Origin of the sequence: Bordetella sp. 02P26C-1 (assembly GCF_009763255.1) — a bacterium.
Classification (GTDB): domain Bacteria; phylum Pseudomonadota; class Gammaproteobacteria; order Burkholderiales; family Burkholderiaceae_B; genus Bordetella_A.
On the sequence record NZ_WSJB01000002.1, the window covers coordinates 57672 to 114308 of the forward strand.

The following is a 56637-nucleotide window of genomic DNA, read 5'->3' on the forward strand; positions in this document are numbered from 1 at the left end:
GGGCAGCAAAGAATGGTCATGCGACGATCGTCAATTCTTTGATCAAGGCTAACGTAAACCAGTATTTGGACAAAGAGCTGGGTCGATACTCGCGCGATGTGAGGAAATTCCTCAACACCGGTGAAAAAGGGGAGGGCCTGTCCAATGCGCTGCGCGAGGCGGCAGTCAGCGGCAATACGAAAATCGTCCAGAGTTTGATTCGAGTCAACGCACCGGATAAGTCGTCAGAGGCGCTGCGTGGCGCGGCTGGCCGTGGCCAAGAGGCCGTTGTCACGCCGTTGCTCGCCACAGGCATGTACGACCGCGAGGATCTCACCCGAGCGTCGTCAGAGGCGATGCGCAACGGGCATATTGAAATCGCAGTGCGTCTGTGCGCGAAGGGCGGGAATCCGTCAGAGGTGCTAGCAGACTCCCTCGGCTTCGGAGGACCGAGTGGACCGAAGCGGATCACTGCAATCAGAGGCTTGATGAATATTGGCGCGGATACCACTGCCGCAATGGTGAGCGCGGTGCGTAAGGGAACGCTGGAATCCCTACCGACGCTGTCCCTGCTCGGCGCAGACTGCACTGCGCTGGCGGCTTCTCTGGTGATCGATAAAGATATTGAGGGATTCATCAAGCTGATGAAGAGCGGGGTGTCGATAGGGGAGGTGGTGACGTTGCTTTCGGGCAGTGGACGGACGGAAGCGGCGGAATTCCTTTTACGCCAAACCGTGGGCTCCGATCCGACACTCCCCGTAGAAATCACGCGCGCAATACCGAGGCTTGCGCGTAACCCGGACCCAGCACTTCTCGAGGCAATTTTTCAACCGGGGCCACCCAGTGAGTTTCGATGCAATTGGCATCTTTTCGCGATAGACGGAAACCTGCCCGCTCTGCAAACATTAAATGACCTGGAATTGATCAATTCCGATTCGCTGGCGCTTTTGGTTCGAGGCCAGCATCTCGGCGGGGTGCAAACCGCCTTGCGGGCAGGCATCCCGGCTTCCGATACGCTCCGTACGCTTCATGACGACTATATCGCCGCTTTCGGGGAAAACTATCAGGCCGATCATGACGAAAACTGGAAGGGAATAGCATTGCTCATCCTCGCCGGCGCTGACGTATCGGAGCTGCCCGCTGGCCTGAAAGATCAAATACTTGCCACGATCAATGCTCGTCAGACCGTCGTCGCCGGTTTATCTGAGGACGAGAAAGTTCAACAACTCCAGACTGCCACGACAAGCGGATCCATGTTGGATATCGCGCTCTTGTTGGAGCAAGATGCTGACGCTTCCGCTGCTCTGAGTATGATGGCCCCAAATGATCGCAGGGGCGGCATCCAGACATTGCTGGATGCAGGCGTCGTTGCCACCGATTTGTTGATAGATTGCGTGAAAACGGGGCGCACTGAATTGGCGCAAACCGTGAATGAAGTCGTCAAACCAGAACTGCCGGGTAAAGACTCTCTGACGACGGAGGTGCTCAGAAGCCTTCTTGCCCAGAATGATTTGAGTACGGCAGGTGCTGTGCTCTCCGATGTGACGGATGGCGTAGATGCCCTTATTCAGTTCGCCAGGAAGAATGAAGAGAATTCCGCAAAGCTGTTATTTCAGCTAGGCGTTCCTGGCTCGACTGCCTTGCTGCAATCATTGCGTGCCGGCGAATATGACGTTGCCAGTAAATTGATCGCTTATGGTGCGGACGTTCAAACAGCGCTAGAGAAGGCAGCAGCAGAAAAGCCCTCAACTTGGCGGCTCGACCGTTCGACAAATGACATTCTCGACGCATTAGCTGTGGCGGGGGCTGACCTTCAGAAGGAGCTGCTACGTGCTGCTGAGCGTGGAGACACAACTGCCGCAAAGACGCTGATTCGCCATCGCTTCTGTAATAAGACTGAAGCGGTAGCGCGGGTTGTTGAAGACGACACCCTTAGCGATGCAGTCAAGACTGGAAGGCTGGAATTTTTGCGTGACGCTGGCCTGGATATGCGCTATGTCTTGGATACGCTTACCGGAGATTCAGCGGCCACACTCAGGCGGCTTTTCGGCACGCAGATAGCGAGGCACTCGTTAGCAAGTGCAGCGTTGCTAGGGCGTGGCTAGGACAACGCGGCCACTTATTGCATAAATTTCGTATCTAGATTTCCAGATTTCACCGTCGAATCCGCGTTAACCCGCTAAAATTGTTTTTTTTTGGTATTCTAGCGAGCGGAGATATGAAGATTGCGTTGGTCGGATGCGGGGAAGTCGGGGCGTGCTACGCCCAAGCGTGGATAGCCGCCGGACATGAGGTGTTCGCCGTCTGCGAACTGCGTCAAGATCCGGAGATGCAAGCGCGCGTGGGGAGTGTGGGCGCCGCGCTGCATGCTTCCCCTGGGCCTTGGCTTGCCGAGGCCGATCTGGTCGTGTCGGCGGTGTTCGGCTACGCGGCGCAAACCGTTGCCGCCGAGGCACTGCCGCATATGCGGCCCCACGCTCTCTATGCGGACTTCACGACGGCCAGCGCAGCCGATATGCGCGCGGCTGCTGCGATTGCCGCCGAACATGGTGTGCCGTTCGCCGACGTTGCCATCATGGGCGCCATCGCACTGCTTGGCGCGAAGACTCCATTGCTGATTGCGGGCACGGGCGCTGACGCGGCGGTGAACTTCGCCGTCTCTTGCGATATTCCGGCCCGCGCCATCGAGGGTCAGGCGGGCGACGCTGTGCAACTCAAGCTTTTGCGCAGCATTATGACCAAGGGCATGGAAAGCCTCGCCGTCGAATGTCTGGTGGCCGCCGAAAAACTGGGCCTGCGCTCCGCGCTGTATGAGGTCCTGGGCGATATCGACCGTACACCGCTGACTACCTTTATTGATTCCTTCGTCCGATCGCATGTTTTGCATGCGCCGCGCCGCCTTGCCGAGGTTCGCGAATCGCGCGAGCAGCTTGTCGAAGCCGGCTTGGAACCCTTGGTGCTCGATGGCGTCGAGCGTTTGTTCGCGCGCACCAGTGCCGGCATCGAGGCGGCGCGCGCCAGCCAGGGCGGTGCGCCGCTCGAACTCGTCGACACCGTGGAAGCCCGCTTGGCCTGGTTGACTCCGCTGGCCGAAAAGCACGCGTAACCTGGCGCGATTGGTGTAGCATCGGGCCCGCGCGAGCGATGTCACGCTACGATCGTTGCCCGCGTGGCTCAGAAATATAAAAGAGTGAAGTGAGATAGATAATGAAAAGCTTGAAGAAAATGGTGTTCGGCTTGGCCTTGAGCGCCTGCGCAATGACTGCCGCGGCGGTGGATATGGCGGGTGGGCCGATTACGTTCATTTCTCCCTTCCCGCCCGGCGGCGGAACGGACACGCTGACCCGTATGATGGCCACGGCAATCGGCGAGGCCCAGGGTTGGAACATCGTGGTCGAGAACAAGCCCGGGGCAGGGGGAAACCTGGCGCTGGATGCCACCGCACGCGCGCGCCCCGATGGGCACACGCTGGTCATGGCGCAGACCGACAACATCGTGCTCAACCCTTGGCTTTATAAAAAGCTGAGCTACGACACGTTCAAGGACTTCAAGCCCGTCGCGCCGGTGGCTTCCTCGCCGAGCGTTTTTGTTGTGGTGCCGGATTCTCCCTACAAAACGCTGAGCGATGTGGTGGCGGCGGCCAAGGCGAAGCCGGGCGAGGTGTCGTTGGGCATCCCAGGCATCGGTGGCAGCGGGGATTTGATCGGCTATCTCTGGCGCAATGCCGCGGATATGGAGCTCATGCACGTGCCATATCGCGGCTGGTCGCAAGCATTTCCGGATCTGATGAGTGGCCGCATCGCGCTCTACACGGGGTCGCTGGCATCCTTGTTGCCTCAGATCAGCAGCGGCAAAGTCCGCGCGCTGGCCGTGGTGGCCGACCAACGCTCGCCTGCCTTGCCTGACGTCCCGACGTTTGTGGAAAGCGGCTTTCCGACGATTAACCAGACCATCTGGTGGGGCTTGATGGCGCCTGGCCAGACGCCGGACGACGTGGTCGCCACACTCAACGATGCCGTCAACCAAGCACTAAAGAAACCCGAGATTGTCGAAAAGCTGGAAAAAGCAGGCTATAACGTCCTGCCCGGCACCCCCGAAGATCTGGCCAAGCGTCATCGCGCCGACCACGAAGCCTTCGGCAAAGTGGTGCAGCAGGTCGGCATTCCGCAACAATAACGAACCTTACTCCACGGAGCGTTTTTATGATCGGCTTTGAGATTTTCCCCCGTCAACGTGCTGTCAGCCCGGAACTCGTCGAAAAATTCCGTGCGCTGCCCGTTGCGAATATCAGCGACTGCATGTCGCGCATGGACGCCGGTGGCGCGCGCCTGCGTCCGATGCACGACGGCACGTTGTTGGCGGGCCCCGCGTTGACGGTCCGTACGCGCCCCGGTGACAACCTGATGGTGCACAAGGCGTTGGGTTTGGCCAAGCCTGGCGATGTCATCGTGGTGGATGCCGGCGGCGATCTGACCAACGCGATCATCGGGGAAATCATGACCTCGTATGCACAGACGCGTGGCATCGCGGGCATTGTGATCAACGGTGCGATTCGGGATTCCGGCGCGATTCGAAACGGTTCCTTCCCGGTCTACGCCGCCGGCGTGACGCATCGTGGTCCCTACAAAGACGGCCCGGGCGTCATCAACGGCACTATCGCGCTGGACGGCATGACGATCCAGCCCGGTGACCTGATTCTGGGTGACGAGGACGGTCTGCTGTGCGTGCCGTACGAGCAAGCCGAAGCCATCTACCGCGATGCCGCCGCCAAGCACGCGGCCGAGGAAAAAACCATGGCCGACATCGCGGCTGGCAAGCTCGATACCTCGTGGGTCGATGCGCGCCTGAGCGCCTTGGGTTGCAAGTTGCCCGAGTAATGTTTTTGCGCGCTGACGCGCCAGACGCCCCAGTGCTGCTAGTCAGCCTGGGGCGTTGTTTTACGCTGATCCAGAAACAAGCGCCGCGTCGCGGTCAAGTGCAGGCGCATTGCGGTTTCTGCGTAATCAGGGTCCTTTGCGCGGATGGCGCTGATGATTTGCCTATGCTGCTCCACGCTGCTGAGCATGTTGTCTCTGCTGTAGAAATAAAAAGAGCCGATGAGTATCGGCAGGTCCACCAGATTCTCCACCAGCGTACGCACGCGCGCGGACTGCGCGGCGCTGAGCAACGCGTGATGGAAACGGTTGTTGTAGTGCTGGATGCGCGCGGCGCAGTCCTCGTCACCCGACTGCACGGCCTCCAGCATCTGGTCATTGGCGCTTTGCAAAGCCTCGACGTGCTCGGGCTCAGCCCGTAGCGCAGCGGCTCTCGCCGCATAGGGCTCCAGCAACAAGCGCAGCTCGAACGCTTCTTCGATATCCCGATCCGACCAGCCCAGCACCACGGCGCCACGATGCGGTTCGCGCGCGACGAGGCCGTCTTCGATTAGTCTCTCGATCGCTTGCCGCACGGGGGTGCGGCTCACCGACAGTTCACTCGCGATGCGTTCCTCGCGCAGCCGTTCGCCCGGCAGAAACGCACCCGACATCAGACGTCGTCGCAGTTCTGCATAAACGAGATCGCTTGCGCTGGGCATGGAGTGAAGTCCTCTGGGATAGTGTTAAAGCACTAGTTTAGAGGACGCGCTGCACCTACCACCCGCATGCATATGCCGGCCGGCGGGGATCGGCGCCGCCCCAACGCACGCCGCTCTGGGTATCGTGCTTGACCGCACACATGGCGCCCGCGCGCCAATTGCGTCCCTGCCACCACTGCACTGCATGGCCCATCGCAGCCAGCTGCTCTCCGACCGCGCGATCCACCAGATCCTCGATCATCAAGCGGCCCGGCATCGCATTGTGTGGCTCGAACGATGAGGGAAAACTGAATGTCGCAAAACGCGGTGCCTCGATCGCCTGTTGCAGGTCCATCCCAAACAGCTCGATATTGAGAAACGTCTGCAGCATCGCCTGGCATTGCACATCACCTCCGGGTGTGCCGAAAGGCATGACATATTCGCCTGGACGGATGGCCAGCGACGGGTTCGGCGTCAATCGCGGGCGTCGGCCGGGCGCGACCCGGAACGGATGGTCTGGATCCGCCCAAGATTGGCTGCCGCGACCGGATGCGCAGATACCCGTGCCGGGGATGACCGGCGTGTTGTAGGAGCCATCGCTAGGCGTGGCGGAAAATGCATTGCCGGCTTTATCGACGACGGCCACATAGGAAGTATCCAGGCGTGGGTCGGTGCGCGCCGTGTCCGCGTCGGTCGCGGCCGTCATGCTGATGTCGCGATGACGCGGCAGAGCTCCCGCGGGCGGCATGTCCGCCCCGGCCCGGTCACGCAGAATCATGGCAAGGCGCTCGCGCGCATAGGCTTTAGACAACAGCTCGTCCTGTGGCACCGCGACATGGCGCGGGTCACCATAGTGCACCTCGCGATCCGCGAAGGCGAGCTTGATCGTCTCGGTCAGCAAATGGATGTACGCCGCGCTGTTATGGCCTCGCGCGCGCACATCCGACGATTCGAGGATGTTGAGCATCTGCAGCAACGACGGCCCCTGACACCAGAATCCGCAGCTGTGTACCCGCGTGCCGTGAAAGTCGATCGCCAGCGCGGGTTCGACTTCGACGGAAAAATCGCGCAGGTCTTGCGCCGTGACCCAGCCCCCGGCTTCCTCATGATATTTGACGATGGCCGCCGCGATATCACCCTCATAAAAGGCCCGCCGTGCCGCGGCCAACCCGGCAGCTCTGCCATTGCCCAACTGACTGCGCTCGGCGTCAGCCATGATCTGCAGGGTATTGGCCAGATCCGTCTGACGGAATATCGCCCCGGCCGGGGGCGGCTTGCCGCCTGGCAGATAAACCGCCGCACTCGAAGGCCAGCGGGCATAATTCGCGGCGTTCTCAGCCAGTACCTCGGCCATCAATGGGTACATGACGAATCCGTCACGCGCTAACTGAATCGCGCCCGCGGCCACTTGCGCAAAGCTCATGGTGCCAAAACGCTCCAGCGCCGTGATCCACGCATCGGGCGCGGCCGGGATCACCGTGCGCAGCACGCCCGCCGGAATCGTGCCGCCGTGGTCCTTCATGAACGCATCGAGGCTGGCCGCTTGCGGCCAATAGCCCACGCCCGAAATGCTCCAGACCTTCTGCGTCTGCGCCTCGTAAACCAGGATTGGCGCGACGCCGCCGAAGTTCACGATGTCGCTTTGTACCACCCCCAGCGCGATCCCTGCCGCCACCCCCGCGTCGATGGCGTTGCCACCCTGTTGCAGGATGTCGATGCCCGCTTGCGTCGCCAGATAATGGCCTGCGGACACCATGTGGTTCAAACCCGCTAACGTCGGTCGCATCGAGGATGGCGCGCTACCAGCGGTGAGATCGGGGGCGTAGGTCGATTGAGGCATGCAGGTCTCGCTTCAGTTCAAAATGGGGCAGGGGAGGACATCATTGAGGTTCAATGCCGAGCTTCTTCGTGACGGATTGCCAGCGCGCGTACTCCTTCGTCAAATACTCGCGGAACTCCTCTGGTGTGCTGCCCTCGATGATCACATCGCGGTCGGCCAGTGTGCGCTGCACGTCGGGGTCTTCCAAAGCAACCTTGGTCGCTTTGTATAGTGCGTCTACCACGGGCTTGGGTGTGCCGGTGGGAACCAGTAACCCGTACCAGGACCCGCCCACCATCTCGGGAAATCCGCTTTCCTTCGCGGTCGGGATATCGGGCGCGCGCTGCAGCCGCTCTTCGCTGAACACCGCCAACGGCTTGAGCTTGCCATTCTTGATGAGAGGCAGCGTCGTGCCCGGCGTATCCAGGGTGTATTGAACCTGGCCCGCCATCACATCGTTGAGCAATGCCGCGCTGCCTTTATAAGGAACATGCACCGTCTGAATGCCAGCGTCCATGTTCAACTGTTCGGAGAAAAAGTAATTCGCCGTCATGATGCCGGGCGATGCATAGTTCACCACGCCTGGATGCGCCTTGGCGTAGTCGACCAACTCGCGCATATCGTTCGGCGGGAACGCCGGGTTGGCCACCATGATGAACGGGCCGCCGCCGATACGGGTGACCGGAGTCAGGTCCTTCATCGGGTCGTAGGTGAGGCCTTTTACCGTCAAGGGCGCGCCAGTCAACGGCGACGCGGTGGCGAACATGACCGTATAACCATCGGGCGCGGACCGCACCACTTGTTGCGCGGCTATGGTGCCGCTGGCGCCGCCCCGGTTCTCCACCACTACGGATTGGTTCAGCACTTGGCCCATGCGCTGCGCCAGAACGCGCGCGACTGTATCGGTGCCGCCCCCGGGTGGATAACCGACGATCATCCGTATGGGCTGGCTCGGCCAGTCTTGCGCGGCCTGTAGCGCGCCATGCATGCTTAATCCCAGGACTGCGGCGACCGCGGTAAGGGTGAACGTACGTCGAGATTGAGAGCCGGTTTTCAAGAAGACTGCTGCACTGCGTGTCATAACATCTCCTGAACGCGAGCCCGAGTTGCCCGGGCGAATCGATTACTTGGTGGTCGGCAGGCGTGCTGCCTCGAGCCTACTGCTGCCGCGCGGGAGTGTGGGCTTAAGTAGGCCAATGGACGAGCGCGCTGACGACGCTTCATACGGCGAGGTGCGCCATCGCGACGCGCAACCTATCTCGCATGATCCCCGAATGTCTAAATCGGCTTTATCGATGTTCGATAACATAATCCGAAATGCAATATTGTTGGCATCTTTATACCGCGCGGGTTGTCCGCCGGCAAGGATTGGCCCGAAGAGCCCCGGCGCCGCTTACCGCCGATGTGATACGGTTGGCGTTGATCGAACATGCGCGTCAAGACCGGTATGCTTGGGTAGACCGCTCACGCGATATAGGGTCGTCGCAGGTCGAGCGCGAAGGCGATTCTTTAGCCGCTGTGATGCATGCATGCGCATCAGGCACGACGCAAGCTGTTGACGCTGGACACACGCACAGGCGACCACGCCGAACCGTTGTACGCGTCCCTCGGCTATCAGCACGCGGGCGTGATTCCACAGTACGCATTGGAGCCGCAAGGCCAGCGCTACGATTCCACAACGCTGATGTACAAGTGGTTGGAATGACGAGGCAACTTCATAGTGAATGGGCCGCTCCCCCCGACTGCCGTTTTTCCCGCGTCCGAGCGCAGTGCGCAAACCTCAGAAGTCGCCAGCCGACAGTATCTTCAACATCCGAGGCACAACCGGATTCATGTTATCGGTACGCCAAGCACATGACAGCAGCGAAATTGGTGCCTCGCACCCCTGCGGCAACAGTAGCGGCCGCTTCTGAAGCCTGCCCTTGGTCTCGCGCAAAACTGAAGTCGGAACGAGCGCAGCGCCCATGCCCGCCTCAACCAGGGCTAACAGGGTCGGTAGCAGGCTGACGTGTTGAATGTCGGGCTGCACCTTCGCTGCCGCGAGCACCGTCTCCTGCAAGTCGTAAAAGTGACGGGCGCCTTGAGGGGCATAACCGACCCAAGGAATCCCGTGCAACAGTTCAATCGGTACGCGTCGATGGACAGCGAGTGGATGATCGAGGGGCATTACCAGGACCATGGGGTCCGAAGCGATCACTTTCCAACTCAGATCCGCGGACTCCATCGACGACGACCACCTCAGGATCGCGATGTCGAGCCGCCGGCTGTTGACTTCTTCGGCCAGCAAGTCTGAAGTGAGTTGTCGCAGCTCCAGCGCGACCCGAGGACATACCTGCTTGAACCGTTGCAACACGCGTGGCAAGACATGATAGACCGTGCTGTGACTGAAGCCGAGGTTCAACAGCCCTTCGTCGCCCACGGAGCGCCGGCGAACCGCTTGCAGGGTTGCGTCCGCCTCCGCCTGTAATAGATGTGCCCGTTCCAAAAGCAAGCGCCCGGCTGGGGTCAAACGGACAGAGCGTGTCGTGCGCTCGAACAGCGCAACGCCCATCTCCTCTTCGAACTGACGGATCTGCTGGCTCAATGGGGGCTGGCTGATGTGCAGCCGTTTCGCCGCTTTGCCGAAGTGCAGTTCTTCGGCCACGGCGATAAATGCCGTCAAGTTTCGGGTCAATATCATTGAGTCGAGATCTGTCTTAATTATGTCTAATTTTATATTAGACATATAAGTGGCCGATTCGTATGCTAGCCCTCGACCCCTTCACTTCCAGTTGGCATTGTGATCATGAACACTTCTTACCGTGCGACTCGGCGCATTCTCTTGTCAACGTTGACCTTGGCCGTGGCCTCGGCCGCAACGCCTGTGTGGGCCCAAAGCCCGGACGTATCGAACTATCCATCAAAACCCATCACCTTGATCGTGCCCTTTGCCGCGGGGAGCGTGACCGACATCTTGGCGCGCATCGTGGGACAACGGCTGGGCGACTCGTTAGGGCAGTCGGTGATCGTGGAAAACAAGGCGGGCGCTGACGGGAACATCGGAGCCGGCTATGCCGCTGCGGCTGCCCCGGACGGCTACACCATCATGATGGGGCCGGCCAGCACCAATGCGATCAATCCGAGCCTGCACAAAGGGCTGAAGTTCAACGCCATGAAGGACTTCGCGCCGATCACGAATGTGGCCTCGATGCCCAATGTGCTGGTCGTGGGCCCCGAAGTGCCGGTCAAGAACGTACCGGAGTTCATCGAGGCTGCGAAAAAAGGCGACTACAGCTTTGCGTCTAGTGGCGCGGGCGGCAGCATGCACCTGTCAGGAGAACTGTTCAAGAACACGGCCAAAATTCCCGAGTTCCTGCACGTACCGTATAAAGGCGGCAGCGCCCCGGTGACCGACGTCATGGCCGGTCGGGTGACCTCGATGTTCTGCAACTTGCCTCTCTGCCTGCCGCATATCCAGGCGGGAAAACTGCGTGCGCTCGCCGTCACGTCGAGCACCCGTACGCCGCTATTGCCTGATGTCCCGACCATGGAAGAGGCCGGATTGCCAGGCTACGACGTATCCGGTTGGTTCGGCTTATTCGCGCCTACTGGCGTACCGAAGCCCATCATTCAAAAGCTCAACAAAGAGGTTGTGCAGATCCTGCAAGACCCCAAGGTCAAGCAACAACTATTGGCCCAAGGCGCCGAGCCCATTGGCGACAGTCCCGAGGATTTTGGCGCCTTCGTGCAGAAAGAGCACGCCCGTTGGGCCAAGGTCATTCAAGACGCTGGCATCACCCCTCAATAATCGCGGTAGCAACATCACAATGACAACTCCGAATCATCTATCGGTGCGGCAAGCTCTGCAGGCCATGGAAGCGGGAGAACTCACCAGCGTGGCCCTTGCCCGGGCGTGCCTGGAGCGCATCGCAGAAAGGAATGCCGAAGTTCTGGCGTTTACCGCCGTCGATCCCGCGTGGACCTTGGAGCAAGCTCGTCGCTCCGATGCCGAACCTCACGGGCCATTGCGGGGCATTCCCTTTGCCGTCAAGGACGTGATCGAGACACAGCATCTGGTTACCGCCTATGGTTCGCCGATTTACTCGGGACATCAACCGAAAACCGACGCCGCCTGCGTGGCGAGGGTTAAAGAGTTTGGCGGCCTCGTCTTGGGCAAGGTGGCCACCAGCGAGTTCGCGACCCAGACACCCAGCCAGACGCGTAATCCCCTCAACCTCGCGCACACGCCTGGAGGATCGTCCAGTGGCTCGGCCGCCGCGGTCGCGGATTTCATGGCGCCCGTCGCCTTTGGGACGCAGACCACTGCGTCAACGGTACGGCCGGCGTCGTATTGCGGGATTGTGGGCTACAAACCGACCTTTGGCTTTATCAATGTTGCCGGGCTGAAACCCTTAAGCCCCGCTCAGGACACCATCACGATCCTGACTCGCTCGGTGGCGGATGCGGCATGGTGTGGATTCGGCTTGCAGGGAGACCGGGTGAGCGCGGAGCCGGTCGCTGCCCCACGGCTGGCGGTCTGTTATTCATCGCAGTGGGATGCCGTGCGCCCCGAAATGGCGCAAGCCATCGAGGACCTTGCCGCAGCCGCGGAACGAGCCGGTGCAAAGGTGACGCGCGTTCGGCTCCCAGACGCATTGGAGTCCATCATCGACTTGCAGGGGCGGCTGTTTGCATTTGAAGCACGCCAATCCTTGGCACATGAACGGCAGCATCATGCTGATCAATTCAGCGATCGCTTGAAGGCTCGGCTGAGCGGAGGAGAGAACATCGATAGCGACGAATATCTGTCGATGCGTCAAACCGCTTTGATCGCGCGGCAAAACATGGGCGCGCTTTTCGACGGCATCGATGCGTTGCTCTATCCGCCAGCCCAGGGCGAGGCCGATGAAGGGATCGCCGACTCGGGTTCCGCTCAGTTTGGTGCACTATGGAGTCTGATGCATGTGCCTTGCGTGTCAGTGCCGATGACCAAGGGTCCGAAAGGGTTGCCGATGGGTGTGCAGGTGATAGGTCCTTACGGTAACGATTTGCGGACGTTACAGGTCGCCGCTTTTGTTGAAGGGCTGAGGCAGCGATAGGTATTAAGCGGTATTAAGCCGGCGCCAGTGCCGCCAGGATGGCGATGTGCCTGGGCGCCGGGGGGTGTCAGAAATTCCGTGCTTAGCTAATCGTCATCTTGAAGTTTCCGCCATCGCATCACGCCGTTCCGCGGTTTCACGGGGCCGCATCCGCATGCGTGATCCGGATCAGTTTTCAGCTTGCGGGTTCGTCTCATACCGCAGCCATCCCGCGATAACCGCGCCGCCGCCGGGCCGGTCCTTGGGGTGCACTCGGCCTTCGCTTACTGGGATTTCAGCAAAATCGAACGGGCTCATGCCCTCGATGCAGGCGACATTGACGCCGTACTGATCCGGCGAAGACCGGCGCTGATGAAAGGTGTAAATCCCGCACTTCGAGCAGAAATAGTGTTTCGCCTCGCGCGTGTTGAACTGGTAGAGCGTCAAAGCGTCCTCGCCTTGCAGGACCTTGATATCTTCCAGGTTGGCGGACACGGCCACCGCGCCGCGCATGCGACAGTAGGAGCAGTTGCAACGCTTGGCGGTACGCACGCCATCGGAGAGAGCCACGGTGAATCGAACCGTGCCGCAGTGGCACGTGGCAGAGTGAACGGTGCGGTCGGAGGAGGGCTGTGCAGTCATGAGGTGTCGTTACCAGGTCGCTTGTGTCGTTGAATAATGCAATGCCTCAGGGCTAAGCATAATTCATAGGACCTTTAAATTTCCACGCCGTACATGGGGCAGTGCGCTGGGCGCGGCGTCACCGCGGTTGTATTTATAAGGTCACGATGTTGCATGCTGCACGCTCGGACCCTCCTGAGACCTTCCATGCGTCTGATTTAAAAGGCCGCCGGAACCCCGCCCGTCACGTCGTCACTAATCGCTGTGACTGTGAATTACTTTAGTTCACATGACTCCCCGTACCCCGCTCACCACAACGTTCAATCGTGCTGAGCGCGCGTGACCATACGCGCATCTACTCGGGTGCGCCTGACTCCTTTCGCGTTATTTATTTTATTTCCACGGAATCCCTGATGTCGCCTATTGGAAGCCCCCCCTCTTCGCCTCAAGACTCGAGTCACATCCTCGACGCTGAAACCGAAGCAAAGATCCGTCAAAAGATGATAGAAGCGATGATGTCAGTGGCTATCAAATCTAACGATGTGGAATTGTTCAAGCAGCGGGTGGCCGAGAATTCAATCGACCTTGCCACCTACCGCTTCGAGGACAGGAATACCTTCCTGCATAGCGCGATAGCCTCCGGCAGCCATAGAATCGCTTTGTATCTCACCGGCTTGGACGGGGATGCCGAGCGACCGACTGACTTTGCGGTTCAACGGCTACTCTGGAGCTACGGTGAGGGCTGCAACACTCCCTTGCAGTTGGCGGTTCAGCTCCGCAAGAACCCCAATTGGGTGATGGCCTTGCTCATGGCTGGCGCCAGCGACTATAACCATTCGGCCTTGATCTGGGCCGCAGAACACGGTCACCTGGGAATTGTCCGGATGCTGATTCGGGCAAATGCACACGCCCACCTGCGGGAAAAACTGGGTCTAGTTGTGGAACGCGTGCAGGAACATGTCAACGCTGGCTCATATGGTATAGCCCTCGCCCAAGCGATGGCGAACGCCGCAGGGAGCGGGCACAAATTGATCGTGCAGGCGCTGATCAATGTGGGCGCTCGGGATGCAGACGGCGCTGCGTTGAAAAAGGCGACAAATGCAGGCCATCTGGAAATCGTCGACACGTTGGTCGACTCGCTTGCGTATGATCTAAGGCAACTCTCTTACGCCATGATGTACGCAGCGCAAGTAAGAGACAGCGTTATTGCGCAGCGTCTGTGCGCGGCGGGCGCGGACCCATCTCTGGCATTGGCATTTGGGTATGAGGGGCGCGCCCCTTTACGGTATGCAGGCAAAGTCGGCGGCGTGGGAATTCTCGAAGAGCTCGGAGCTGATGCATCCACCGCCATGCAAATTGCACTACACCATAAGCTGCGACCAATAGTGAGCAAGCTCTCCTTAATTGGCGCGAACATTGCTAAGGCGGTGGAAAATGCCGCAGTTCGTAACGATTCGTCCGGCTTGCACTGGCTGCTCGAAGAAGGCGAAACCGCAACGTGGGTTCAAGCCATGAAGGCTCTTGCGCAAAGGGGCGATCTGTCGGCGTTAGCGTTCTTGAAGAAGAAGCTCGAGCGTCGCCTGGACACTGCGCTGGCTCCGGCGCTGATGCGTCTAGCGAAGGATGGTCGAGTCGCCGCCATTCAAGCCCTGACTCGCCACGAGCCGAAAGGGCAACTGCCCTCGTTCTGGCGAGAATTGGCCGTTGATGGCGACTGGCAAGCACTGAAATTATTGAAGGACTCGAATCTTTCCAGCCCGGAAACGCTGGAGCTTCTTGTTCAAGAGCGACATCTAGCCGCGGTAAAAACCTGGGTCAGGGCGAATATAGATACGGCCACGCTGCTCCATACGCTGCACGGTCGGTACCTCGAAAAGTTGGGTCGGGAGGGGCATGAGTTCAATGACGACAGTTGGAAGGGCATGGAATTATTGATCCTTGCGGGGGCAGACGTGTCCGGGCTTTCCGCGGGTGTAAAAGATCGCATATATCAATCGATCGCCTCTCGCGAGAGTTTCTTCGCCGCCTTGTCGCCGCAAGTAAGGGATCGACATTTTTTCCGTGCGGTCCAGAACGGATCCGTGACGGATATAGCCCTGCTGTTAGCGCGCGATGCAAGCCCGATCGCCGTACTGACGATGATGGATCAATGCCAACGTAAGGACGCTATCCAACATTTGAACAAGGCAGGTATGGATGCCTCCCGAATCTTGATCGACTGTGTCCGAAACAACCGTATCGAGCTGGCCCGACACCTCATTGATGCAACGGAACCGGATCCTTCACAGGACCAAACATGGGCGTCCCGAGACGTGCTCGCGACGCAGGCCCTGATGCGCCTTCTTTCGGAGGGTGATCTGAAAACGGCAGCGGCCTTTTTGCCTGACCTGACTGATGGCGCGACGGCGCTCGCGCGCTATGCGCAAATGCATGACGATGCATCTCTGACGACGCTGGTACAGCTGGGGGCGCATGCTTCAGCGGCCTTACTAAATCTATTATTGTCTGAGGATTATGCAGCGGCCGGCAGACTGATCGCTTTAGGGGCTGATGCCGACACGACCTACATGCTGATGTACTCGGATGGGAAATATGGTGTCCCCAAATTATTAACCAAATATAAGATTCGACAGTCACTGGCTGATGTGGGAGCGGAGTTCAAGCGCGCATTGCTGCGTGCGATTGAGCTGCGCGACCTGTCGGCGGCGAGGAGATTGTTAGAGTCCGATGTTGCAGGAGCGTTCCAGTTTTATTGGGAACTCGCCAGGGACCAATCTCTCGATGAAAACCTAAGGGCCCACCATTTGCAGTTTTTGCGTGATGTCGGACTGGACCCGGACAACAAACCAAAAACCACGCCGAGCAAACCGCGGAACTCGCCCAAATCGACTTGAAGCGTCCGAACAACCGAGCGTATCTACGGCATACGCACACGCCCTCAAAACGCGACATTATCCGCCGCCGAGCAGGGCGAGAATTTCAGCCTGCACTCGCCCCGGACGCCTGCACGATCTTGCCCCAGTTTGAAATTTCGGTTTCGACAAATCGTTGGAAATCCTGAGGGCTGCCGCCAACAGAAATCAATCCCTCTCCTAACAGACGCTCCTTTATCGAGGGGTCACCCAATATCTCTGCTGTAACCTGCGAGAGTCGTTCGGTTCGCGTGGCGTTCATGCCTGCAGGCCCTAAAAGGCCATACCAGGCGCTGAAATCATAACCAGGTAGTGTGTCTGCGATAGGCGGGATAGACTCAAAGCCCACCATGCGCTGCGCACTGCTGACACCGAGTGCTTTGACGGACTTCGCAGCCAGTTGTCCCTTTGCCAAGGCAGCACCGGCAAACATCAGATTGATCTGGCCACCGAGCAAATCGTTCATGGCCGGCGCGGTACCTTTATACGGCACAGACAACATATCCACGCCCGTCTGCAGCTTAATCACTTCTGCGCAAAGATGCCCAGCCGATCCAATTCCCGGTAGCGCAATGCTGAGTTCGCCAGGTCGCGTTTTCGCCAGGGCGATCAACTCAGTCATGTCGCGGGCGGGGACCGACGGATGGGCCAACAAAAATGAAGGCGCATTCGCTACATGAGAAATGGGCGTGAAATCCTTTACTGAATCAAACGGCAATTTGGGATACAACGTCGCGTTAATGGCATGGCTCGTGTAACACATCAGCAGCGTACGACCATCGTTAGTCGATCTCGCGACCTCCTGTGCAGCGATGTTCCCGCCCGCGCCAGGACGGTTGTCCACTACAAATGTCTCGCCGAGTCTGTTTCCGATTTCGGCTGCGAGCACACGTGCCACGGTATCTGTGCCACCGCCCGGTGTCGCGCCAACGATAATGCGCGTCGTCGGCGTTTGCGCGATGCTTACACCACAGGCGGCCAACGCGCCCGCGCCCATTACGCCCATAAACGCTCTTCTTTTCATGCTGTCTCTCCATCCCGCCTGATATTAGGTCTGCCAGTAGTCTATTCACACACCGGTCTTGAAGAAAAGCGAACTTATTTGAACTTCTTCGTAAAAAAATTTGATTAACAAGGTGGCAGCGGGCACCCCTGTTTCTCCCTCTCTACAGCGCAAAAACGTCTTTGCCTTCTCCCGTGTAGTCGGCATGAAGCTCACGTGGATAAACGTTTCTGGTATTCCATAGAAGCGTGCGCCATGGCCTCGCGCACGACATTTAATGGCCGGCTGTCGCCGTCCACTTTTCGTGTCACCATGGACAGCTGCAATATGGGTGCCGCCTTGCCCAGTCGAAAGATGCGCACCGGATAGCTGTGCAGCGTGGCGGGGTCGGGACGCTGCACAACCGACAGCCCCAGTCCGGAACTGACCATCGCCACGATGGCTGAGGCATTGTCGAACTCCAAGGTACTGCGCACGTCACCGATCTGACTCGCCACGTACTGTGCAGCCATACTGCCGGTAACTGTTTTCCGGTCATATCGGATCCACTCCAATTGCCGAAATAGCGTCGGGATGGGCGTGTCGGCGGTATCTGGCGGCGTCACAATGACGAGTTCGCGTCGCAGCATAGGCGTCCAGGACAGCCGGCCTGCCTTGATCTCGGGCGGCTGCGCCACGAGCGCCGCGTCGATCTCACCCGCCTTAAGAGCGCTCAGCATCTGGCTACTGCGCCCTCGGACCGGAACCACGTCGAGCTTCGGGTGACGAGTGCGGATATAGCGCAGCATGCCAGGCAATACGGCCGGCTGCATCGACTCGATAATCCCGATCCGCACCACGCCCTCAATCGCCAGCGGCGTGCCCGATCTCAACGCTTCAAGTCCCTTCAGTGCATCACGCAGCGTGTCGGCTACCTCATGGGCGAGTTGCGTGGGGCGCACTTGCAGACCAGAACGATCGAACAGGGGTTTGCCCAAATAGACCTCCAGCTGCTTCATCTGCATGCTGACCGCACTAGGGGTGATGTTCATCAAGCGCGCCCCGCCTACAAACGTCCCGGTCTGTAACACCGCCTCCAACGTGGCGAAGGTCTCGATCTTCATCAAAAATCCTTATCAAACTGTTCAAATTACATCGCTATTCTAAATTAAGCGCCCTGTCTACACTGCCCGTTGTTAGCTAAATCACTAGAGACATCACGGAGAAATCGGATGACAGCCATCGCGCAAAATCGCCCGCAACCTTGGAAAGCGGAGCAAGTCCGTCAAGACGATTCATGGATTCTGCGACTGACGGCCGAGGAGGTCGACGGCGTGCGAGCCGCGCTGGCCCACGCCAAGCAACTGGACAAGCCGCTGCTGTCCATGGAACAGGCCGATTTCCCGCTGCCGGAGGTTTCCCGTCGCGCCTTGCAGGCCGCCATCGACATGACCCAACAACGTTGGGGACTTTGTTTGCTGAAAGGCTTTCCCGTTGACGAATGGACTGAAGAGGAAACGCGCCTGGCGTACTGGGGCATGTCGCTTTATATGGGCGTAGGCCGCACTCAGAATCGTGCCAGCCAGTTCATTAACGACGTGCGCGACGCGGGCGGTGAGTACAAAGTCAAAGGCGGACGCGGTTACAACACGAATGCGGGCCTGGATTTTCACCAAGACTCGTGCGATGTCGTGGCCCTGCTATGCCGCCGCACGGCAAAATCGGGTGGCACCAGCAAAGTCGTCAGCTCGCTCGCCCTGCGTGACGAAATCCAAAAGCGCCGTCCCGATTTGATTCCCGTGTTGCAATCCCCGTTTTTCCACAGCTATCAGGGCACGCAGGACCCCACGCAGCCTCCCTACTATCGTCTGTCGATCTTCGGCACACACCCCGAGTATTTCGCTGCACGGACGAACCGCAAGAACACGGTCGCCGCACAACGTGATTTCCCCGAGATCCCCCGCCTGACCGAAGCACAGATCGAAGCCCTGGATCTGTTGGACGAACTGATGCCCAGCGACGAGTTCTGCTATTCGATGCAACTGGAGCGCGGCGATCTGCAGTTGTTGAACAATTATGTCACCCTGCACTCGCGCACGCCGTTTGAGGACTACGAGGATCCGGATCTCAAGCGTCACCTCCTGCGCCTTTGGCTTGCCATCCCTGGTTCGCAGCCTTTGCCGGATAGCTGGGTGGAGTATTACGGCGACGTGCGTGCGGGCTCCGTACGCGGGGGTGTGCGCGGCAGCTCGATTACCGAGGAATTCCTGGCCTATGAGGAGCGTCAGGCACGGGCGATGAATATGCCCTTTGAACCCTGGAAGCCCTACATCACCAAGGATGAAATGGACGCCTATATCGCCACCACGCAATCCGGAGCCGTGCCCGCATGACTACGCCCTCACTCCGCGAACGACTCGCGAGCGGCCCTGCGGTCCTCGCCCCAGGCGTCTATGACGCGATGACGGCCCTCATTGCCGAGCAGATGGGATTCGATGCGCTTTATCTGTCAGGCGGGGCAGTCGCCTACACCCAGCTCGGCCGATCCGATGTGGGGCTAACCACGGCCACCGAGACGGCAGATGTTCTGGCTCGCATCACCGACCGGGTTTCTTTGCCGGTGATCGTCGATGGCGACACGGGTTACGGTAATGCGCTGAATACGCAGCGTACGGTTCGGGATTTCGAGCGCGCGGGCGCTGCGATGATTCAGTTGGAAGACCAGACCTTTCCTAAACGCTGCGGCCATCTGGAAAACAAGACCTTGGTGTCCACCCAGGAAATGTGCGGCAAATTGCGCGCCGCGCTCGATGCCCGTCATTCGAGCGACACTCTGATCCTGGCCCGCACCGACGCCGTCGCTGTTGAAGGACTGGATGCTGCACTGGAGCGCGCTGACGCCTATCTGGCCTGCGGCGTCGATGCCTTATTTATCGAAGCCGTCGTCTCCGCAGCCGATATGGACCGCGTCTGCGGAAAATACGCGGCCACGGTACCGTTGCTGGCCAACATGGTGGAAGGGGGCAAAACGCCGGTCGGCAGCGTCGATGAGCTGTCCGCACGAGGCTACAAAATCGTCATCTACCCGGGCGGAACCGCGCGATTTGTCTCGCGTCAATTGCAACGCTATTACAGCAGTCTCAAAACCCACGGAACCACTCAGCCGCTGTGGGGCGAGATGAATGACTTTAATGAGCTCAATCAATTGATCGGAACACCCGAGCTTCTTGAGCAAGGTCGCAAGTACTCGGCGTAATCTTCGCCATCGCGTCTGCGGTGAGGCACCGCAGACGTGTTGGGACAATCAAAACGCAGACACGGCCTGTGCAATGCATGAGGCTAAGAGCGGGTAAAGACGGTAAGGCCTTCGCGCGGCTCCAGTTCTTAAGCGTGGACAGATTGGTCTTAGCACCAAGTCACGAGATTGGACAGTGCCCCATCTGCTTGTAGAGACCTTCTCCCATCTCCAGTTTTAAATACTCATTGAGGGGGCAGGCCCGGGAAAGTGCAAGGTAAACCCTCAGGATGACTGGCACAAGGGAATTGTATAAGCGCGCCAATAGAGCCGAGACCTAAAGGTTGGCCCGAACTCATAGGCATGCCCCTGCCTGGTCTTGCGCTTCGCCGAAAACTAGATTGCGCGTTTGAAGTCTCCGTGTACGGAAACATTGATTCGAACACGATTTGAGCGCGACTAAGTGTCAGAATTTAGTGCCTCGATGCGTCGGCGGATATGTTCTCCGGCATAACGCAAGTCATGCTCGACAGCGGCCTGTGCTGCTGTGGCATCGCCTTTTCTCAGCGCTTCAAGCATCACCACATGGGGATGAATTTCTAGCGGCTGATAGCCGGGATCATACAACAGGCGTAGAGACGGGCCGCATCGCATCCACAACGAGCGAACAATTTCTTCCAGAATAGGCATGTCGGCCGCTTTGATGAATTGCGAGTGGAATTGCTCGTTTTCGTACAGTGCAGCATCGATGTTGCCGTCGGCCTTGTGCTGGGCGAGTCGCTCGTGGATGGTTGCGAGTTTGTCGACGATGGAGGGATCTGTGGCCGCCTTTTTAGCCACCTCCGCCGCGGCGTACCCTTCGAGTTGGACCCGAAGGTTGATGATTTCGGAGTAGGTCTTGGCGTCAATGACGGGGACATGCGCCACGCCTCGCTCATCAAGTGCGAGCGCACCTTCCGACACCAACCGTTGAATGGCGTCTCGCACAGGCGTGGGGCTGATGCCGAACTTCTCGGCCAATGTCCGATACACCAACCGTTCGCCGGATTGCACGCGACCTTGAACGATCGCCGAGCGGATTTCCCGGTACGCGATCTCTGACAAGCTAGGCTGACCGACGATTGGTTTGAATGCTTGTGCCATTCGTTATGAGTAAATGGGTTTGATAAAAGAAAATGGCCCGAGAAAGCCTGGCTCTCCCGGGCCGCCGTGGCTATTTTAGTTGGTCATGCGCGGCAGGTTCGCAGCTTTGATCGCGGCACCCATCGTCGTATACCCCTCTTGCAAGGCAGCCTTATATTCCTTGCCGGTGAGCCCCGCCGGGTCAATCCCGGTGTTTGCAACGCGCTTGGCCACTTCCGGGTTATTGATGGCATCCAGGCATGCCTTCTCCAGTCGTTGGACGGATTTGGGATCCGCTCCGGCACGCACGCCTAAACCCACCCAGGAATCAACCGAGACAGGGTAACCCGCATCTCGCATCGTGGGCACATCGGGCAATTCCGGCCAACGCATCGGGCTTGCAGACGCCAGCAGCCGCATTTTGCCCGCCTGCACGTGCGGGAGGATGTCGGACGGGTTCTGAACCAGCGCTTCAATATGGCCGCCCAAAAGCGCAGTCGTCACTTCGCCGCCCGATTTATAGGCGATTTGCTCGAATTTTCCGCCCGTCACGCGCCCCAATTCGAGCAGTGCGATGACGTTCGGCGTCGAGGTGCCTCCAAAGAAGATGCTCTTGCCTTTCTTGGAAGCCGCTACCAGATCGTCAAGGGTTTTGTATGGGGAATCCGCCCGCACGGCGACGCCGTAACGATAGCGTCCAAAGCCGCACACCCAATCAAAGTCATCGAGCTTGTAGGTGATGTCCTGCAGGTGAGGGGAGATCGCCTGAGTGGCGTAAGTGACCACGCCCACTTGATACGGGTTCGGTTGCTGCTTAGATAGCCAAGTGACAGCCAAGGTGCCGAGGGCGCCGGCGCGGTTATCAACAATGACCGGCTTACCCAACTCCTTTGAAAATCCATCCGCAAAAATGCGTGAAGCCACGTCGGTGTTGGACCCTGGGCCATAGTTGACCGTCAATGTGACTTCCCGCTCCGGAAAATTGGTTGGGTTGGCCAGGGCAGGTTGCGCCAGGGCCAGGGCGGAAAGGCTAAGCAGAATTTTGGTGCATTTCATGGTTGTCTCCTCCAGTTTTGGAATGGTTCGTCAATTCATATAGGCGCCGCCGTTGACGTCAACACAGCTACCAGTGATGTAGGACGCATCGGGCGAAACAAGGAATTGGACGCTTGCGGCAATCTCATCGGGACTGGCAAAGCGCCTTGCGGGAATGAGGGTCTTGGCGTGTTCCAAGAGCTCGGGACGCGTGGTGCGGCTAAGCGGCGTGTCCACTCGCCCGGGAGCCACGCAGTTCACCGTCACCCCTTGTTCGGCGTAGGTGCCAGCAAGGGCCCGTGAGAAGCCGAGCAGTCCTGCCTTGGACGAGTGGTAGTCGAAGCTCGCGGGTCCGACGTGCATCCGGGCCGAGCGCGAAGAGATGCTCACGACCCGTCCATAGCCGGCTTTGGCCATTTGCGGGATTAATTCTCGGCAAAAGACGAACGGGGCCACCAGGTTGATCCGATGACAATATTCCCAGTCCTCGACCTTAATTTCTTCGAGGGGGACCGGCCCTCCATTGCCCTTTGGAGAAATGCCGGCGCAATTGACCAAGATGGCTACGCCCCCGAGCTTTTCAATTGCATCCTTGGTGGCTGCGACGATTTCCTCTTCTTTGGATACGTCGGCCACACGAGTGAAGACCTTCCCCGCGTTTGGCGACAGATCCGCGGTGATCGCCTCGATATTGGGCGAACGGTCCAAGAGGTAAAGGTCGTGCCCAGTTTCAGCCAGGCGTTTGGCCACGGCCAGGCCGATGCCGCTTGCGGCGCCGGTAATCAGTGCAGTAGTTTGCTTCATACGTGCAGATCCAAGTCGGCGTAGTTGGAGAAGGGCGGGAAGGCGTTCTGATCGCAACGGATCTCAATGAGGGTGGTCACGTCATTGGCCTTGGCTTGCTTTAGCGCTGCTGCAATTTCCGAGGGCTGATTGACGGCAATCGCTTCACAACCGGCACCGCGCGCCACCGAGCAGTGGTCGACCGCAGAGAAATTCACAGCCGTGGAGTGCGTGCCGAAACGCACGTTATCGGCATGTTTGGAAAAGCCCAGGATGCTGTTATTGAGCACCATGAGGATGACCTTCAGGCCCATCCGACGTGCCGTCTCAAGCTCAGACCAAACGTGCCCAAAGCCGCCGTCGCCCGAGAGGCAGTAAACCGTAGCGCCAGGGGCGGCAACCTTGGCGCCCAGGGCCATCGGCAAGCCCCAGCCCAAGCCGGCCATGCCGCGCGGAGTGAGAAATCGTTGCCCAGGACGCTGAGCTTTCAGGTAATTCACCGTCCAGAAAGACGAGTAGCTGGCGTCTGAGACGACGATGTCGTCAGCCTGCAGTACGGCATTCAGTTCGGTCATCAGGCGCTCGGGGCGGATGGGTGAGGCATCCGAGTGCAGCACCGCGCGAGCTTCTTCCAAATGCTTAGCCTTGCCGTCGGCGATACGGTCTTCGACGCTCTTGCGGGCGTTGGCACGCAGCGTCAGATCCACACCTGTCATCGCGTGAGCTAATGCCTCAAGCGTTTCTTTTGCGTCACCCGGTAGTCGCAGGGCTTCGTAGTTGCGGCCGATCTCCAGGCTATCGATGTCGATATGGATGTAATCGGCGTGTTTGGGATAGAGCTGGTAGGAGTCCGTGCCGTTCTGGTTTGTGCGATTGCCAACCAAGACGACTAGGTCGGCCTCGGTGATCAATTCACGCTGATAGCGCGTCGGGCTGTTTACGCCCATCGCAGCCCCCACAACGCCAATCGTCAGGGGGTGGGTATCTGCGACGGAGCCTTTGCCCATCATCGTCGTGGCAACCGGGATATGGGCTTCTTCTTGCAGCTTCGCTAGTGCGTCATGGGCACCAGAGAGGTGAACGCCACCTCCTGCAATGATTACCGGCCGTTGGGCCGTGGCGATCTTTTGTGCTGCTGCTTGCAGCTTTGCCGCAGGCGGCACCACACGATCCAAAGGGAAGTGTCCGAGGTTGGCGCGACGGGTAGGCGCCGGACCTTCTTCGAGCAGCATGTCAGCTGGCAGCATCAAAGCAACCGGGCCCGGACGGCCGGACGCGGCGATCGTAAACGCCATGTCGATATAGTCTTCTACCCGAGAGGCGCAGTTCACCACTCGCGCCCACTTCGTGCAGCCAGCGAAAAGGCTCAGGTGATCGTATTCCTGGAAGGCGTTCTTATCGGTCAGGTTCCGATTTACGTCTTGGACGAGCGCCACCATCGGGGTTGACGCTTTCATCGCCTCGCCCATCGCCGCGACCAATAGGGTGGCGGCTGGGCCGTTCTGAGCGGCAACCACGCAGACCTTGCCAGAGATGCGGGAAAAGCCGTCGCCCATATAGCCGCCCGCGTTCTCGGTGCGGTACCCAACCTGGGTGATGCCGAGCTCCTCGCAGGTGAGCATTAAGAGGCTGGGAATGCTTTGGCCAAAAACGTGCGTGACGCCATGACGAATCAGCGCGCGCGTAATGGCATGTGCGGCAGTGTTCTTGCCGGCCAGTTTGAAGCCAGGAGATTTGAGTGGCCCTGGGCGCGTATCTACAGAGGGGCCTTGGCCATTTGCTGCGGTATCCATGGTGTTGAGAGTCTCCGTTTAATCCACCGTGGAGTCATGATATATCAAAGATCAAACACCAAACATCAAGGGTTTGTACTAATTTGGGTCAAGGGGAGCGGGCGGGGAAAGGGAAGAAGAGGAGGATTAATACATGGTCATATGAGTGGAGAAATATTTCCCCTCACATGAGAGAACGAGAATTGATCTCGGTCGAGAATGTGCCCAAACCTGTGGTCTGCGGCAAACGGCACGATGGGCAACTCTGCATGCAAGATGCTGTCTCACTAGCCGCTATGGGGTTTGTATGAATACGAAAAGTGGACTGCTACCGCAGCCCGGTTGAAACAGGATGAGTGAGACGCGCTCAACATGTGAGACGGTCCGAGGGAGACGACTTCCGAAGCCGAGCCCCGTGCTTGTCCTGCATGTTTGAAGGCGTCGGCTTTCCTGCGTACCACCGTGAAGCCAGGGCGCTCGGCTCGGACTTGGGCGTCGTCTCGCTTACCGCTCTTACCCGATTTTCTGGCGGCTATCCAACACGCTCGCGCGTATGCTCATTGGAGCGAAGCGACCGCTCGCCGGCTGTGTTCAGTTGCCAACCTTCCCACAGATCGGTTCCTCGGCCAGCGCATTGACGATCTCAACCAGTACCGGCCCATTTTCCTGGTAATCGCGCGCTTTGATCCGGTCAACCACGATATGAATCGCGTCGGTGCGATCGCTTGCTTTTTGGCAGTCATACGAAGCGCTCACGTTGCGTATCGCCATCCGCGCTTGTGGTGTAGCGGCTTCCATCGCACCGGTTTTCAGCAAGTCCGTCGCATAGGTGAGCGACTGCAAGGTCATCTCGAACATTTTGCGGCAGTCTTCGGAAGGCGAGCCGCCTTTTCCATTAGCCGAACATTCCTTCATGAAATTGGCGGTGGTGCCGAACTCGTCGGCCGGATCCTTCTCCTGGGCGCAGGGGGCACTGGCCGATGCGCAGACCAGTACGGCGGTAACGATCAGATGTTTCATGACCCCTCCCGGGTGATAAACGCGGTGAAAACATGGATTCAGCCTCAATGGCTGTGGATGGGTTGGCAGGCGTGGCGCGACAATTGCCTTCCACCTTATGAGACTACTCCCGGTAGGAACCGTGCTGGGTGTCAGTCCATGACGCGCGTTACGAGATGCTGCCTTGGACACCTCAATGGCCCCGGCCACCACGCCCCCAGGCACGCTGTCTCTGGCCTCCTATATGATTGCGGGATGACTCAATCCGCCGTCTTAAGTGTTGTGCACACGTTATCGCAGGTGGACGCCAGCGCATGGAACGCCTTGGCGGGCGCAAAGCCGTTTCTGCGTCACGAGTTCCTGTCGGCTCTACACGAGACCGGCTGCGCGACGGCTGAGACGGGGTGGACGCCTGTCTATCTGCTCTTGCATCGGGACGCTCATCTGGCGGGCGCCGTGCCGCTCTATCTGAAATCCCACTCGCGCGGCGAGTATGTCTTTGACTATGCCTGGGCAGACGCATACGAACGGCACGGTCTACGGTATTACCCGAAACTCGTCAGCGCCATCCCATTTACCCCTGTGAGCGGGGCGCGGCTGCTTGCCCACAACGACGCGGATCGCGCCCTGCTGGCTCGGGGACTGATCGCTTTGGGACGGCAGTTCGGCTTGTCCTCCGTGCACGTGCTGTTTCCGTCCGAGGGCGACCGCGGCATCCTCCGCGACGCCGGATTCATGCTGCGCGAAGGCGTGCAGTTTCATTGGGAAAACGCGGGGTATACCGACTGGGCACAGTATCTCGCATCATTCAGCCACGACAAGCGCAAGAAGCTGCGCCAGGATCGTAAAAAAGTCCAAACCGCCGGTGTCACCTTTCGATGGGTCGAGGCCATGGATATCGACCCGTCAACCTTAGCCTTTTTCTACCGGTGCTACTGTGAGACTTATTACGCTCACGGCAACGCGCCCTATCTGAACGAGGAGTTTTTCCAGCGTTTGCGGCAGGAGTTGCCCCATTGTCTGGTGATCATCCTCGCCCTGCGGGGCGATCAACCGGTAGCGGCAGCATTGAACATACGCGGTGAACAGACGCTCTATGGCCGCTACTGGGGCACGATGGAGACCATCCCCGGGCTGCATTTCGAAACCTGCTATCTGCAATCCATCGAGTACTGCATCCAACATCGCATTGCGCGATTCGAGGGCGGCGCGCAGGGCGAGCACAAGATGGCGCGGGGACTGCTGCCTACGCCCACCTGGTCCGCGCACTGGGTACGAGATGCCCAATTTTCAGAAGCGATCGGCGATTTCCTGCGGCGCGAAACCCGTGCGATGGATGACTATCTGCAAGAGCTGACGCTACGCACGCCATATCGGCGTGGCGAGCGTTGACGGCCGTCGCCACGCCTGTGTTTGCGTCGATCCAAGCCCATGTGCGGGCGCTGATGGCGAAATACGCGGTTTAACCGGGAGCGCACTTCGCACGCGGCCGCTCGCGCGGGCCATCTCAAAATCAGAATAGTCTCAAAGCCTTCACGCTCCCGAATCGATACGATCAAAGTCCTCCCGCTGTCGGGATCGCGCTCGTTGCGATCCACCTCCGACCGCGGGTGGCCGCTGATTACCGAAACGGAGCTTTCTGATGTCCCCTCGCTCATACGCACAGCACAACCACCACCAATACGCCTCGGATTGTCTGCGGCCTGTGGCTGGTTGGGACATCTACAACGCGTACGCCATCCATCAGAACTCGCCGGTCAAGCGTATTGACCAGACGCTACATACTCGCTGCGACCTCGTTACCGCCCGGCTTCATGGCGATACGGTGCTTGAGGTGATCAACCCGTGGGGATTTCAAGATTTGCTCAGGTTGACCCAGCACGTTCAAGCCCGCGAGGATAAAGTCTGGCGTCAGACCCTGATTTTGAGAGACGAGGCGCGCGTCGAGCTCACGGCGTTAATCAGCGATGCCTCGCCAGGCACGCTGCGATTCGAGCTTGAGCGCGATTGTGTATTGAAGTTGTCAAGCGACTACCTCGCCGCGAGTCTCGCGCACCCCATGCATATGAAAGTGGACAGCGCGGGGTCTGCGATGTTGATCTTCGAGACGGCCGGCATCGATCTCAACATAAAGGCTACGCCGCTCTTGCACGGCCTGTCGGGCACGGGTTGCCGCGTCACAGTGGATCCGGCGGTATCGGCCATGCTCTTCCCCTTCGTATGCGTGTTGGTTGGAAGACTCTTTATCGCTCCGCGCTGGACATTACGTCAATTTATGATTATTAATTGTCCACTTAAGTGAAACTGATGTTGAAGGGGTAAATGCCTATGCAGCCCGCTGACCTGGTGGACGCCCGAGACTGAGACCGTCTTGACTGGAATCTGCTGCGCACCTTTCTGGTCATCGTGCAGGAGCGCAGCATCAGCGGCGCGGCCGGGAAGCTGCATTTGACACAATCCGCGGTCAGTCAGGCGCTCAAGCGGCTGGAAGAGCAGCTCGACAGACGCCTGATCGAGCGACACAACAAAGTCTTTACCATCACCAAGGCGGGCGAGGAGGTTTGCCGGGCCGCGGAAGGCATCTATGGCAGCGTCGCGCAACTGCTTGCGCATGTGTCCGAGACCGAAGAGGAGGCCTCGGGGCGCATCCATCTGCTGGCCGCCAGTCGCATTAATTCGCAGGTCTATGACAATTTCTGGGCGGCGTTTCACCGCGATTACCCGCGCATTGAGGTGCAAATGGACGTGCGGCCCAGCAGCGAGATTGTCACGCTGATCCAGCAGCGCGTCGGCACGGCTGGCATCGCGTTATGCCGGCAGATGCCCAAGCGGCTGGAACACAAAGTCTTTCTCCATCAGCGCTACGCGCTTTTCTGCGGCCGTAACCACGCGCTGTTTGGGCGGAAAGACGTGCACATCGAAGACCTGATGGGCGAGAACTTTGTGTCGTTTGCCAGCGATGCGTTGGGCGACAGCCTCTCGCCGCTGACGATATTTCGCGATCAGCGCGGATTTTCAGGCAGGGTGGTGGCGACCTCCAAGCAGTATGACGAGGTCAAACGTCTGCTGATTGCGGGCTTTGGTATTGGTTGCCTGCCGGAACACAGCGTACGACGCGATTTGGCGGAGGGGCGGCTGTGGCGTCTGCCACCGGGTGAGGGGGTTTGCTCGGTGGATCTGCACCTGCTGTGGCATCGCGATGTGCAACGCACGCAGGCCGAATCCGTTTTCCTAAAATATTTTCGTGACTATATCGATGCTTTCACGATGGCACAGCGGTTGGAGCCGGCAGAGTAGGGGGGCTTTGGACGAGCACACCCGACCCTGAGCGCTCAGAAAGCGTATAGCCGCGCCGCATTACTCACCAGCACTCGCTGCCGAATCGCCTCGTCGGCGAACCAGCTATCGATTCCTTGCGCCAGCTTTTGCGTGCCGATGCGCCGATAGGCACTGACTTCGTGCGGCGACTTGCCCGGCTCTCGATTGGTATGCGGCCAGTCGCTTGCCCACAGCACGCGATCGGGATTGCTGGCGATGAACGCAGTCGCCAGCGCCGTTACCGCCTCATCGGCCGTCTGCGAAGGATCGATCCGATACGGGGCAGACAGTTTGACGTAGGCGGCCCCCGTGCTGATCAAGCGCAGTACTGTCTGCACGTTCGCATCCTCGAGCGACGTGCCTGCAAGCACCCCGGCGAAATGATCGAGCACCACCGGCACGGATAGCTCCGCCAGTACCGGCGCCGCCTGGGCGATCACGCCAAGTGACGCGTAGACCTGCAGGTGCCAGCCTAGCGGCTGAAGCCGTTGTGCCCATGCCTGCAGATCCTCGCGCATACGCGTGACGTCGAGGCTACCGGAACTCTCCAAATTCAACCTTAAACCGCGCACGCCACACGCGTCGAACGCGTGAAGAAGTGCATCGGGGGCCTCCCGGTCCAAGACCACCACGCCGCGCGCCGCGCCGTTCATCGCATGCAGTGCGTCCAACATGCAGCTGTTGTCCGTGCCATATACGCTAGGCTGGACAATGACCGCGCGGGTCAGCCCGAGCGCGTCCATATGCTGTTGGAGGTCCAACACAGACGCGACATCAGGCGTGTAATGGCGATCGTCCACCATGGGATATCGGGCACGGTCGCCGATGATATGGACGTGGCAGTCACAGGCGCCGGCGGGCAGCGTTGGCGTGTTCATGTTCAGGCTTTCCGCAGGTGGTCCACGACGGCAGCGCCCGCGGCGCGCGTGCCCAAAGTCCCGCCGACATCAGCCGTACATTGGCCAGCCGCAATGCAAGCAGCGACCGCTTGCTCGATGGCGGCACTCGCGTCCACGAACTTACGACCGCCCTTGCGTTGCCCGTACCACGACAGCAACATGGCGGCCGACAACAGCTGCGAAGCCGGGTTCGCGATGTCTTTACCCGCGATGTCCGGCGCCGAGCCGTGCGCGGCCTGACCCATGGCGTGGTCGCGCCCCGCGTTGAGCGAACCGCCCAAGCCCAGACTGCCCGACATCTCCGCCGTCAGATCCGACAAGATATCGCCGAACATATTAGTGGTCACGACCACGTCATAGCGGTCCGGGGCGCGCACCACATGCGCCATCATCGCGTCGACGATCACATCGTCCACACGCACTTCGGGGAATTCCTTTCCGACCTCATGGCACATGTCGATGAACATGCCGTCGCCAATGCGCAGCACGTTCGCCTTGTGCACGATGGTGACGTGCTTTTTACGCGTCATCGCTAACTCAAAGGCCGAACGGGCGATGCGCTCGCAGCATTGGCGGGTAATGCGTCGCAAGGACACGACGACATCAGGCGTGATCAGCATTTCGCTGCTACCCGATTCGATATTGCGGTCCGCATAAAAACCTTCTGTGTTCTCGCGCACTACGACCAGGTCGAATTCGCCGAGGCGCGCCTGCATTCCCGGATAGGTGCGTGCCGGGCGGATGTTGGCGTAAAGATCAAGGCTCTTGCGAAAGAACTTGGACGGATTGATTTCGCCTTTCGATTCATCCTTGAAGTCATACGTCGCCATGGGCCCGAGCAAGAGGCCGTCGGCGGCCTTTACCTTGTCGAGCAGTTCCGGCCGCACCGTCGTGCCGTGCAACTTCAGACTATCGTGGCCGGCGACATCGTGTTCCAACTGCAAGCCGAGATCGAAGCGTTCTGACACCACGTTCAGCGCGTCGACGGCGACCGCCACGGTTTCTGGGCCGATTCCGTCTCCGGGCAATACTACTATTTTCATGACAATCCCTTGAATGAACTAAGCTTAATTTTCCGCACGCACGCCGGTCTGTTCGACCAAGCGTTTGTATTTGTCTTGTTCGCGACCAACGAATGTCGCGAATTCTTCGGCGGTAAACGGCCGGATGACAACGCCGTCAGCCTCGAAGCGCGCGCGGATCGCCGGGTCTGCCAATGCGGCGTTAATTTCACGATTTAGGGTCGTGACGACATTGGCGGGCGTTCCCGCAGGTGCGAAGTAACCGCCCCACAAACTGAATTCGAACCCGGGCACAGTGCTTTCCGCAATGGTTGGCACATCCGGCAGTGCAGCAATACGTTCCGGCGTCGATACGGCGAGCGCGCGCAGCTTGCCAGCGGAGACATGAGGCATCGCGGCGGCCGCGCTGGAAAAGAAAAAGTCGACATGGTTGCCAAGCAGATCCGTCATCGCCTGACCCGCGCCTTTATATGGCACATGCACCATCTTCGTTTTAGTACCTAACGCCAGGGCGGCGGCAGCCAAATGTCCCGGCGTGGCGGTGCCAGACGAGGCATAGGAAACCCCTTCTGACTTGGCCTTGGCCGCTTCGATCAGCTGCGACAAGGACTGATAGGGCGAATTGGTGGGAACCACGAGCACCAATGGCGAATCGCCCACCAAGGCGACGGGCAGCAGCTCCTTCTGAGGGTCATAGCCCGCATCCCGCATCGCAAAAGGATTCACCGCGATCTCGCCGGTCTGACCTAGCAGCAGCTTATAACCGTCCGGCTTCTCGCGGGCGATCATCCGCGCGCCGATCGCGCCCGATGCGCCCGGCCGGTTTTCGACGACTACGGTTTGCTGCAGCGACTTGCCGAGCTTTTCTCCGAGCAGTCGCGCGAATACATCTCCTTGCCCGCCCGGCGCATACGGCACAATCACCGTGACCGGATGCGCGGGATACTCGGCTTGCGTCTGCGCAAAAGCGAGCGGGCTGATCGTCAGCCACGCGGCCGCCGCACCCACGCCCGCGAGTAAACGGCGCCGCGCAGGCCGCATGTGTTTCGAAAAACGCGTCATAGGGGTCTCCTAGCCGGATTACTTCAGGCGCATGTCAAATTGTTTGACTACACCGCGCCACAAAGCCAGCTCTTGCGACAGCGCCTCGGCAAACGCCTGTGGCGGGCCCGCAAACAGCGTCGCGCCTTCGTTGGTCAAACGTTGCTGCACCGCGGGCGTCGCAGCAGCTTCATTGACCGCGACGTTCAGTTTCTTCACGATTTCTTCAGGGGTACCCGCGGGCGCCAAAACGCCCCACCATGTGGAGATATCGAAATCTTCCACGCCGGCTTGCGCCATGGTGGGCGTATCGGGAAATAAGTCAGAGCGTTCATTGCTGGTGACCGCCAGTAGCTGCACGCGCCCTTCCTTGACCTGTCCCAATATCGTCGGCACGGTGGAGAAAAACACCTGGACGCGTCCAGCCAGCAGATCCACCGTAGCGGGGCCGCTACCTTTGTATGGAACGTGGGTCATCTGTACGCCGGTCTTTTGCTTAAACAACTCGCCCGCAAGGTGATTGATGCCGCCCGCGCCGGAAGAACAGAAATTCAGCTCGTCCGGGCGCTCGGTGGCGTGCTTGCGCAGCGCGTCAATCGATGTGATGCCTGAATCCTTGTTCGCCACCACCAATAGCGGGCCTCGGCCAATCAGCGCGATGGGAGCGAACGACTTCTCCACGTCGTAAGTGCTGGAGACCTCGGCCGCGGCATTCGTGACGAAAGTCGAAGTCGCAAATAGCAGCGTGTATCCGTCCGGATTCGCGTGTGCGACCATATTGGCGCCAATAGAGCCGCCGCCGCCACCGTGATTCTCGACCACGACTGATTGACCCAGACGCTCGCTCAGCGTACGCGCGATATCGCGTGCGATGCTGTCGGTTCCCCCGCCGGCGGAGAACGGCACGACCAACTTAATGGGCTTGTCGGGAAATGACTCGGCGCAAGCGAGCGCCGGCAGCATGCAGGCCGCTGCGATGCCGAGATAACGGCGGATTTGTTTTAGATACAGCATGAAGGTGTCTCCTCTCAACCTAGATGATTTCTTCTCTCGAGCGTATCGTCCCGATATCAGGGGCGTTATTCGAGCTTATGTTTGTTGCCGTAGCAACTTCAGTCGCTCCAGATAGGCTTGATGAATATGATGGCGCGCAGCGGTGCCGGCGCGTTCCGGGTCGCGGCTGCGGATGGCTGCCACGATTTCGTGGTGTTCTTGCAAGGCAATACGGGCGCGCGATTCGGAGCTCAAAGTACTGCGCCCCAATAAGTACGTGGTGTCCGTCAGCGCGCGAAGCGAGCGGATCAAATGGCGGTTATGGGCGGCGCTGTAGATGGCGTCATGAAATCGCAAATTCAGCGCCACGGGGTCGGCATCGCCTTCATCCAAAATGGCCTGCATATTGTCGATCTCGGCGTCCGTGGCATGGCGTGCAGCCATCGCGGCGGCAGCCGATTCCAGTACTTCGCGCATGGAATAGAGCTCGCCGACCTCTTGCTGATCCATGGTGGCGACGACGAGTCCGCGCCCCGGCTCATACCGCACAAGCCCCTCGTCCTGAATACGTTTCAAAGCTTCACGCACGGGAGTGCGGCCCATATCCAGTAACGATGCCACTTCGATTTCTCGCAGTCGCATCCCGGGCGCGAATTGGCCGGAACAGATTTGCTGTTTTATCGCCTGATAGGCTGAAAAAGCGCGGGATTGGGTGGCTGCAATGGGCATAACGAGACTGATCTGTGTCCGATATATTTTTGCATACAAAAATATATCGGACAATGGCGCCGTGTGATCAGTGCTCGCCATGCGCCCGAGCGCGTCGGGCTTGGGTACGGCCACCGCGTCGCTGGCCGTTCACATCGGGTTAGTCGACGCGAGCGCCCGATTCTTTAACCGCCTTTGCCCACTTCTCGGACTCGGCCGCGATGAATTGCTTGAACTGTTCAGGCGTCATTGCCTGCGGATTCGCGCCCATGGCCATGAAACGTTCGCGCACTTCTGGTTTCGCCAGTGCTGTTGCGACGTCTGCGGAGACTTTGTTCACGATGTCGGTCGGCGTGCCAGCAGGCGCCAGCAGTCCGAACCAGCTCGAGGCGTCATAGCCATCCACGCCAGCCTGCGCGATCGTGGGGATGTCAGGCAGGGCGGGCGATCGCTCTTTGCTGGTCACCGCCAGCGGGCGCAGCTTGCCGGCCTTCAAAAATCCCATCGACGAGGGCAGGTTGTCGAAAATCAGGTCGGCTGATCCGCTCATGACATCGGTCAGCGCGGGACTGCTGCCCTTGTAGGGCACATGCGTCATCTTCGTGCCGGTCATCGCCATGAAGAGTTCGCCTGCCAGGTGTGTCGACGTACCGTTGCCCGTTGACGCCATATTGACCTTGCCTGGATTGGCTTTCAGGTAAGCGATCAGATCCGCGACGGAACGAATGTTGTGGCGATCGGCAAATCCGGGGTTCAGCTCAAGAATGTTGGGAACGGGGATCACCATCGAGACCGGCGTGAAATCCTTAACCGGGTCGTACGGCAGAGAGCTGTAGACAGATTGGTTGATCGCGTGCGTGCTGACGGTACCCATCAGCAGGGTATAGCCATCGGGCGTGGCGCGTGCCGCAGCTGCGGTGCCGACGTTGCCGCCAGCGCCTGCGCGGTTCTCGACCACCACGGGTTGTTTCCACATCTGGCCTAATTCAGCAGCCACGCCGCGCGCTGCAATATCGGTGGTTCCTCCGGCAGGAAACGGCACCATGATGGTGACCTGACGCGAGGGATAAGCGTCAGCGGCATGAACGGCGGAAGCTCCCAGCACAGCGGCGGCAACGGCAGCCGACAAAACGGAACGGACGAGGGATTTGATAAGCACGGAGGTCTCCAGATGCACCTGCCGCTGGGGAAAGTTGGCTAGTTCCTCAGCGAGCGTGTTGTAAATTGTTGTAAGACAAATATAGGTACGCTGCCGCTACTTGTCAACCAAGTTGGCAGGTTCGCGTTCGTCGTTCCAAATCCGGGCGAGCGGCTGGGAGCCGCTTATCGGGGAAGCGATTTCGGGGTCGTACGAGCTTGTCTTGCGGTGCTTTAGGACGGCATTTTGAAGTAGGGCTCCATCCTGTCCCTGGAAGAAGAAATATGTACGACCATGGCGCTTTTGGCGGCCTGCGCGTCGCCCAGTCTGATCGCATCGAGGATCGCAAGATGTTCCTTGATCGCCTCCTCGGCAACGGTGGAGTGATAGCGCAGCCGAAACAGATTCATATGGGCGTAGAAACCATGCAAGGTGTCAGCGAGCACTTTATTTCCGCTGAAGGAAGCAATCAACGCATGAAACTGCCCGTCAAGCAGCGCGAAGCGACCGTAATTGCTGTGTGTGTCCTCACCCACCAAGCCGGCCATCTTGTCGCAAAGATCCTTGAGCTGTTTTAGTCCAGACTTTGTGATTTTCTGCGCGGCCCAATAAGCGGCTTCCGGCTCTAACAGCAGCCGTATCGCATACACATCGCGGAAATGTTCGCCAGAAGGAAGCGGGGCAGCGCTATAGCCGGAGTTGTGTTTCTTGACGACCAGGCCCTCGGTCTCCAGGCGGATCAGCGCGGCACGGATGGGCGTTTGGGAAACCCCAAATTGTCTGGCTAACGCGTCGACTGACAGCCGTTCACCGGGCTGAACTTGCAAGGAGATCAATAACGTGACCAACGCTTCGTAAATGTCCTCGCTCAGGGAGGCACGTTGCTGAAGGGGCGCTATGTAAGCGTGATCCATTTTTTCGCGCAGCGGTTTCATGTTCGTGCCGTTCGGCCGTGTGAATGGGAGTGCGTAGTTTATCTCTTTTGCGTTGACTCAGCGATATCCGATCGGATACGATATTTGAAATCGAAGAGAATAAAGCCTGGCTGGAGACACAAGCGGGCATGCTATCAAGAGGTCTTATGCCCACTGTACAAACCCTGCAAGCGGCAAGCCTGCAAGCGTTAAGGCGAGCCGGCGTTCCTGAGACACAGGCCCTTACGCAATTATCGGTGTTGCTAGAAGCCGAACTGAGAGGCGTGGCCTCGCATGGCTTGCTGCGCTTGCCTCGCATCATCGAACGCATAAGGCACGGCGTGACGGATCCCGTCACGCGTGGAACGGGTGCGTGGCGCCGTGAAGCGCTATGGCAGGTTGACGGCTGCCAGGGGCTGGGCCCCGTGGTGGCGGTCGAGGCGCTAGAGCGCGTTTGCGACAAAGCGCAGGAAACCGGCGTCGCGATCGCTGCCGTGCGCAACAGTGATCATCTGGGCATGCTGGCCTGGTATGCGGAACATGTCGCCGCACGGGGAAAGATCCTGATTGCGCTCACGATCAGCGAAGCGCTGGTCCATCCTTGGGGTGGCCGTCAGGCCATGTTGGGCACTAATCCCATTGCACTGGGCATTCCGACAGGGGACGCTCCCTTTGTCTTTGATATGGCAACAAGCCTCGTGTCCATGGGCAAGATTCACGATCACGCAAGCCGCGATCTGCCGATCCCGGACGGCTGGGCCTTGGACAGCGAGGGCAATCCAACCAATGACGCACACGCTGCGAAACAGGGTGCGATTGCGCCGTTTGGCGGCGCAAAAGGCTACGGGCTCGCGCTCGCCTTTGAGCTGTTGGTCGTGAGCCTGACCGAGTCGGCAATAGGGCGGGATGTAAAAGGCACCCTGGATTCCACTGAGCTTTGCAATAAGGGTGACGTATTCATCGTGATCGAGCCTACGGCGCATGCCGGCCAACGGCTCTCGCAGTTTCTGACGCTGCTGCGTCAATCTCCCCCCGCCGATCCTAGCCAGCCGGTTCGCGTGCCGGGAGATCGCGCACAACGCGTGCGCGTGGCACAACTGGACAAAGACATCGCGCTGCCCGCCCCGCTGTGGGCGCGCATTCAAGAATTAGCAGGACAGGACCCGCATGCGACCGGGACCCTTCAGACCAACACCATTGAGGAAAGATGATGAGACTTGACTATGGAGTCACGCGAGCGCCAGCCCGGTTGATATTTGGCCCGGGACAACGGCGTGCGATCGGGACGGCCGCTGCCAGCCTGGGCAAGCGGGCACTGATCTGCACCGACGCCCGTTTTGGCGCCTTGCCGATCATGCAAGAGATCCTGAAGGATCTGGCCGAGCAAGGAGTTCAGACCCAGTTGTACAGCGAGACGGAAGCCGAGCTGCCGCTCGAAAGTATTCTCGCTTGCGTGGATCGTTATCGCGATTTTGCACCCGATGTCTTGATCGGGATTGGCGGTGGTAGCTGCGTGGACCTGGCCAAACTGGTCAGTTTGCTACTCGTTCATTCCGCGCCGCTGTCGCAATACTACGGCGAATTCAAGGTCCCGGGACCGATACTGCCGGTCATCGCGGTTCCCACGACCTCGGGCACGGGCGCCGAAGTCACTCCCGTGGCCGTGCTCGGCGATCCCGCGCTGACGATGAAGGTAGGCATCTCCAGCCCCGAGCTGATTCCTCATACGGCGATTTGTGATCCGGAGCTGACGCTCACCTGCCCGAAGGGACTGACCGCGATTTCGGGCGCCGACGCCATGGCGCATGCGATCGAAGCCTTTGCGGCCACGACACGGCAGGCCGACCCCGCGATGGCGATGACACGCGTATTCGTCGGCAAGAACGTGTTGAGCGACCATTACGCGCTGACGGCCATCAAGCTGATCTATTCCAATCTGCGACGTGCCACCAGCGAGGGCGGCGATTTGGATGCGCGCACCGCCGTGATGCTGGGCTCGACCTACGCTGGTTTGGCGTTTGGCAGCGCGGGCACGTCGGCTGCTCACGCGATTCAGTATCCGATTGGCGCAATGACCTCAACCGCGCATGGGCTAGGTATTGGTATCTTGCTGCCTTATACCATGGCGTTTAACTTACCCGTTGCGGCGGCGGACTATGCTGAAATCGGTCGTGCGATCGGTGTGGCATCGGCCGGGGATGCCGACGAAGACGCCGCGAAAGCCGCAATTGAAGCGATCCGCGCCTTGTTTGCCGAGGTGAGCATCCCGGTCAGCCTGCGCGCGATCGGCATAGATGATGCGCATATCGAAGACATCTCCACGCTCTCGATGAACGCGAAGCGCTTGGTGGAGAACAACCCTCGCCCGCTTGATCCGTCCGCGATCAAGGGCATTCTGGCCGCCGCAATGCAGGCGGAATGAGCACGGCCGCAACCGATAGATTAGGAAGTGACATGATCGATACGACATATCAAAACAAACTTTTTATCAACGGCGAATGGCGCAATGCGCAGCGTGAGGCCGCCATCGACGTGCTGAACCCTTCGGATGACAGTGTGTTGCTCCAAGTGGCTAACGCCAGCGCGGCCGACGCCATCGCCGCCGTGGATGCCGCTGCCGAAGCCGCAGAAAAATGGGCGGCCACGCCGCCGCGCCAGCGCTCGGAAATCCTGAGAAAGTGTTTTGAGCTCATGACGCGCGACGCCGAGTCGCTGGCTCAATTGATTTCCCTGGAAAACGGCAAGGCCTTGAAGGACGCCCGCGGAGAAGTGGCCTATGCCGCCGAGTTTTTCCGTTGGTTCGCCGAAGAGGCGGTTCGTATCAATGGCGATCTGTCCATCGCGCCGTCGGGCTCGAACCGGATTCTGGTGCAGTACCAGCCCATTGGCGTGGCCGTTTTGATTACGCCGTGGAACTTCCCGGCCGCGATGGCCACGCGCAAGATCGCGCCCGCGCTGGCCGCGGGTTGCACATGTGTGCTCAAGCCGGCCACCGCCACGCCGCTGACGGCCTACGCCATCGCCAAGATCATGGTGGAAGCAGGCGTCCCGGCGGGTGTGGTGAACGTGATCACGTCTTCGACGACCTCGGAAGTGGTCAATGCCATGCTGGACGATCCGCGCGTGCGCAAGCTCTCGTTTACCGGGTCGACCGAAGTCGGGCGAGTCTTGTTGCGCAAGGCCGCGGATCAAGTCATTCACTGCTCGATGGAGTTGGGTGGCAACGCGCCTTTCATCGTGTTCGATGATGCCGATCTGGACAAAGCGCTCGACGGTGTGATGATCGCGAAAATGCGCAATGGCGGCGAAGCCTGCACGGCGGCGAACCGTATTTTTGTACAACGTGGCATCGCGGACGAATTTTCACGCCGCTTGACCGAGCGCATGCAAGCGCTGAAGGTCGGCCCGGGCGTGGCCGAAGACACCGACTGCGGCCCGCTGGTTGACGCCGCGGCGGTCAAAAAGGTCGCCGAACTGGTTGATGATGCCGTCTCTCATGGCGCCAAACTGTTGTGCGGGGGCAAGCCTATGGATCAAGCCGGTTGCTACTATCCGCCCACCGTTCTCACCGATGTGCCGGCAGGCGTCGCCATGGAACGCGAGGAAATTTTCGGACCGGTCGCACCGCTCTACGTGTTCGACAGCGAAGAAGAAGTCATCGCCCGGGCCAACGACACGGAGTACGGGCTGGTCGCCTACGTGTACACGCGTGACCTCACGCGCGGTCTGCGCGTGTCGGGCAAGCTGGAGGCGGGCATGCTGGCATTGAACCGTGGCCTCGTGTCCGATCCCGCGGCGCCTTTTGGCGGCGTCAAGCAAAGCGGTCTGGGACGCGAAGGCGCGCACCACGGCGTGCTGGAATTCATGGAAGCCAAATACATCGCAACTGACTGGTGATGGCGTGCGGGCATGGCCTGGTCATGCCCGCGCAAAATGACCCGGCTCAAACAGAAGAATCATGAGCGATAACCTTTATGACGGCCCAATCGTCGATGCCCATCATCACTTTTGGGATCCGCTGAATAATCCCCATCCTTGGCTGCGGCCCGAGGTGAATATCCCGTTCCGTTATGGGGATTACAACCCGATCAAGCGCCGCTATTTTCCCGAGGATTATCTGGCCGACACGGCGCGACATAACGTCGTTCAATCGGTATATATCGAAACGGAATGGGAACCCACCGATCCCATAGGCGAAACGCGATTTATTAGCGCGCTGGCCGAGCGTGCGGGATATCCCAATGCCGTGGTGGCGCAGGCGTGGCTGCATCATGCCGAAGCGCACGACGTCCTGCGAGCGCAAGCGGAATTTCCGCTGGTGCGCAGTGTTCGCCACAAGCCGGGCGGCCCTGAAGCACCTGCAGAGGTGGGGCACAAGCAGACTCTCATGAGCGATGCGACGTGGCGCGACGGCTATGCGCTGCTGTCCGAGGTGGGGCTGCACTTTGACCTGCAAACGCCCTGGTGGAATCTGGCAGAGGCGGCACAGCTCGCGCGAGATTTTCCCGACACCACCATATTGCTCAATCACACGGGCTTGCCGTCGGATCGCAGCGAGGCCGGGTTGGCGGGATGGCGCGAGGCCATGGCGGCCTTCGCCAAATGTCCCAATGTGGCGGTGAAAATCTCGGGCATCGGTGTGCGCGGGGCTCCGTGGACCGTGCAAGCAAACCGATGGATCGTGGAGCAGGTTATTGGGCTGTTCGGCGTGGATCGCGTGATGTTCGCCAGTAATTTCCCAGTGGACGGATTATGTGCGACGTTCGACACAATATTTACGGGGTTTAAAACTATTGTGCGCGAGATGCCGTTGAGCGCCCAGGAAAATCTTTTCTATCACAATGCTCGACGGTTTTACCGGCTGGCCTGATTCGGCCCGCGACTAGGGAAAACGATCAATTCATCATGGAAATTTGTCTAACCATATCCGATCGGATATCGGTTATGATTTTATTTCCCCCGCCCGGCACCAATATATAAGTAATTAATGGCCGGGCTTCAATTCATAATTCGGAGACGAGATGCGTGAATTTGCCCGATTTTCAAAGAAACTAGGCCTCGCCGCACTGGTTTGCTGCAGTGCCTTGGTGGCCAGTGGCGCTGCGTACGCCAAAGAGTGGCCCAGCAAGCCCATCACGGTAATCGTTCCCTATCCCGCAGGCGGTGGTGCTGATATTGGCGCGCGCACTTGGGCGGGATTACTGGAAAAAGAGCTGGGCGTTTCGGTCAATGTGGTCAACCGCGGCGGCGGCGCGGCGATCCCCGGTCACTCGGCCATTGCCAATGCCAAGCCCGATGGTTACACCATAGGCGTGATCACCAACGACATAAGTCTTTATAAACCTCAAGGTCTGGCCGAACTGACGCACAAGGACCTGCGCCCGCTGGGCCAGGCGACGCAGATCGCATCCGCCATCAACGTGAAGAACGATGCGCCTTACAACACCTTCGAGGAGTTGGTTGCCGACATCAAGGCGAAGCCAGGGCAGCTAAAGGCGACTGGCGCCGCGCCCGGCGTGAACTGGCATATCTCGTTCCTGGGACTCATGATCGACCTGGGTCTGGACCCGTCAACCGTGATCTGGGTGCCCACGCAAGGCGGCACTGCGGGCCACTTGGATGTCGCGTCCGGTAACTCCACCTTCTCGACTGCCTCCATGGCCGAGGCAGCCGCACTGCTGGAGTCGGGCAAGCTCAAGGCGCTGGCGGTGATGACGCCGGAACGCTTGCCGCGCTTTCCTGACACGCCCACGCTCAAAGAATCGGTAGGTTCGGATTGGACTTACTCCGTGCTTCACGGTGTCGCGGGACCGAAGGATCTGCCCGACGATATCGCGCAGAAATTAACGGCGGCCTTGGGCAAAGTCATCCAGAGCGAAGAGTTCAATAAAGCCATGTCCGCGCGCGGCATCGATGTGATGTGGCGCGATGGCGCGCAATGGGATGCGTTGCTGGCCAACGACCTCAAGAGCACGACCGATATTCTGTCCAAGGTCAAGAAGTAAGCCTTCCACCAAACGCATCAGGAACGAATGTGCGAGTAAGCGATTCTTTGCTCGGTGTGCTGGCCGTGCTGTTTGGCGCGGCCATCCTTTGGCATATCCGAGGTTTTCCAGAGGTCCCCGGGCACTATTACGGGCCGAGCTTTTTCCCGGGTATCGTCGGGTGGGGGTTCATATTGTTCGGGGCCTTGCTGCTCGTACGCGTGGGACGCGAGGCACGTTGGCACGAAAAACTCGTGTCTTTTCCTGCATGGCGCGCTAATGGGAGGGGGACGGTTGCTGCCGTCGGGGTGCTGCTCGCCATCCAGGGCTTTAGCTATTTTGGCGACAGCATCGGGTTTCAGCTGCTCAGCGCGGCGATCATGGCCGCTCTCTTTCGGTGGTCGGGCCGTAGCTGGATTTTCTCCATCAGCCTGGCTATCGCGATCGCCGTGGTGCTCGACGCGCTGTTTAGCAAGCTGTTGAGCGTGCCGCTGCCGACGGGCCTTCTCACTAACTATTGGTGGTAGAGCATGGATTATCTGGTTCCCGCCCTGAACATGGTGTTTCAGGCCGATACGCTGTTGGTACTGGTGCTCGCCTCGCTCTTTGGCTTCATCGTTGGGGTGCTGCCCGGCGTGACGGCCACGATGGCCGTGGCCTTGATGGTGCCCATCACCTTCGCGCTGAGTCCGCTCGCGGCGATCGCCTCCATCGTTGCGGCGGCGGCGATGGTCATGGCTGCCGGGGACGTTCCAGGGGCGCTGCTGCGAATTCCCGGCACGCCCGCTTCAGCGGCCTACGTGGAGGATGCGCATAAACTCACCTTGCAGGGCAGGGCGGGCTATATCCTCGGTGTGGGTGCCATCTGCTCGATGCTGGGCGGTGTGCTGGGTTCGGGCGTGTTGATCTTTGCCGCGCCATTGCTCGCCGACGTCGCATTGAAGTTCAGCGTATTCGAGTTCTTCTGGTTGAGCGCGCTGGGGTTGAGCTGCGCTATCTTCGTGGCGGGAGACGACCCGATCAAGGGCGGTCTGGCGCTGTTGATCGGATTGATCATTTCTTGCGTGGGCATGGAATACTCTTCGGGCACGCCACGATTCACGTTTGGCAACGCCGATCTGCTCGAGGGCGTATCGTTTATCCCTGCCTTGATCGGCATGTTTGCCTTGCCGGAAATCCTGCGATCATTTCTGCGCACCAACAAGACCGAAGGGGCCGAAGCCGCGAAAGCGGTGGATGAATGGCGCAATGCAATTCGGTCGGTCTGGGACTATCGTAAGGTGGTGGCGCGCAGCAGTGGGCTCGGCTCGTTCATTGGGATGTTGCCCGGCGCCAGCGCCGATATCGCGGCATGGATGTCCACCGCGCTGGCCCGTCGATTCTCCCGCGAACCGAAGAAGTGGGGCACTGGGCATGTCGAAGGGGTGATCGCGGGGGCGAGCTCGAACAACGCGGCGTTGAGCAGCGCATGGATCCCCGCGCTGGTGTTCGCTATTCCCGGGGACACGATTACCGCGATCGCGATCGGTGTGCTCTACCTGAAGGGGATGAATCCGGGGCCGGCCGTCTTTATCAACAATGCGGATCTGGTGTACGCCGTATTCATAGTGTTCCTGCTCGCCAATCTATTGCTGCTGCCCTTTGGCTGGCTTGCCATACGTATCGCCAAAGTCGTCCTCAGGATTCCGCAACGACTGATCATGCCCGTGCTGCTGGTGCTGGCGGTCATCGGATCGTTCGCGATGAACAACGATTTTTCTGGCATCGCAGTGATGTTCTGGGTCGGCGTCATGGCCTATATCCTGGAAGAATGCGGCATTCCGATCGCGCCGATTGTCCTGGGCATCGTCCTGGGCAAGATCGTCGAACAAAACCTCATGCAGTCATTGATCAGCACGCAAGGCAATCTGCTGGGGTTCTTTGAGCGTCCCTTGTCCGCGGTCTTGGGGGTCTTCACGCTGGCGGTCTGGTGCTTTCCGCTGTTGAGGCGCATCGCGCGACGGCGCAGGGCCGATCACGGAGCGGCCTGAGTAGGTTCCCGCCCCGCGAATTTCCCCCTGGAGGCCGCGTCAAGCGGCCTTTAAAACGACCTTGTTTTGTGTGCTCGACATATTCGCACGCGGCAGGACAGCCCGGCAGGCATCCCCAACCTGGTGACGGTTGTAACATTACGCCAAACAGAGGGATATTGCTGGAGAAGACATGTCGCCCCGAATTCCGCCATTAAATCCGCTTCGCACGTTTGAAGCTGCCGCGCGCCACCTCAGCTTTACCCGGGCTGCCGAAGAACTGTTCGTGACCGCCGCCGCGGTCAGTCATCAGATCAAGGTGCTGGAAAGCAGTCTGGGCGTCAAGCTCTTCGCCCGTGTCGGTGGGGCGCTCGTTCTCACGGACGTTGGACAGGCGTATCTGCCCGCCATCCAACAAGCGTTCCGGCAAGTCATCGACGCTACGGATCTCTTGCATAAACGCAAAGACATCACCTGCCTCAAAATCAACGCGTCCCCGACGTTTTCCGTGAAATGGCTGCTGCCCCGGCTCGATGCGTTTTTACGGCAGCATCCGGACATTGAGCTCAAGCTTTCCACCTCGAATCACATGATCGATTTCTCTCGCGAGGATCTGGATCTGGTGATCCGATATGGCAAGGGCAATTACCCGGGGATGCGCTCTGAGAAATGCTTTTCCGTCGAAGCGATACCGGTATGCAGCCCCAAGCTGCTGGCGAATCGGCCCCCGTTGCAGCATCCATCGGATTTGGCGGACTTTACGCTACTGCATGATGGCAGCGACAGTACGCATCCCGACTGGCGTAATTGGTTCGACCATGTTGGCTGTACCGAAGTCGACACCTCGCGTGGGCCCACGCTGTGGCCCAGCCACCTGGTGATCGATGCCGCCGTCGAAGGGGTGGGCGTGGCCCTGGTCAAACGGGCCTGGATCGAGCGCGAGCTGGCCGAGGGCAAGCTCGTCCAACTGTTTGATATCAGTCTGCCCGTCAACGGCTACGCGTACTACATCAGCTATCCGGAGGGTCGGGCGGAGGATTCAGCGATCCGCCGCTTCGTCGACTGGGTGCAGCAGCGGGCCAGCGAGCCGGTGTAGGACACACCATCACGGGCTGGCCCCGCATGCCTACTTGGCGAACGCGCCTTGCTCGGCGAGTTTCTCGAACCGCTCGGGGTCAATGCCAGATTCCAACAATACCTCGCGGGTATGCTGCCCGAGCAGGGGCGGGGCATGGCGCACCACCTGGGGGGTGCGGCTGAGCTTGACCGGGAAGCCCAGGGTATTGACGCGACCCTCCACCGGATGCTCGATCGGCAAGACCATCTGACGCGCTTGCGCGTGTTCGTTGGTTGTGGCTTCGTGATAGTCGAGGATAGGCGCGGCGGGGACACCGGCTTCCAGAATGATGTCTACCCATTCCTGTGCCGTGCGCGTGGCGAAAATCGCCTCCAGACTTTCGATCAAGGGAGCAAGATTCTTGATGCGATCCGCGTTCGTGGCATAACGCGGGTCTTCCAGCAGCGCATCGCCGCCGATCGCGCGGCACAATGCCGTCCATAATTTTTGATTGGCCGCGCCGATCACGAAGTGGCGATCACTGGCCTTGACCGCCTGGTACGGCGCGCTCATGCGGTTCGCGCTGCCGATGGGCTGAGGCAGCTTGTTGGTGCCCCAGAATTCCGCCGTTTCCCAGACGGACAAGCCCAAGGCTGTCTCGAACAGGGAGGCGTCGACGTACTGACCGACGCCGGTGTGCTCGCGACCCATCAGGGCACTCAAGATGCCGTAGGTACAAAACAAGCCCGCGCCCAGATCCGCGAGCGGAATGCTGGATTTAACAGGGATACCGCCAGGGTGCCCCATGGCACTCATCACGCCCGAAGTCGCTTGCGCGATCAAATCCAGCCCGGGCCGCAATGCCCAGGGGCCGGTCTGACCGAAGCCCGAGATGCTCGCATAGACCAGACGCGGGTTGATCTCCTTCAGAACGTCGTAATCAATCTTCAGCCGCTTGGCCACGCCCGGACGATTATTCTCGACCAGCACATCGGCGGTTTTGACCAGTTCGTAAAACGCCTCGAGGCCAGCCTCGGACTTGAGATTGATCTCTACGCTACGCTTGTTACGGTTCAACGCAATAAAGCCACCGCTATCCTCGCCCTTGAGCTTAAAACCCATGGCCTTGCGGGTTTGATCGCCGACACCCGGCGGCTCGATCTTGATGACATCGGCACCCATGTCGCCGAGCAACATACAACAAAAAGGGCCAGCCATGATCTGACTGACGTCCAGCACACGTATCTTGGAAAGTGGGAGATCCATAACAACTCGAAAATAAATGGTTCAGGTGCAGACTTGGGCGACAGATCAACGACCCACGAAGCGGGGCGTTTCCTTGTTCAAGAAGGCGCGATAGCCGATGCGAAAGTCTTCGGTATCGAAACACTCGTAGGCCTCGCGCCATTCTTCAGGCGTAATCGGTTCAGGCTTCAATAAACGGCGCGCGAACTTCTTATGCCAGCGGTTCACCAGCGGCGCGCGTTCCGTGATGGTGGTGGCCACGGCCATCACATCATCGACCACCGTCTCATCGGGATAAACGCGGTTGATCAGACCTTTCGTCAACGCCTCTTGCGCGTCAAAGACCCGGCCTTCCAGCACCAGCTCCATCGCCAGCGCCGGTCCCACCAAGCGAATCAGTCCGCCCATCTCGCCATACGACAAGACCAGCCCGAGCTTATTGATTGGCACGCCAAACCGGCCCGAGGCATTGCTATAGCGCAGGTCGCAAAGCGAGGCCAGTTCCAGCCCGCCGCCCACGCATACGCCCGTGATCAACGCAATCGTCGGATGCCGGCATTCAGCCAAGGCATCCATCGCTGCTTGTGTAGCCACGCCGTAAATGGCGGCCTGCTCCGCGTTCTGACGGTGAGTCGTGAATTCCGAGATATCGGCGCCAGCGGAAAAGGCCCGGCCTCCGGCGCCCTTGAGCACCACACAGCGCACCGAATCGTCCGCCGAGAGTTCACGCAGGACCTGCTCCAGCTGTTTCCAGTCGTTATAGCCGAGGGAGTTCATTTTGTCGGGACGATTGAGCGTCACCAACGCCAGATGATCCGTCCGGCTTACCTCAATGGCTTGCGTCATAGTTGTCTACTCCTGTTATATGAGGTCAATTACTTATGCCGTTCCAGTCCGACACGCCCGTCCTGGTCGTGCACTGGTCAACGCGAAAAATGATCGGGGTTGTCCAGGCAGCTTGCATCGACCTCCGATAAGTGGCGAATACCCATCAGCGCCATACAAACCTCGAGTTCGTTTCTGAGTATGGTGAATAGCGTATCCAGTCCTTTTGGCCCGTCGACGGCCAAGGCGTATACATAGGGCCGACCCATCATGCAAAAATCCGCGCCCAGGGCGAGCGCGCGGATGATGTCCTGCCCGCTGCGAATGCCGCCATCGAGCAGGACAGGGACTTGACGATTGACCGCCGTGGCGATGGAACGCAGGCTGGAGATCGTAGAGCGCGCGCCATCGAGTTGACGGCCACCGTGATTCGACACAATCACCGCGTCGCAGCCGCTATCAATGGCGTGACGGGCGTCGTCTGAATTCAACACGCCTTTGACGATGAGCTTGCCTTTCCAGAGCCTTCTGACCCAGCTCACATCCGCCCAACTCAGCGACGGGTCATATTGGGACGCGCACCATTGCGCCAGCCCCATCAATTTTGAGTCCTTAGCCGACGCCATGTCGGTCAGATTTCCGAAGGACTTGCTCTTGGCGCGCAGTTGCCGCCGCCACCAGCGATGGCGCCGCATGACGTCCAGCATATGCGTGCCGGAAAAACGCAGCGGCACACTCAACCCGTTCTTGATGTCACGATGCCGTTGTCCCGAAATCGGTAAGTCTACGGTCAGCACCAATGCGGAACACCCGGCTTGCTCTGCGCGCTGAATCAGAGACTCGGTGAACGCGCGGTCCTTCATGACGTACAACTGAAACCAGAATGGCCGCTCGGTACTTTCGCGCAGCTGTTCAAGAGAACATATCGACAGCGTGCTCAAGGTGAAAGGGACGTTCCAATTTTCGGCGGCGGCCAAGCCGACAACCTCTCCGTCGGGATAATAAAACCCGCCCATTCCAATGGGTGAGATGCCTACCGGCAGGTCATACGCATGACCCAAAACGGTCCTGCCCAGGCGTTTACCCGAGGTATCCACCATCACGCGTTGACGAAGATGTAGCGAGTCGAAGTCCGACTCGTTGCGCCGTAACGTGGCCTCGTCATAAGAGCCGCCATCGACGAAATCGAACAGCATACGTGGAAGAATGCGCTTCGACTGCTGGCGAAGGTCTTCAACGTTGGTAAAGATCGTCATCTATGTTGCTCGCAGAGCTGCATCATGCAGTGTTGTCCCGATTCCGCATGGTTGACCTCAAAACAGCGGCCACCGCGGTCATTGTTAGTATGGGCAGTCTACAAGTGGGCCTGATCGCGATCAAACGACATTTTCTTGTGTCGACCGGCAAAAAAACTAGAAACCTCCCGGCAGGCGTAAGCAGGGGCGCACTGTTATTTTTTCTTATCTCGCTGCCAAGAAAAAATCAATTGTTGCTGTGAGCCCCTGTCGTTAGACTCAAGCCCGTATCTACGCTCTGCTTTTCAAAACTATTCTAACTAAGCATCTTTGGAGACAGCTTATGTACAAAAGCAACGCCTTTTGCCGCAAAATTCTGTGCGGGGTGGCTTTCGCCGCTACGGTCTTTAGCACACCGACGTTTGCGGCAAACGACTATCCCAACAAGCCGATACGTATCCTCGTGGGTGCCTCCGCTGGCGGGGGCACCGATATTCTGGCGCGTGCGCTGGCCGAGAAATTCAGCCAGGCCCTCAAGCAGACCGTCGTGGTCGAGAACCGCCCCGGTGCTTCTCAAACCATCGCCGCGGATAACACCGCGCGCGCGAACCCCGACGGCTACACTTTGCTGGCGGCCACCAACACGAATCAGGCCATCGCTCCGCACATTCTGAAGCTTTCTTACGATCCACTCAAAGACATCAATGCCGTGGGCCTGATCGCCAAGGTGCCCCATGTGCTGGTAGTGGGAAAAAACTCACCGTACAAGTCGGTGCAGGACGTTGTCAACGCGATGAAAGCGGATCCGGGCAAGCTGACCTATGGTTCCTCGGGTATCGGCAGCACGCAGCACATTGCCGGCGAAGCCTTTAATCTGGCCACCGGCGCCAAGGCGACGCATGTCCCCTACAAGGGCAGTTCGCAGGCCCATGCGGACATTATTTCCGGTGAAGTCTCGATGATGTTCGATACGACCTCGTCAGCCATGTCCCAGATCCGCGGCGGCACGTTGCGCCCGCTGGCGGTGCTTTCGCCCGAGCGCTCACCTGAGTTGCCCGACGTTCCGACCCTGGCGGAAAGCGGGATTAAAGGCGCCGATATGTACACCTGGTATGGGCTGTTCGTCACGGGTGGCACCGATCCAAAAATCGTCGAGCTCTTGAACAAGACGCTTAACGACGCGCTCGCCACGCCCGATATTCAGCAACGCTTAAAGAGCCTGGGCGGGGAAATTACCCCGATGAGCGCGGCCGACCTGGCAAAACTGAATAAAGAAGAATTCGAACGATTCGGCAAGCTGGCGAAAGAAGCGAATCTGCAAGCGCAGTAAAGCCCGGCGATAAGGTCGCCCGCCCCATCTGGCGACCTTATCGCGAGCGGCGGCAATCAGCCGCGGCCGATGTAGGGCATCTTGGTTGCCATGACAGTCATGAACTGGACGTTGGCATCAAGCGGAAGGCTGGCCATGTACACCACGGCGCGGGCCACATGCTCCACATCCATCACCGGCTCGGGCCGGATGGATCCATCGGCCTGCAACACGCCTTTGGCGATGGTGTCGGTCATCTCGCTGGCGGCGTTGCCAATGTCGATCTGACCGCAGGCAATGTCGTATTGGCGTCCATCCAGCGAGGTCGCTTTGGTCAGGCCGGTGATGGCATGTTTGGTCACCGTATAGGACACGGCCTGAGGACGCGGCGCGTGCGCGGAAATCGAACCATTGTTGATGATTCGCCCACCGCGTGGCGTTTGGTCTTTCATCAACCGGAACGCTTCCTGAGTGCATAGGAAGGCGCCCGTGAGATTGATGTCTACCGCGGATTGCCACTGTTGAACGCTGAGTTGCTCCAATGACATGGCTTCGATGAAGACGCCCGCATTATTGAAGAGCAAATCCAGGCGGCCGAAATGCTGGCGAATCTCGTCAAACAGGTGCTTGACGGCAGTGGGATCGGCGATATCCGTCGGAACGACCAGACAGCGCGTACCGTATGCCTGGCCTTCTTGCGCCGTGGCTTCCAGGGGTTCGCGGCGGCGTCCCGCCAGCGCCACGCAATATCCGTCACGCATCAAGGCCAACGCGATGCTTTTGCCGATGCCCGATCCGGCGCCCGTCACCAAGGCGAATTTCTCTCTACCCATTTTCAACCTTTGTTCATGATTATTTTCGTGATCACCCATGCATACCACGCGCCTTCTCGAAGGCGTGCCAACTATAGGGGAACTACATCCCTATATCAATATCGTCGAGAGAACACGCGTCGCGGATTGTCTGCTGAGCGTAACCGTGAGAGCCAACCATGACACATACCAGACCCAAAGCCAAAGTCGCCATCATCGGCTCGGGAAATATTGGCACAGACTTGATGATAAAAGTGCTGCGCCACGGCACTCACGTCGAAATGGGTGCACTAGTTGGCATCGACCCGCAATCCGATGGCCTCGCGCGCGCTCAACGGCTCGGCGTGCCCTGCACGGCGCAGGGCGTTGAGGGTCTGATGGACATGGAGGAATTCGCGGATATTCGTATCGCATTTGATGCGACTTCCGCTGGCGCGCATGCGCATCACAACGCGCTGCTGCAAGCGCATGGCGTTCGGGTCATTGACCTGACACCGGCAGCGATTGGCCCGTATGTCATTCCCGCCCTGAACCTGGATGCGCAGCTGTCCGCATCGAACATCAACATGGTCACCTGCGGCGGCCAGGCGACGATTCCTATCGTTGCGGCGGTCTCGCAGGTGACAACCGTGCACTACGCCGAGATCGTCGCGTCGATCGCGAGCAAATCGGCGGGCCCGGGTACACGTGCCAATATCGACGAATTTACCGAGACGACCGCGAAGGCGATTGAAGCGCTGGGTGGCGCACGGCGCGGCAAGGCCATCATTATTCTGAATCCCGCGGATCCTCCGCTCATCATGCGCGACACAATACTGATGCTGGCCGAGCCGGCTGATGAGGCCATCATCGAGCGCAGCATCACCGATATGGTCGCCACCGTACAGGGCTACGTCCCTGGCTATCGGCTTAAACAACGCATTCAGTTCGAAACGCTCGGGCCGGGGCAGGCCATGAACATTCCGTCGCTAGGACTGCGCGAAGGCTTGAAGGTTTCAGTGTTCTTGGAGGTCGAGGGCGCGGCGCATTATCTGCCCGCCTACGCCGGGAATCTCGACATCATGACGTCTGCAGCGCTCGCTTGTGCCGAGCGCATCGCCCAGAACCATCTCGCCCTTACCGCCTAGGAATCAAGATGAATGAGAAGCTCTTTATCTCCGATGTGACGTTGCGCGATGGCAGCCATGCTATACGCCATCAGTATTCGGTGGAAAATGTGCGGCAGATCGCGCGCGCCTTGGATCAGGCGGGTGTCGACAGCATCGAGATCGCTCACGGCGATGGGCTGGCGGGTTCCAGTTTCAATTACGGTTTCGGTGCGCATACGGACCTGGAATGGATCGAGGCCGCCGCCGCATCAGTGCAGCGAGCCCGCATCGCAACCCTGCTTATTCCTGGCATCGGTACCGTCCATGATTTGCGATCGGCCTACGACGCTGGCGCCCGCATGGTGCGCATCGCGACCCATTGCACCGAGGCCGATGTCGCCCGGCAGCACATCGCTGCCGCACGGGATCTGGGCATGGACACGGCAGGGTTTCTGATGATGAGCCATATGACCGAGCCCCGGCACCTCGCACAACAGGCCAAATTGATGGAGAGCTACGGCGCGACCTGCGTGTACGTGGTGGACTCCGGCGGGGCGCTTGGCATGCAGGACGTACGCGATCGCTTTCGCGCGTTGAAGGACGTACTGAATCCGGCGACGCTGACGGGGATGCACGCGCACCATAACTTATCGTTAGGCGTGGCAAACTCTATCGTGGCGGTCGAAGAGGGCTGCGACCGTATCGACGCCAGCCTCGCCGGGATGGGAGCGGGGGCGGGCAATGCGCCGCTGGAGGTATTTATCGCTGCAGCCAACCGCCTGGGCTGGAATCACGGTTGCGATGTACGGCTGTTGATGGACGCGGCCGATGACATCGTGCGCCCACTGCAGGACCGTGCAGTCCGCGTCGATCGGGAAACCCTGGCCCTGGGCTACGCCGGCGTCTATTCGAGTTTCCTCCGGCATGCCGAAGCTGCCGCGCAGCGCTACGGACTCAACACCGTGGATATTTTGCTCGAGCTCGGGCGCCGAAAGATGGTGGGGGGCCAAGAGGACATGATCGTCGACGTTGCCCTTGACCTGAAACAAGCAACACAATAAGTCCCGCGTATTCCTGTCGGGCTCAGGCCGGTGGATATCCGCTCTAAAAAATTACTCAGCGGTTCTTCAAGTTATTTTCGCTTGTGAGGGTGGTGGGCGGCCTCTTACACTGCTGAGTCCGGTTCGAATCGCTCTGCCTCGTCGGGTGATTTGGATACGAATAAATATAAAACACCACGAACCGCGCCGACATGGAACGATTCCACCGATCGCTTCTCCGCATCGCGCGCAAGACCTAAATCAAAACGTCAGGAGACAACAATGAAGACCAAGCTTTCGATCCTCGCGATGGCAGCCATCATGGCGCTAGGCTGCGGCTTTGCCACCGTGCAAGCCAAGACCGTCAAGATGCGCATGGGTCATACGCTGCCGGAGACTGATTCGCAAAACTTGGCCGCGATTGAATTCGCCAAAAAGGTCAAGGAGCGTACGAACGGCGAAGTCGACATCAAGGTCTTTCCGAACAGCGTTCTGGGCAATGATGGCGCCCTGGTGCAGGGGGTGCGCAGCGGCACGATTGATATCGGTGTGACGGGCAACCCTTTTCTGACGGGCGTGTCGGCCAATTTGAACGTTCTGGACCTGCCGTATCTATTCGATAATGAACAGCAAGCGTACAAGGTCCTCGACGGCAAGATTGGACGCGGATTGCTCGACGAACTCGGCCAGTATCAGCTCAAGGGCCTGGCGTTTTGGGAAATCGGTTTTCGCAGCCTGGCCAACAGCAAACTACCGGTCAACAGCGCATCGGATATTGCCGGGCTGAAGGTCCGTACGACGCCCAATCCTGCGCACATTCTGGCGTTCCAGGCCTTGGGGGCGAATCCGCAGCCTCTGGCCTACGGTGAAGTCTTCCCGGCCCTGGAAACCAAAGCGGTTGATGGACATGAGAACCCACCGACCCTGATGCTGGCTTCGAAGATGTACGAGGTGCAAAAGTACCTGTCGCTGACGCGTCATGCCTATACGGCTGGCCTGCTATTCATGAACAAACGCAAGTTCGATAGCTTGACCCCCGAGCAACAGCAGATTGTCATGGAAGAAGCTGCCGCCGCCGCGACCTTTCAGCGTGAGCTGAACGCCAAAAATCAAGAGACTGCACTGGCCGAACTGAAAAAACAGGGGATGCAGATCAACGAGTCGCCCGACGTTGAAAGCATTAAAAAGGTGGTGCAACAGCCGGTACGCGATGCCTTCGCCGCCAAATATGGCGACTCTCTGCTCAAAGCGATTGACGAACAACAGTAATCATAGGGAACGAACCAGTGCATTCCAAGCCACTGCCCAACGCCATCGTAGATGCTCATCATCACTTGTGGCGTCTGGACCAGGGACATTATCCCTGGCTGCAAGATGAATACGATGCCAACGCGTTTTTTCTGGGCGACTATGCGCGTATGTGTCACGATTTCGGTCCGCCCGAGTACCGGCGCCGGACGCAGTCATTGCCCATCCGCGCGACGGTACACGTCGAGGCGGAACGGGCGCGTGACGAGGCGCTTGCCGAAACGGCGTGGCTGCATGAGCTGAACTCGCAAACCGGTATGCCCAATGCTGTCGTGGCTTATGCCGATTTTGGCTCGCCGGACGTGGCATCGGCGTTGGAGCAGCAGTCTGCCTACCCGCTGGTTCGCGGAATACGCTGTAAGCCTAAAACGAGTGCAAGCCCCACAAGCAGCGTGCGCAACCAACCCGGCACGATGCAGGACGAGCGTTGGTTACGCGGTCTGGCCCTGCTGGAACGCTATGGCTTGTCCTGGGATTTGCGCGTTCCATTCTGGCACTTGAGCGAGGCCGCCGATGTCGCTGCCCAGTTTCCGTCCCTGCCCATCGTGCTGAACCATCTTGGTTTGCCGTGGGATCGGTCGGAAGAGGGCATCGCGGCGTGGCGACGCGGCATGGAGGCCTTGGCGCGCCATGAACAGGTGTACGTGAAGCTTTCAGAAATGGGCCTGCGCGACGCTGCCTGGAACACGGCGGAAAACGCCCGGCTGATTCGCGATACCGTCAGCATCTTTGGCTGGCAACGCTGTATGTTCGCCAGCAATTTGCCGGTGTCTGGCTTGAATGTAGACATGCCAACATTGATCGATACGGTGAGCTTGGGTGTCGAAGATCTGTCTGAGGCGCAAAAACAGGCGATCTGGCACGACAACGCCGTACGCTTTTATCGCATCGCCGTTTAATCCAGCCCATGCACCTGCTGCGCGCTCGCGACCTGAACGATGGTGCGGCGCGCGCAACTCCCTCGTCGGCAACTCATGAACTTTCATCAGTATTTTTCTCAAGTTAAACATCCTGTCCAATGCTGCGTGGTGGGCAGCGGAGGGTTTGGCCGCAGCTTTCTCGCACAGAGTTTGCGCGTGCCATTGATGGACTGCCGCATCGCGGTGGACATTGATGCCGCCATCTCGGTGCAAGCCATGCAGGCAGTCGGTATCGCGCCGGACCGAATCAAGATATGCGAGACCCCCGAAGCAGCGCGCAAGGCCTGGGAAGAGGGGGCTTTCATCGCGACCTCCCGCTTAGACACGGTGGCTGGGCTGCCCTTAGACATCGTGGTGGAAGCCACGGGCAATCCTGAAGCAGGCGCCCGACACGCACAAATCGCCTTGGACGCGGGATTGCATCTGGCCCTGGTGTCCAAAGAGGTTGATAGTGTCATCGGTCCCGCTCTCGCGCACGAGGCGCGCGGCAAGCAGCGTGTAGTGACGCCGGTCGATGGCGATCAGCCCAGCCTGTTGATCGGCTTGATCACGTGGGCCGAGGTCCTGGGGTTGGAGATCATTTGTGCGGGCAAGGCCAGCGAATACGATTTTGTGTTTGATCCTCAGACGGGCGACCTCACCAGCAATGGGGTGACCATCGCTGCTCCCGAGCTCGCGTCATATTGGTCGGTCCCCGCGGGCCATGCACAAGCGACTGTCGAGGCACGAGCCCACATCGCACGCGAACTACCACAGCGCACCGTGCCGGACTTCTGCGAGATGCTGGTGACAGCAAACTCGACGGGATTCAAGCCCGATCTGCCCGACATGCACGCGCCGATCTTGCGCACGGCCGAACTGCCGGAGGTCCTGCGGTTACGCAGCGAAGGCGGGATCTTGGAGAACAGCGGCACGCTTGAAGTCTTTCATTGTCTGCGACGGCCCGACGAAATCAGCTTTGCCGGCGGGGTCTTTGTCGTCGTGCGCTGTCATGACGAACCGAGCTGGGAACTGCTGGCAGGCAAGGGCCATGTGGTCAGCGCCGACCGCCGGACGGCATTGATCTTTCTGTCGCGCCACCTGCTCGGCCTGGAAGCTGCGACCAGCATTATCGAAGCCGCGGGCATGGGCATATCCAGTGGCAGTGCCGCGCCGCGCCCGGTGCTCGATCTGGTGGCGCGTACCACCGAGGATTTCCCTGCCGGCAAGGTGCTCACCATGGGCGGGCATCACCACACGATCGACAGCGTCACGCCCATGCTCGTCGATGCGGCGCCATTGGGAGATCGTACGCCCGTGCCGTTTTATCTGATGGCCAATCAAACCCTGCGTCGCGCTGTCAAGAAAGGCGAGGTGATTTGTTTTGGTGACCTCGAGATTGCGCCGGACTCTGCGCTGCTCCGGATTCGCCAGCGCCAGGACGCGATCTTCTTCGGTGACGACGCGCCCGCGCGATAGCGCGGACGCGCATGCGCTCAGGGCGCTTAGCTCAGTGTCCTGACGCTCACATACGGATCGGCGGCCTTGGGCGCAATCGGGTTGCGCAAGGGCCTGCCGAATTCCGGCACCTCGATTTCGAAACGATCGCCCGCCTGCGTCACGACGCCATCGGCAAAACTTAAGGTCGCGGTGCCGAAAAAGTGCACATGCATGGCCCCCGGTTGGCGAAATTGGGCATACTTGAAATGATGGTGTTCCAGGTTTGCCAGGGTATGAGCCATATTGGCTTCCCCAGTTAGAAACGGCTTTCTCCAGATGACCTGCCCATCACGCACGATGCGGGATTCGCCTTCCAGGTGTTCGGCGGGCTCGCCGATAAGCAGCTCGGGACCGAAGCTACAGGCTCGCAGCTTGGAATGCGCCAACCAGAGATAGTTGACCCGTTCCGTCACATGGTCGGAG

52 protein-coding genes (2 of these 52 running past the window's edge) are annotated in these 56637 nt (G+C 59.3%); 28 read left to right on the forward strand and 24 right to left on the reverse strand.

What is annotated here, in order from left to right:
- From GOQ28_RS01280 to GOQ28_RS01295, 4 genes are all read left to right on the forward strand, one after another.
- Window positions 1–2084, forward strand: partial view of an ankyrin repeat domain-containing protein gene (locus GOQ28_RS01280; protein WP_160355118.1) — the 3' portion only. 436 nt of this gene lie to the left of the window's left edge; only the last 2084 of its 2520 coding nucleotides appear in the window; its start codon lies off the left edge, out of view; it ends in the stop codon at window positions 2082–2084.
- A gap of 113 nt (window positions 2085–2197) precedes the next feature.
- A complete protein-coding gene (locus GOQ28_RS01285) occupies window positions 2198–3085 on the forward strand; it encodes an NAD(P)-binding domain-containing protein (RefSeq protein WP_160355119.1) in 888 nt (295 codons plus the stop codon).
- Between the two features lie 101 nt (window positions 3086–3186).
- The gene (locus GOQ28_RS01290) at window positions 3187–4155 is read left to right on the forward strand and encodes a Bug family tripartite tricarboxylate transporter substrate binding protein (RefSeq protein ID WP_160349139.1); all 969 of its coding nucleotides are present in this window, start codon (window positions 3187–3189) and stop codon (window positions 4153–4155) included.
- A gap of 26 nt (window positions 4156–4181) precedes the next feature.
- Entirely contained in the window at window positions 4182–4856 is a 675-nt protein-coding gene (locus tag GOQ28_RS01295) for an RraA family protein (protein WP_160349140.1), read from the forward strand.
- 38 nt (window positions 4857–4894) lie between these two features.
- Here the strand turns inward: GOQ28_RS01295 and GOQ28_RS01300 are convergent, their stop codons facing one another.
- Genes GOQ28_RS01300 through GOQ28_RS01310 form a run of 3 tightly spaced genes read right to left on the reverse strand, consistent with a single transcriptional unit; the run spans window position 4895 to window position 8433 of the window.
- Window positions 4895–5554 (reverse strand): GntR family transcriptional regulator, encoded by a 660-nt coding sequence (locus GOQ28_RS01300; RefSeq protein ID WP_160349141.1) that lies wholly within the window; start codon window positions 5552–5554, stop codon window positions 4895–4897.
- Between the two features lie 55 nt (window positions 5555–5609).
- Entirely contained in the window at window positions 5610–7373 is a 1764-nt protein-coding gene (locus GOQ28_RS01305; protein WP_160355120.1) for a gamma-glutamyltransferase family protein, read from the reverse strand.
- 40 nt (window positions 7374–7413) lie between these two features.
- Window positions 7414–8433 carry a Bug family tripartite tricarboxylate transporter substrate binding protein gene (locus tag GOQ28_RS01310; RefSeq protein WP_160355121.1) on the reverse strand — a complete coding sequence of 340 codons (1020 nt, stop codon included), beginning with the start codon at window positions 8431–8433 and terminating at the stop codon, window positions 7414–7416.
- A 444-nt stretch (window positions 8434–8877) separates the two neighbouring features.
- On the opposite strand from GOQ28_RS01310, the gene GOQ28_RS01315 reads away from it, so the two are divergent.
- Window positions 8878–9057, forward strand: a complete 180-nt coding sequence (locus GOQ28_RS01315; RefSeq protein ID WP_202109322.1) for a hypothetical protein — start codon at window positions 8878–8880, stop codon at window positions 9055–9057.
- 75 nt (window positions 9058–9132) lie between these two features.
- Here the strand turns inward: GOQ28_RS01315 and GOQ28_RS01320 are convergent, their stop codons facing one another.
- Window positions 9133–10032 (reverse strand): LysR family transcriptional regulator, encoded by a 900-nt coding sequence (locus GOQ28_RS01320; protein ID WP_160355122.1) that lies wholly within the window; start codon window positions 10030–10032, stop codon window positions 9133–9135.
- Between the two features lie 105 nt (window positions 10033–10137).
- Here GOQ28_RS01320 and GOQ28_RS01325 point away from each other — a divergent pair, with 105 nt between their 5' ends.
- Entirely contained in the window at window positions 10138–11139 is a 1002-nt protein-coding gene (locus GOQ28_RS01325; protein ID WP_160355123.1) for a Bug family tripartite tricarboxylate transporter substrate binding protein, read from the forward strand.
- A gap of 19 nt (window positions 11140–11158) precedes the next feature.
- Entirely contained in the window at window positions 11159–12430 is a 1272-nt protein-coding gene (locus GOQ28_RS01330) for an amidase (protein ID WP_160355124.1), read from the forward strand.
- A 168-nt stretch (window positions 12431–12598) separates the two neighbouring features.
- On the opposite strand, the gene GOQ28_RS01335 is transcribed toward GOQ28_RS01330, so the two are convergent.
- A complete protein-coding gene (locus GOQ28_RS01335) occupies window positions 12599–13051 on the reverse strand; it encodes a GFA family protein (RefSeq protein ID WP_160355125.1) in 453 nt (150 codons plus the stop codon).
- Window positions 13052–13443: 392 nt separating this feature from the next.
- Here GOQ28_RS01335 and GOQ28_RS01340 point away from each other — a divergent pair, with 392 nt between their 5' ends.
- Entirely contained in the window at window positions 13444–15924 is a 2481-nt protein-coding gene (locus tag GOQ28_RS01340) for an ankyrin repeat domain-containing protein (RefSeq protein WP_160355126.1), read from the forward strand.
- Window positions 15925–16009: 85 nt separating this feature from the next.
- Here the strand turns inward: GOQ28_RS01340 and GOQ28_RS01345 are convergent, their stop codons facing one another.
- Window positions 16010–16939, reverse strand: coding sequence for a tripartite tricarboxylate transporter substrate binding protein (locus GOQ28_RS01345; protein WP_236844177.1), 930 nt, complete (start codon window positions 16937–16939; stop codon window positions 16010–16012).
- A gap of 218 nt (window positions 16940–17157) precedes the next feature.
- A complete protein-coding gene (locus GOQ28_RS01350) occupies window positions 17158–18048 on the reverse strand; it encodes a LysR family transcriptional regulator (protein ID WP_160355128.1) in 891 nt (296 codons plus the stop codon).
- Between the two features lie 108 nt (window positions 18049–18156).
- Here GOQ28_RS01350 and GOQ28_RS01355 point away from each other — a divergent pair, with 108 nt between their 5' ends.
- Together GOQ28_RS01355 and GOQ28_RS01360 are read left to right on the forward strand one after the other, a co-directional pair.
- Window positions 18157–19317, forward strand: coding sequence for a TauD/TfdA family dioxygenase (locus tag GOQ28_RS01355; RefSeq protein ID WP_160355129.1), 1161 nt, complete (start codon window positions 18157–18159; stop codon window positions 19315–19317).
- On the forward strand, window positions 19314–20180 hold the full coding sequence (locus GOQ28_RS01360; RefSeq protein ID WP_160355130.1) for an isocitrate lyase/PEP mutase family protein: 867 nt from the start codon (window positions 19314–19316) through the stop codon (window positions 20178–20180). The genes GOQ28_RS01355 and GOQ28_RS01360 overlap by 4 nt, the downstream gene beginning before the upstream one ends.
- A 438-nt stretch (window positions 20181–20618) precedes the next feature.
- Here GOQ28_RS01360 and GOQ28_RS01365 read toward each other — a convergent pair whose 3' ends face one another.
- The 5 genes from GOQ28_RS01365 to GOQ28_RS01385 form a co-directional block, all read right to left on the reverse strand.
- A complete protein-coding gene (locus tag GOQ28_RS01365) occupies window positions 20619–21302 on the reverse strand; it encodes a GntR family transcriptional regulator (protein ID WP_160355131.1) in 684 nt (227 codons plus the stop codon).
- A gap of 75 nt (window positions 21303–21377) precedes the next feature.
- Window positions 21378–22337, reverse strand: a complete 960-nt coding sequence (locus tag GOQ28_RS01370) for a tripartite tricarboxylate transporter substrate binding protein (protein ID WP_160355132.1) — start codon at window positions 22335–22337, stop codon at window positions 21378–21380.
- Between the two features lie 30 nt (window positions 22338–22367).
- On the reverse strand, window positions 22368–23120 hold the full coding sequence (locus GOQ28_RS01375; protein ID WP_160355133.1) for an SDR family NAD(P)-dependent oxidoreductase: 753 nt from the start codon (window positions 23118–23120) through the stop codon (window positions 22368–22370).
- Window positions 23117–24892 carry an acetolactate synthase catalytic subunit gene (locus tag GOQ28_RS01380; RefSeq protein WP_160355134.1) on the reverse strand — a complete coding sequence of 592 codons (1776 nt, stop codon included), beginning with the start codon at window positions 24890–24892 and terminating at the stop codon, window positions 23117–23119. Before GOQ28_RS01380 ends, GOQ28_RS01375 begins: the two co-directional genes overlap by 4 nt.
- Window positions 24893–25462: 570 nt before the next feature.
- Entirely contained in the window at window positions 25463–25891 is a 429-nt protein-coding gene (locus GOQ28_RS01385) for a hypothetical protein (protein WP_160355135.1), read from the reverse strand.
- Window positions 25892–26125: 234 nt separating this feature from the next.
- Here GOQ28_RS01385 and GOQ28_RS01390 point away from each other — a divergent pair, with 234 nt between their 5' ends.
- The 3 genes from GOQ28_RS01390 to GOQ28_RS01400 all read left to right on the forward strand — a co-directional run bounded on the left by GOQ28_RS01390 (window position 26126) and on the right by GOQ28_RS01400 (window position 29167).
- Window positions 26126–27262 carry a GNAT family N-acetyltransferase gene (locus GOQ28_RS01390; protein ID WP_160355136.1) on the forward strand — a complete coding sequence of 379 codons (1137 nt, stop codon included), beginning with the start codon at window positions 26126–26128 and terminating at the stop codon, window positions 27260–27262.
- A 250-nt stretch (window positions 27263–27512) separates the two neighbouring features.
- Window positions 27513–28172, forward strand: a complete 660-nt coding sequence (locus GOQ28_RS01395; RefSeq protein WP_160355137.1) for a hypothetical protein — start codon at window positions 27513–27515, stop codon at window positions 28170–28172.
- Window positions 28173–28252: 80 nt separating this feature from the next.
- Window positions 28253–29167 carry a LysR family transcriptional regulator gene (locus GOQ28_RS01400; protein ID WP_160355225.1) on the forward strand — a complete coding sequence of 305 codons (915 nt, stop codon included), beginning with the start codon at window positions 28253–28255 and terminating at the stop codon, window positions 29165–29167.
- A gap of 35 nt (window positions 29168–29202) precedes the next feature.
- Here GOQ28_RS01400 and GOQ28_RS01405 read toward each other — a convergent pair whose 3' ends face one another.
- From GOQ28_RS01405 to GOQ28_RS01435, 7 genes are all read right to left on the reverse strand, one after another.
- Window positions 29203–30066: an amidohydrolase family protein gene (locus tag GOQ28_RS01405; RefSeq protein WP_236844178.1), complete on the reverse strand. Its 864-nt coding sequence runs from the start codon at window positions 30064–30066 to the stop codon at window positions 29203–29205.
- 2 nt (window positions 30067–30068) lie between these two features.
- The gene (locus GOQ28_RS01410; protein ID WP_160349182.1) at window positions 30069–31130 is read right to left on the reverse strand and encodes an isocitrate/isopropylmalate dehydrogenase family protein; all 1062 of its coding nucleotides are present in this window, start codon (window positions 31128–31130) and stop codon (window positions 30069–30071) included.
- A gap of 24 nt (window positions 31131–31154) precedes the next feature.
- The gene (locus GOQ28_RS01415) at window positions 31155–32171 is read right to left on the reverse strand and encodes a Bug family tripartite tricarboxylate transporter substrate binding protein (RefSeq protein WP_236844179.1); all 1017 of its coding nucleotides are present in this window, start codon (window positions 32169–32171) and stop codon (window positions 31155–31157) included.
- An 18-nt stretch (window positions 32172–32189) separates the two neighbouring features.
- Entirely contained in the window at window positions 32190–33164 is a 975-nt protein-coding gene (locus GOQ28_RS01420; protein WP_442862069.1) for a tripartite tricarboxylate transporter substrate binding protein, read from the reverse strand.
- Window positions 33165–33239: 75 nt separating this feature from the next.
- Window positions 33240–33872 carry a GntR family transcriptional regulator gene (locus tag GOQ28_RS01425; RefSeq protein ID WP_160349183.1) on the reverse strand — a complete coding sequence of 211 codons (633 nt, stop codon included), beginning with the start codon at window positions 33870–33872 and terminating at the stop codon, window positions 33240–33242.
- Window positions 33873–34011: 139 nt separating this feature from the next.
- Window positions 34012–35010 carry a tripartite tricarboxylate transporter substrate-binding protein gene (locus tag GOQ28_RS01430; protein ID WP_160355138.1) on the reverse strand — a complete coding sequence of 333 codons (999 nt, stop codon included), beginning with the start codon at window positions 35008–35010 and terminating at the stop codon, window positions 34012–34014.
- A gap of 212 nt (window positions 35011–35222) precedes the next feature.
- Complete coding sequence (locus GOQ28_RS01435; protein WP_160349185.1) at window positions 35223–35924, reverse strand: GntR family transcriptional regulator; 702 nt, start codon at window positions 35922–35924, stop codon at window positions 35223–35225.
- Window positions 35925–36070: 146 nt separating this feature from the next.
- On the opposite strand from GOQ28_RS01435, the gene GOQ28_RS01440 reads away from it, so the two are divergent.
- From GOQ28_RS01440 to gcvA, 8 genes are all read left to right on the forward strand, one after another.
- Complete coding sequence (locus GOQ28_RS01440) at window positions 36071–37114, forward strand: Ldh family oxidoreductase (protein WP_160355139.1); 1044 nt, start codon at window positions 36071–36073, stop codon at window positions 37112–37114.
- On the forward strand, window positions 37111–38325 hold the full coding sequence (locus GOQ28_RS01445; protein WP_236844181.1) for an iron-containing alcohol dehydrogenase: 1215 nt from the start codon (window positions 37111–37113) through the stop codon (window positions 38323–38325). Before GOQ28_RS01440 ends, GOQ28_RS01445 begins: the two co-directional genes overlap by 4 nt.
- A 32-nt stretch (window positions 38326–38357) precedes the next feature.
- Window positions 38358–39800: an NAD-dependent succinate-semialdehyde dehydrogenase gene (locus GOQ28_RS01450; RefSeq protein ID WP_160355140.1), complete on the forward strand. Its 1443-nt coding sequence runs from the start codon at window positions 38358–38360 to the stop codon at window positions 39798–39800.
- 61 nt (window positions 39801–39861) lie between these two features.
- Window positions 39862–40773, forward strand: coding sequence for an amidohydrolase family protein (locus tag GOQ28_RS01455; protein ID WP_160355141.1), 912 nt, complete (start codon window positions 39862–39864; stop codon window positions 40771–40773).
- A 151-nt stretch (window positions 40774–40924) separates the two neighbouring features.
- Window positions 40925–41908: a tripartite tricarboxylate transporter substrate binding protein gene (locus tag GOQ28_RS01460; protein WP_160349189.1), complete on the forward strand. Its 984-nt coding sequence runs from the start codon at window positions 40925–40927 to the stop codon at window positions 41906–41908.
- A gap of 29 nt (window positions 41909–41937) precedes the next feature.
- On the forward strand, window positions 41938–42414 hold the full coding sequence (locus GOQ28_RS01465) for a tripartite tricarboxylate transporter TctB family protein (protein ID WP_160355142.1): 477 nt from the start codon (window positions 41938–41940) through the stop codon (window positions 42412–42414).
- A gap of 3 nt (window positions 42415–42417) precedes the next feature.
- Window positions 42418–43917, forward strand: a complete 1500-nt coding sequence (locus GOQ28_RS01470) for a tripartite tricarboxylate transporter permease (RefSeq protein ID WP_160355143.1) — start codon at window positions 42418–42420, stop codon at window positions 43915–43917.
- 172 nt (window positions 43918–44089) lie between these two features.
- Window positions 44090–44992, forward strand: coding sequence for a transcriptional regulator GcvA (gene gcvA / locus GOQ28_RS01475; protein ID WP_160349192.1), 903 nt, complete (start codon window positions 44090–44092; stop codon window positions 44990–44992).
- A gap of 30 nt (window positions 44993–45022) precedes the next feature.
- Here the strand turns inward: gcvA and GOQ28_RS01480 are convergent, their stop codons facing one another.
- From GOQ28_RS01480 to GOQ28_RS01490, 3 genes are all read right to left on the reverse strand, one after another.
- The gene (locus GOQ28_RS01480; protein ID WP_160355144.1) at window positions 45023–46219 is read right to left on the reverse strand and encodes a CaiB/BaiF CoA transferase family protein; all 1197 of its coding nucleotides are present in this window, start codon (window positions 46217–46219) and stop codon (window positions 45023–45025) included.
- Window positions 46220–46264: 45 nt separating this feature from the next.
- Window positions 46265–47044, reverse strand: a complete 780-nt coding sequence (locus tag GOQ28_RS01485; RefSeq protein ID WP_160355145.1) for an enoyl-CoA hydratase-related protein — start codon at window positions 47042–47044, stop codon at window positions 46265–46267.
- A 77-nt stretch (window positions 47045–47121) separates the two neighbouring features.
- Window positions 47122–48279 (reverse strand): alpha-hydroxy acid oxidase, encoded by a 1158-nt coding sequence (locus GOQ28_RS01490; RefSeq protein ID WP_160355146.1) that lies wholly within the window; start codon window positions 48277–48279, stop codon window positions 47122–47124.
- Between the two features lie 47 nt (window positions 48280–48326).
- Between GOQ28_RS01490 and GOQ28_RS01495 the strand changes: the two genes are divergently transcribed.
- Window positions 48327–48521: a hypothetical protein gene (locus tag GOQ28_RS01495; RefSeq protein WP_160355147.1), complete on the forward strand. Its 195-nt coding sequence runs from the start codon at window positions 48327–48329 to the stop codon at window positions 48519–48521.
- Between the two features lie 80 nt (window positions 48522–48601).
- A complete protein-coding gene (locus tag GOQ28_RS01500) occupies window positions 48602–49588 on the forward strand; it encodes a Bug family tripartite tricarboxylate transporter substrate binding protein (RefSeq protein WP_160355148.1) in 987 nt (328 codons plus the stop codon).
- A gap of 56 nt (window positions 49589–49644) precedes the next feature.
- Here GOQ28_RS01500 and GOQ28_RS01505 read toward each other — a convergent pair whose 3' ends face one another.
- Window positions 49645–50439, reverse strand: coding sequence for an SDR family oxidoreductase (locus tag GOQ28_RS01505; protein ID WP_236844183.1), 795 nt, complete (start codon window positions 50437–50439; stop codon window positions 49645–49647).
- A gap of 119 nt (window positions 50440–50558) precedes the next feature.
- Between GOQ28_RS01505 and GOQ28_RS01510 the strand changes: the two genes are divergently transcribed.
- From GOQ28_RS01510 to GOQ28_RS01530, 5 genes are all read left to right on the forward strand, one after another.
- On the forward strand, window positions 50559–51506 hold the full coding sequence (locus tag GOQ28_RS01510) for an acetaldehyde dehydrogenase (acetylating) (RefSeq protein WP_160355149.1): 948 nt from the start codon (window positions 50559–50561) through the stop codon (window positions 51504–51506).
- A gap of 8 nt (window positions 51507–51514) precedes the next feature.
- The gene (gene dmpG / locus GOQ28_RS01515) at window positions 51515–52528 is read left to right on the forward strand and encodes a 4-hydroxy-2-oxovalerate aldolase (RefSeq protein ID WP_160355150.1); all 1014 of its coding nucleotides are present in this window, start codon (window positions 51515–51517) and stop codon (window positions 52526–52528) included.
- A 261-nt stretch (window positions 52529–52789) separates the two neighbouring features.
- Entirely contained in the window at window positions 52790–53776 is a 987-nt protein-coding gene (locus GOQ28_RS01520; protein ID WP_160349200.1) for a TRAP transporter substrate-binding protein, read from the forward strand.
- Between the two features lie 17 nt (window positions 53777–53793).
- Window positions 53794–54714 carry an amidohydrolase family protein gene (locus GOQ28_RS01525; RefSeq protein WP_336603716.1) on the forward strand — a complete coding sequence of 307 codons (921 nt, stop codon included), beginning with the start codon at window positions 53794–53796 and terminating at the stop codon, window positions 54712–54714.
- Between the two features lie 75 nt (window positions 54715–54789).
- The gene (locus GOQ28_RS01530) at window positions 54790–56193 is read left to right on the forward strand and encodes an NAD(P)H-dependent oxidoreductase (protein WP_160349201.1); all 1404 of its coding nucleotides are present in this window, start codon (window positions 54790–54792) and stop codon (window positions 56191–56193) included.
- 26 nt (window positions 56194–56219) lie between these two features.
- Here GOQ28_RS01530 and araD1 read toward each other — a convergent pair whose 3' ends face one another.
- Window positions 56220–56637, reverse strand: partial view of an AraD1 family protein gene (gene araD1 / locus GOQ28_RS01535; protein ID WP_160349202.1) — the final stretch only. It continues 578 nt past the right edge of the window; 418 of the gene's 996 nt are visible here — the last part of the coding sequence; its start codon lies beyond the right edge, outside the window; its stop codon occupies window positions 56220–56222.

What these genes read in the sequence shown, in the direction of transcription:
- GOQ28_RS01455 (WP_160355141.1), top strand. Translation starts at nt 39,862, where the DNA reads ATGAGCGATAACCTTTATGACGGCCCAATCGTCGATGCCCATCATCAC.
- GOQ28_RS01395 (WP_160355137.1), top strand. Translation starts at nt 27,513, where the DNA reads ATGTCCCCTCGCTCATACGCACAGCACAACCACCACCAATACGCCTCG.
- GOQ28_RS01495 (WP_160355147.1), top strand. Translation starts at nt 48,327, where the DNA reads ATGGTTGACCTCAAAACAGCGGCCACCGCGGTCATTGTTAGTATGGGC.
- GOQ28_RS01345 (WP_236844177.1), bottom strand. Translation starts at nt 16,939, where the DNA reads ATGGGCGCGGGCGCGTTGGCCGCCTGTGGTGTAAGCATCGCGCAAACG.
- GOQ28_RS01370 (WP_160355132.1), bottom strand. Translation starts at nt 22,337, where the DNA reads ATGAAATGCACCAAAATTCTGCTTAGCCTTTCCGCCCTGGCCCTGGCG.
- GOQ28_RS01415 (WP_236844179.1), bottom strand. Translation starts at nt 32,171, where the DNA reads ATGACGCGTTTTTCGAAACACATGCGGCCTGCGCGGCGCCGTTTACTC.
- GOQ28_RS01335 (WP_160355125.1), bottom strand. Translation starts at nt 13,051, where the DNA reads ATGACTGCACAGCCCTCCTCCGACCGCACCGTTCACTCTGCCACGTGC.
- GOQ28_RS01490 (WP_160355146.1), bottom strand. Translation starts at nt 48,279, where the DNA reads ATGACGATCTTTACCAACGTTGAAGACCTTCGCCAGCAGTCGAAGCGC.
- GOQ28_RS01480 (WP_160355144.1), bottom strand. Translation starts at nt 46,219, where the DNA reads ATGGATCTCCCACTTTCCAAGATACGTGTGCTGGACGTCAGTCAGATC.
- GOQ28_RS01450 (WP_160355140.1), top strand. Translation starts at nt 38,358, where the DNA reads ATGATCGATACGACATATCAAAACAAACTTTTTATCAACGGCGAATGG.
- GOQ28_RS01445 (WP_236844181.1), top strand. Translation starts at nt 37,111, where the DNA reads ATGATGAGACTTGACTATGGAGTCACGCGAGCGCCAGCCCGGTTGATA.
- GOQ28_RS01420 (WP_442862069.1), bottom strand. Translation starts at nt 33,164, where the DNA reads ATGCTGTATCTAAAACAAATCCGCCGTTATCTCGGCATCGCAGCGGCC.
- GOQ28_RS01310 (WP_160355121.1), bottom strand. Translation starts at nt 8,433, where the DNA reads ATGACACGCAGTGCAGCAGTCTTCTTGAAAACCGGCTCTCAATCTCGA.
- GOQ28_RS01410 (WP_160349182.1), bottom strand. Translation starts at nt 31,130, where the DNA reads ATGAAAATAGTAGTATTGCCCGGAGACGGAATCGGCCCAGAAACCGTG.
- GOQ28_RS01355 (WP_160355129.1), top strand. Translation starts at nt 18,157, where the DNA reads ATGACAGCCATCGCGCAAAATCGCCCGCAACCTTGGAAAGCGGAGCAA.
- GOQ28_RS01360 (WP_160355130.1), top strand. Translation starts at nt 19,314, where the DNA reads ATGACTACGCCCTCACTCCGCGAACGACTCGCGAGCGGCCCTGCGGTC.
- GOQ28_RS01440 (WP_160355139.1), top strand. Translation starts at nt 36,071, where the DNA reads ATGCCCACTGTACAAACCCTGCAAGCGGCAAGCCTGCAAGCGTTAAGG.
- GOQ28_RS01530 (WP_160349201.1), top strand. Translation starts at nt 54,790, where the DNA reads ATGAACTTTCATCAGTATTTTTCTCAAGTTAAACATCCTGTCCAATGC.
- GOQ28_RS01295 (WP_160349140.1), top strand. Translation starts at nt 4,182, where the DNA reads ATGATCGGCTTTGAGATTTTCCCCCGTCAACGTGCTGTCAGCCCGGAA.
- GOQ28_RS01505 (WP_236844183.1), bottom strand. Translation starts at nt 50,439, where the DNA reads ATGGGTGATCACGAAAATAATCATGAACAAAGGTTGAAAATGGGTAGA.
- GOQ28_RS01485 (WP_160355145.1), bottom strand. Translation starts at nt 47,044, where the DNA reads ATGACGCAAGCCATTGAGGTAAGCCGGACGGATCATCTGGCGTTGGTG.
- GOQ28_RS01520 (WP_160349200.1), top strand. Translation starts at nt 52,790, where the DNA reads ATGAAGACCAAGCTTTCGATCCTCGCGATGGCAGCCATCATGGCGCTA.
- GOQ28_RS01300 (WP_160349141.1), bottom strand. Translation starts at nt 5,554, where the DNA reads ATGCCCAGCGCAAGCGATCTCGTTTATGCAGAACTGCGACGACGTCTG.
- GOQ28_RS01460 (WP_160349189.1), top strand. Translation starts at nt 40,925, where the DNA reads ATGCGTGAATTTGCCCGATTTTCAAAGAAACTAGGCCTCGCCGCACTG.
- GOQ28_RS01305 (WP_160355120.1), bottom strand. Translation starts at nt 7,373, where the DNA reads ATGCCTCAATCGACCTACGCCCCCGATCTCACCGCTGGTAGCGCGCCA.
- GOQ28_RS01340 (WP_160355126.1), top strand. Translation starts at nt 13,444, where the DNA reads ATGTCGCCTATTGGAAGCCCCCCCTCTTCGCCTCAAGACTCGAGTCAC.
- GOQ28_RS01330 (WP_160355124.1), top strand. Translation starts at nt 11,159, where the DNA reads ATGACAACTCCGAATCATCTATCGGTGCGGCAAGCTCTGCAGGCCATG.
- GOQ28_RS01390 (WP_160355136.1), top strand. Translation starts at nt 26,126, where the DNA reads ATGACTCAATCCGCCGTCTTAAGTGTTGTGCACACGTTATCGCAGGTG.
- GOQ28_RS01315 (WP_202109322.1), top strand. Translation starts at nt 8,878, where the DNA reads ATGCATGCGCATCAGGCACGACGCAAGCTGTTGACGCTGGACACACGC.
- GOQ28_RS01365 (WP_160355131.1), bottom strand. Translation starts at nt 21,302, where the DNA reads ATGGCACAAGCATTCAAACCAATCGTCGGTCAGCCTAGCTTGTCAGAG.
- GOQ28_RS01380 (WP_160355134.1), bottom strand. Translation starts at nt 24,892, where the DNA reads ATGGATACCGCAGCAAATGGCCAAGGCCCCTCTGTAGATACGCGCCCA.
- dmpG (WP_160355150.1), top strand. Translation starts at nt 51,515, where the DNA reads ATGAATGAGAAGCTCTTTATCTCCGATGTGACGTTGCGCGATGGCAGC.
- GOQ28_RS01405 (WP_236844178.1), bottom strand. Translation starts at nt 30,066, where the DNA reads ATGAACACGCCAACGCTGCCCGCCGGCGCCTGTGACTGCCACGTCCAT.
- GOQ28_RS01510 (WP_160355149.1), top strand. Translation starts at nt 50,559, where the DNA reads ATGACACATACCAGACCCAAAGCCAAAGTCGCCATCATCGGCTCGGGA.
- GOQ28_RS01500 (WP_160355148.1), top strand. Translation starts at nt 48,602, where the DNA reads ATGTACAAAAGCAACGCCTTTTGCCGCAAAATTCTGTGCGGGGTGGCT.
- GOQ28_RS01425 (WP_160349183.1), bottom strand. Translation starts at nt 33,872, where the DNA reads ATGCCCATTGCAGCCACCCAATCCCGCGCTTTTTCAGCCTATCAGGCG.
- GOQ28_RS01375 (WP_160355133.1), bottom strand. Translation starts at nt 23,120, where the DNA reads ATGAAGCAAACTACTGCACTGATTACCGGCGCCGCAAGCGGCATCGGC.
- gcvA (WP_160349192.1), top strand. Translation starts at nt 44,090, where the DNA reads ATGTCGCCCCGAATTCCGCCATTAAATCCGCTTCGCACGTTTGAAGCT.
- GOQ28_RS01325 (WP_160355123.1), top strand. Translation starts at nt 10,138, where the DNA reads ATGAACACTTCTTACCGTGCGACTCGGCGCATTCTCTTGTCAACGTTG.
- GOQ28_RS01385 (WP_160355135.1), bottom strand. Translation starts at nt 25,891, where the DNA reads ATGAAACATCTGATCGTTACCGCCGTACTGGTCTGCGCATCGGCCAGT.
- GOQ28_RS01285 (WP_160355119.1), top strand. Translation starts at nt 2,198, where the DNA reads ATGAAGATTGCGTTGGTCGGATGCGGGGAAGTCGGGGCGTGCTACGCC.
- GOQ28_RS01320 (WP_160355122.1), bottom strand. Translation starts at nt 10,032, where the DNA reads ATGATATTGACCCGAAACTTGACGGCATTTATCGCCGTGGCCGAAGAA.
- GOQ28_RS01435 (WP_160349185.1), bottom strand. Translation starts at nt 35,924, where the DNA reads ATGAAACCGCTGCGCGAAAAAATGGATCACGCTTACATAGCGCCCCTT.
- GOQ28_RS01290 (WP_160349139.1), top strand. Translation starts at nt 3,187, where the DNA reads ATGAAAAGCTTGAAGAAAATGGTGTTCGGCTTGGCCTTGAGCGCCTGC.
- GOQ28_RS01350 (WP_160355128.1), bottom strand. Translation starts at nt 18,048, where the DNA reads ATGAAGATCGAGACCTTCGCCACGTTGGAGGCGGTGTTACAGACCGGG.
- GOQ28_RS01470 (WP_160355143.1), top strand. Translation starts at nt 42,418, where the DNA reads ATGGATTATCTGGTTCCCGCCCTGAACATGGTGTTTCAGGCCGATACG.